Below are 42,976 nucleotides of genomic sequence, written 5' to 3' on the forward strand. Positions count from 1 at the left end.
GAACATCTCTCCCAGAACGCCCATGCCGCCACGGTACGCGTCGCAGGATGAGACAACCGGACGTGACCCGCCTCACTAGCGTCACCCCCCGCGACTTGCGACCAGCGGAGGCACCAGATGAAGGCACTCGTCTACCACGGTCCGGACGACAAGTCCTGGGAGGACGTCCCGGACGCTGCCGTGCAGGAGCCGACCGACGTGGTCGTCAGGGTCGACACCACCACGATCTGCGGCACCGACCTGCACATCCTGCAGGGCGACGTCCCCGCCGTCACCGACGGGCGGATCCTGGGCCACGAAGCGGTGGGGACCGTCACCGAGGTCGGCGCCGCGGTGCGCGGGTTCTCGGCGGGCGACCGGGTGCTGGTACCGGCGATCACCAAGTGCGGCCGCTGCGAGTACTGCCAGCGCGGGATGCCGTCGCACTGCCGGACGGTCGGCGGGATCGGCTGGATCTTCGGGCACCTGATCGACGGCACCCAGGCCGAGTACGTCCGCGTCCCGTACGCGGACACGTCCCTGTACGCCGTTCCCGATGGCGTCTCCGACGAGCAGGCGATCTTCCTGGCCGACTCGCTCCCCACCGGCTACGAGGTCGGGGTCCTCGCCGGCAACGTCCGCCCCGGGCACACCGTCGCCGTCGTCGGAGCCGGAGCGGTCGGGCTGGCCGCCGTGCTCACGACCGGCCTGTGGGGCGCCTCGAAGGTCATCGCCGTCGACAGCAACAAGTTCCGCCTGGAGAAGGCGATCGAGTTCGGCGCCACCGACACCGTCGAGGCGGGCCCCGGCACGGTCAAGGAGGTCACCGCGCTCACCGACGGCCTCGGCGTCGACGTCGCGATCGAGGCCGTCGGGTACCCGGAGACCCTGCTCACCGCCGCCGCGCTGGTACGGCCGGGCGGCACGATCGCCAACATCGGCGTGCACGGGGTGCCGGTGGAGCTCCCGATGCAGGAGATGTGGATCCGCAACATCACCCTGACCATGGGGCTGGTCGACACGGTCTCCATACCGACCCTGCTCACGATGGTCGCGAACGGGCGCATCCCCGCCGAGAAGATGGGCACCCACTCGTTCACGTTCGACCGCATCGACCAGGCGTACGACGTCTTCAAGAACGCCGCGGCCCACCAGGCGCTCAAGGTCGTCATCACGCCGGGCTGACGACGCGGAAGTCGGTCGACGTCGCCGGAGCCCTGACCTACCGTCCGCGCGGTGGCGGACGTCGTCGTGGTGGGCGCCGGGATCGTCGGCGCGTCGATCGCCTGCCACGTGGCCCGGCTCGGGGCGGACGTGACGCTCGTGGACAAGGCCCGGCCGGCGTCCGGCGCCACCGGGGAGTCGTTCGGGTGGATCGGCGCGTCCGAGCGCGGGCCCGGTCCGGGTGGCGCGCTGCGCGCGGCCGCGGTGCGGGAGTACCGGCGGCTCGAGGCCGAGATCCCGGATGTGCACGTGCGGTGGTCCGGATCGCTGTCGTGGGGCGGGCCGGAACCGGCCGGCGACCTCGAACCCGGGCGGCACCTGGTCGGCGCGGAGCGGATCGCCGCGCTGGAGCCCAACCTGCGCACGCCCCCGGCGCGGGCCGTCCACATCCCCGGCGACGGGGCGGTCGACCCGCGGGCGACCACCGACGCCCTGATCGCCGCCGCATGCGATCGGGGTGCCCGGCTCGTGTGGGGTACCGCGGCGACCGCGCTGCGGGTCGTCCATGGCCGCGTCGTCGGCGTCGAGACGACGGGTGGCCTCGTCGACTCCGACACCGTGGTGCTGGCGAGCGGTGCCGACGTCTCCGTGCTCTGCGGGCCGCTGGGCGTGCGGGTGCCGGTGGCGCCGTCACCGGCGATCCTGCTGCGGCTCGCCGGACCTCCCGATCTCGTGCGGACCGTCGTCGCGACGCCTCGTGTGGAGGTGCGTGCCGGTGGTGACGGCGAGCTGCTCTCGCCCATCGCCTACGCGGGGGAGTCGACGGCCGCCGAACTCGCGCGTTCCGCGGAACGTGGCCTCGCTCGGATCGCCTCGATGTTCCGCGGTGCGGACGACGTGCGGCTGCTGAGCGCACGGGTCGGGATGCGGCCGATGCCGGTCGATGGACACCCGGTGATCGGCCCGCTCCCCACCGTCCGTGGCGCCTACGTGGCGGCGATGCACTCCGGCGTGACGCTCGCAGCGGTCGCCGGGAGGCTCGTCGCCGAGGAGGTCGTGCACGGGGTCGATGCCCCGGAGCTGCGCGGCTGCCGACCCACGTGAGGCGCACGCAGTCCCCGACCCGCTCGCCCGGAGACCGCGAATCGCGGAGGGATCACGGGTCGAGCGCGACCACCGTCATGCCCGCGGGCGTCGGGCCGTCCATCGCCGCGAGCGAGCCCAGCGCGTCGAGCGAGACGTGCGCCCCGCCGCCGGTGAGCTCGTGGACCGCCGCCGGGACGTCCCGCGTCCCGGAGGCGTCGACGACCACTTCGGCGCCGCGGGCCCGGGCCAGTGCGAGCGCGTCCGCCGAGACGTCGACGGCCACCACGCGGCCACGATCGTCATGACCGGCACGGGGACGCAGCCCCGACCGCCCGGCCGCACCGCGCACGACCCGAAGATCGCGGCGAGACGCACGATGGTGCTGCTCGGACCGCATCGGTGTGCACACCGGATCGATCAGGCGGGCGCCAGCGGCAGCAGCCGCGGGCCGGGACGCTGGGCCGGCACCAGCCGATCCACCGGGTCGCGGTAGGTCGTGCTGCGCTGGCGAACCGGGCGGCCCGCCGCCTCCGCGATCGCCGTCAGCTCGGTGACGGTGCGCGCGGAGCCGTTCTCCGACCCCGCCATCCGGCTGATCGTCTCCTCCATCAGCGTGCCGCCCATGTCGTCGGCGCCGCCGCGGAGGATGTCGGCGGCGAGGTCGTCGCCGAGCTTCACCCACGAGCACTGGACGTGGTCGATCCGCCCGTGCAGGGCGAGCCGGGCGAACGCGTGCACCGCGCGGTTGTCGCGCACCGTCGGCCCGGGGCGGGCGATGCCCGCGAGGTAGATCGGCGCGTTGTGGTGCACGAACGGGAGCGGAACGAACTCGGTGAAGCCTCCCGTCTCGTCCTGCAGCGCCGCGAGCGTGCGCAGGTGGCCGAGCCAGTGGCGGGGTTCGTCGACGTGGCCGTACATCATCGTGGACGACGACGGGATCCCCAGCCGGTGCGCGGTGCCCACCACCTCCAGCCACTGGGCGGCCGGCAGCTTGCCCTTGGTGAGCACCCAGCGGACCTCGTCGTCGAGGATCTCGGCGGCCGTGCCCGGGATCGAGCCCAGCCCCGCGTCGCGCAGCTCCGTGAGCCACTCCTCGATCGACACGCCCGCCTTCGCCGCCGCCGACACGACCTCCATCGGCGAGAAGGCGTGGACGTGCATGCCCGGCACCGCGGCCTTCACCGCGCGCACGAGGTCGGCGTAGAAGGTGACGGGCAGCTGCGGGTCGATCCCGCCCTGCATGCACACCTCGGTGGCGCCCGCCTCGGCAGCCTCCACCGCGCGCGCCGCGACCTCGTCGAGCGAGAGCCGGAACGCGTCGGCGTCGCGCTCGCGCTGCGCGAAGGCGCAGAAGCGGCACCCCACGTAGCAGACGTTCGAGAAGTTGATGTTGCGGTTGACGACGTAGGTGACCTCGTCGCCCACGACGTCGGCGCGCACGGCGTCGGCGAGCCGCACGAGCTCGTCCAGCGCCGGTCCGTCGGCGGTGAGCACGGCCATCGCGACCGCCTCGTGCGCCGGGTCGAGCAGCGCGGCCGGATCGGAGGCGGCCAGCGCGAGCCCCGCGCGGACGTCGGAGTCCAGCCGTTCCGGGGCCGTCCGCTGCGTCGCTGCCAGCTCCTCGGCGACCGCCTCCCAGTCGCCGTAGACGGATGCGAAGTCGCCGCGGCGGTCGTCCGTGCGCCCCTCGGTGTCGATCGCGGTGTTCAGGTCGACGCGTCCGGTGGAGGCGAACCCGCCGTCCGGCTCCTGCCACGGCCGCCCCACCACCGCGGCGCTCTCGTCGGCGAGCCCGGTGTCCGGGTCGGCGAGCGCGGCGACGTGCGCGGACACGCGGGAGTCGATCCACGGCGACCCGGCCAGCACGTACTTCGGGTAGACCGCGAGCCGCTCCCTGATCTGGAAGCCGGCCGCAGCCGAGCGCGTGGCGAGTTCGTCGATGGCGGGCCACGGCATCTCCGGGCTGACGTGGTCGGCGGTGACCGGCGAGACCCCGCCCCAGTCGTCGATCCCGGCGCGCAGCATGAGCGCGTACTCCTCGCCGATCAGGTTCGGCGGCGCCTGGATCCGCATCTTCGGGCCGAGCACGATCCGCGCGACCGCGATCGTGGCGGCGAGGTCCTGCAGGTCGGCGTCCGGGTCGTTCGCCATCGCGGTGTCCGGCTTGGCCCGGAAGTTCTGGATGATCACTTCCTGGACGTGCCCGTGCGCCCGCGCGGCGGAGCGGATCGCGAACAGCGACTCGGCGCGCTCCGTGCGGTTCTCGCCGATCCCGATCAGGATGCCCGTGGTGTACGGGACGCCGACACGCCCGGCGTCGGTGATCGCCCGGATCCGGACGGCCGGCTCCTTGTCCGGGCTGCCGAAGTGCGGGCCGCCCGGCTCGCTCCACAGCCGCTCCGCCGTGGTCTCCAGCATCATCCCCATGCTCGCGGCCACCGGCTTGAGCCGCGTCAGCTCGGCCCAGGACAGGACGCCGGGGTTGAGGTGCGGCAGCAGGCCGGTCTCCTCCAGCACCGCGATCGCGCAGGCGCGGACGTAGTCCAACGTGGAGTCGTAGCCGCGCGCCTCCAGCCACTCCCGCGCGGCGGGCCAGCGGTCCTCCGGCCGGTCGCCCAGGGTGAACAGCGCTTCCTTGCAGCCGGCCGCCGCCCCGGCCCTGGCGATCTCCAGCACCTCCTCCCGCTCGAGGAACGCCGCGGGCAACCGGTGCGGCACGGTGGCGAACGTGCAGTAGTGGCAGCGGTCGCGGCACAGCCGGGTGAGCGGGATGAACACGTTCTTCGAGTACGTGACGACACCCGGCCTGCCCTCGGCCACCAGGCCCGCGTCCCGCACCCGGGACGCGACGGCGAGCAGCTCGTCCAGGGCCTCGCCACGGGCGGCCAGCAGCACGGACGCCTCGGCGACGTCGATCGTGACGCCGTCCCGCGCCCGCCGCAGCGCGCGGCGGAGAGCGGCGTCGGACGGCTCGGTCTCGCGGAGCACCTCGACCATGACGTGAACAGTAGGTCGGCCGAGCCGACGAGGTCGACCTGCCGGACCCCGCTACAGATCACAGCACAACACGGGAATACGACGAGGTCCCCGGCATCATGGCGCCGTGCTGGGGAGGCAGTTCGCCGGTGGGCTCGCCTGCCTGCTCGCGTTGGTGGCGTGCGCGCCGGCGCAGGGCGGCGCGGATACGGCCGACCGGACCGTCGTCGTCTCCACCGCCGCCGGCGACCGCACCGCGCACGTCCACCACCCACAGGGCGCCCCGGCGGGCGCGCCGCTCGTGGTCGTCCTGCACGGCGCGGGCGGCTCGGGCGCCCAGGTGGAGGCCGACCTCGGCTGGGACGGCCTCGCCGACCGGGAGGGGTTCGTCGTCGCCTACCCCGACGGGCTCGACGGCACGTGGAACGGCGGCGGCTGCTGCGGACGGGCCCGCACCCGCGGCGTCGACGACGTCGGCTACCTCGCCGCGTTGTCGGGCCGGATCGCCGAGGAGGACGGCACCGACCCGCGCCGTGTCTACGCCGTCGGCTTCTCGAACGGAGCGATCCTCGCCTACGCCTGGGCCTGCAGCCGTCCGGGTGACCTCGCCGGCATCGGCCCCGTGGCGGGCGCGGTGCTCGTGCCCTGCGCGGCGCCGGGCCCGGTCGCCGTGGTGGCGGTCCACGGCACGGAGGACGACCGCGTCCCGTTCGGCGGCGGCGCGGGAGCAGGCGGGGCGCAGTACCCGACCGTGGCCGGTTCGCTCGCCCCGTTCCTGGCCGGGGACGGGTGCTCCCCCGCTCCCGCGCTCGCCGACGACCCGCCGGCCGCGGTCGGCACGTGGACGTGCTCCTCCGGCCGCCCCGTGGTGCGCGACGTCATCGACGGCGGCGGGCACGCGTGGCCGGGCGCAGGCCCAGACGCGGGCACCACGGACACCCCGCTGGACGCCACGGGCTTCCTGTGGTCGCGCCTGGCGGGCCCGTGATTGCGACCGGCGTCGGCCGGCCGCTCACACAGCAACCGTGGCGCTGGCACACCAACTGCAGTTGGTGTGCCGGCGCCGAAGTTGTTGTGTGGCGCATTCACCTAACTCAGGACGGCCGAGATCTGCGCGACCAGCGCGTCGATCACCGTCGGGAGGCTGAGCACCGTGCCCCACGTCCACGCGGCGGAGACCAGCGGGTCGTCGACGAACACCGACCGGCCGGCCTTCACCACGTCCAGCCGCGAGTACAGGGGAGCCCGCTCGATGTCCCGGCGCGCCTGTGGGGCGGCGAACCCGGTGTTCCACAGCAGGACGTCGCGATCGAGCAGGGCCATCTGCTCGTCGCTGATCGTCGCGCCGTCCTCGTCGCCCGCGAGCTCGCCGATCTCGGGCGGGATCGTGAAGCCGAGCGCCGCCACCACCTGCGAGCGCTGGTCGTTCGGCGAGCGGACGAAGGTCTGGCCGTCCTCCTGCCGCTCCGCGACCACGGCGGTGCGGCCCTCGAACCACGGGTTCGCCGCGGCGGCCGCCTCGAGCTGCACGTCGACGCCGGTGATCAGCTGCTCGGCCCGGTCCGGGACGCCGAACGCGCGGCCGGCGAGGCGCGTGTACTCGTCCCACGGCGCGCCCCACTCGGGATAGCCCGCGGGCGGCGCGATGGTGGGGGCGATCCGCGAGAGCGTCCGGTACTGCGTGTCGTCCATCGACGTGTAGAGCCCGATGATCAGGTCCGGGGAGAGCGCGGCGATCTCCTCGTACCGGTAGTCGGGGGTGCCGGTGAACGCGCCCCGGTTCAGCACCGCGGGCCGCGCGGCACCGAGCTCGTCCTGCGCCCACGGCCACGTCGCGTACGGCTGGTCCCCGTACCAGTCCGTGACGCCCACCGGGCGGACCCCCATCGCCAGCACCGGGTCCTGGTCGCTGAAGCCGACCGTGACGACGCGCTGTGGGGCACCCGTGATCTCGGTGGCGCCCATGCTGTGCTCGACGGTGAGCGGGAACGCGCCCGACGCGGCCGGGCCCGCCGCCTGCACCGGCGGCTCGGTGGCGCCTCCCCCGCAGGCGGCCAGGAGGCCCATCGCACCGAACGCTCCGGCCCCCGTGAGCAGCCGGCGGCGGCTGACGTGACCAGCGGGACGGGACGCGGCGGGCACGGTGCCTCCTGAGATCTTCGGCGCGAGGGGCGCCCGAGGCTAGCCTCCCCTCACAGCGCCACGTCACGCCGCCATTGCGTTTCGTACAAGAGCGGCGGCCGGCCCCGGCCTAGCGTCTCGATCGTGCGGCGAGCGACTTCTGGCTGAGGGGTGGAGATGGCAAGGGTTGTCATGCAGGCCGTCGTGTCGGTGGACGGCTACATCGCCTACCCCGATGACTCGGTCGGGCCGCTGTTCGACTGGTACTTCAACGGCGACACCGAGCTGTGCGCCACGGCGAGCGATTGGACGTTCCGCGTCTCGCGGCCGTCGGCCGACCACCTCCAGCCCATCTGGGACGCGATCAAGGTGACGGTGATCGGCCGCCACCTGTTCGACACCACCAACGGCTGGGACGGCAAGCCTGCCGCGGGGGACGAGCTGGTCGTCGTCACCCACCGGCCGTTGCCGCAGGAGTGGCTCGCCGCCCACCCGGACGCACCGTTCCACACCGCCGACTCCGTCGAGGCCGGCATCGCGCTCGCCAAGGAGCTCGCAGGCGACGGCCTCGTCGACGTGACCGCGGGCGACCTCGGGGGGCAGGCGTTCTCGGCGGGGCTGGTCGACGAGGTCGCGATGGACGTCGTCCCGGTGGTTCTGGGCGAGGGGGTGCGCTTCTTCGGCAGCCACACCGGCACCGTGCTCCTCGACGATCCCGACCAGGTGGTCCAGGGCGACCGCGTGCTGCACCTGCACTACGCGGTCAGGCACTGACCGGTCGGTCACGGGTTGGCTCAGATCATGCGACGCATGACGATGCGCGGCAGCTTGCTGGCCGTCGCACCGGTGGTCCCGACCACCGTGAAGCCGGCCTTCTCGAACATCGCACGCGTGCCGACGAAGGCCATCGTGAGGTCGATCCGCCCAGACCCGGGGTCCACCGGATAGCTCTCGACCGCAGGCGCGCCACGCGACGCGGCGTACCCGACCGCACCCTCGATCAACGGCGTCGTGTAGCCGCGCCTGCGGTGGCCGCCCCGGATGACGAGGCAGATGATGCTCCACACCGGTACGCCGTCGAGCGGCCGGATCAGCCGGGACCGGCTGAGCCGGGTGTTCTCCGAGCGTGGGCCGATGCTGCACCAGCCGACCGACTCTCCGTCGTCGTACCCGATCACCCCGGGCGGGTTCTCCCGGCCGCAGAGCGCGCGGAACGCCGACTCGCGGCTCCCGTTCCCGAGCTCGGAGACCTCTCGGGAGGTGAGGCGGTGCGACAGGCACCAGCAGTGGCTCGCCCGCCGGTTGGGGTTCGCCACCGCGACGAAGTCGTCCACGCGATCCGGCGTGACGGGGTGGGTGACGAACGCCATCGGCAGAGCCAACCGGGGAACGGGCGACCGGTCAAACGCCGCGCGGCCCCAGATGACCGGACTTCCCAGTTCGGTGGACCTGACCGCACCTCGAATGTACTCTGCAGTACAAAGCTGAATGTATCGCATAGTACAAACTGGGGCACCGGATGCGCACCGAACCGAGCACGGCCAAGGGCCGGGCGACCGTGCAGCGGGTCCTCGACGCCGCCTGCGACCTGTTCGCCCGGCAGGGCATCCGAGCGACGACCCTGGACCAGGTGGGTAGCCGATCGGGCACCGGGCGCGGGCAGCTCTACCTGTACTTCGCCGGCAAGTCCGACCTCGTCACCGCGGTCGTCACCCAGCAGGTCCAGCACCTGCTCGACGCCCAGCAGCCGCTGCTGGAGTCCATGTCCACCGCGGCCGACGTCCGGGCCTGGTGCGCCGCGGCGGAGCAATGGCACGCGACCGATGACCGAGCGCGCTGCCCGATCGGATCCCTGGTCCACGAGCTCGGCGAGCACGACGACGCAGCCCGGACCGCGCTCGCCGACGGCTTCGGGCGCTGGCGGTCCGCTCTGGCCGACGCCCTGCGCCGCGTCCGGGACCGCGGGGAGCTCGCCGCCGGCCTCGACCCGGAACACGCGGCCGCCGGACTGCTCGCCGCGTACCAGGGCGGGGTCCTGCTCGCCGGCGCCACCGGCGACATCGCGCCGCTCCGCCTCGCACTCGCGACGTTCGAGGCCACCGCGCTGGCCGAGCAGGACGGTCGGCCAGACGGGCGCAGCAGGTGATGCTCGGTGTGGTGCTGGCGGTGGTCGCCAGCGTGGCGTACGGGCTCAGCGACGTCCTCAGCGGCTCGGCGGTGCGTCGCCACTCGACGGCGTCGGTGGCACTGTGGTCGCAGCTCACGGGACTGGCACTGCTCGGGCTGGCTGCACTGGTCGTGCGCCCGGCGCTGAGCTGGCCGGTCGTCGGCTGGGGCCTCGCCGCGGGCGCGCTCGCCGCCGTCGCGCTGCTGCTGTTCTACACCGCCCTGCAGCGGGGCCGGACCGCCGTCGTCGCCCCGGTGGCCGGCTCCGGCGTGGTGGTCCCGGTGGTGGCCGGGCTGCTCGGCGGGGAGCCGCTGGCCTGGCCGGCCATCCTCGGGGTGGGGTCGGTCATCGCCGGCGTGCTCGTCGTCGCCGCGACCGGCAGCGGCGACGGCCCGGACGCCAGCGGCTCGCCCGAGCCTGCCGACCGGCCGCACCGCCGGCTGATCCGTTCCAGCCCCGGCCGGACCCACCCGGCTCCGGCCGACGACCGGTGCGTGCCGGAGCACGGCACGAGCTCGACGCGGTCCTCGGCGGTCCCCGCGGTGCTGGCCGCTGCCGGGTTCGGTGGGTTCTTCGTCCTGCTCGACCTGGCGACCACCGCCGCCGGAGGGCGCGGCTCCGCGGGCCCGACGCTCGCCGTCGCCCTCACGGTGCAGGCCGGAGCGCTGTTGGTGACCCTGCTCGCCGCGGCCGGGCACACCCGCGCCTGCCTCGCGCCGCGCCCGCAGCTCCTGCTGGCGGCCGGCGCGGTCGGACTGGTCGACGTCGTGGGCGACCTGGCGCTGGTGGTTGCGGTCGGGATCGGACCGCTCGCGGTCGTCGGTCCGCTGGGCTCACTCGACCCGGTCGTGACGGTCCTGATCGCCGTCGCGGCGCTCGGGGAGCGGCTTCGCGCGGTGCAGGCGGTCGGCGTCGCCGCGGTACTGGCCGGCGGCGTCCTGGTGGCCACGGGGTGACGGATCCGGGGAGCACGACCGGAGCGGCCGGCCTCGGCCGACGTCAGGCCACGTCCGCCAGCTCCCCGCCGGTGACCTTCACAAGCTCGGAGCACGTGCTGGGAAATACCGCGTGCGCGACACCACCGGCCGCCCACACCTCGTCGTACGCCTCGAGTGCCCGGTCCACGAGCGTGCGCAGCGGCCGCGGGTGCCCGACCGGCGCCACCCCGCCGATCGTCTGACCGGTGGCGGCGCGCACGAAGTCCGGCGACGCCCGCCGCACCCGCTGCACGCCGATCAGCTGAGCGACCTTGGCGGTGTCCACCCGGTGGGCGCCGGAGGTCAGTACGAGCAGCGGCTCGCCGTCGGCGTCGAAGACCAGCGAGTTCGCGATCTGCCCCACCTCGACGCCGAGTGCCGCCGCCGCGGCCGCGGCGGTGGTGACGGCATCGGGCAGCACCCGCATCCGGGCCACCCTGGAGGGATCGGCGCCGCCCGCGGTGAGGGCGGCGACCACGAGGTCGATGTTGCGGTGGGTCGCGGTGCTCACCCCCGCATCAGACCACGGCACCGGCGCTGCCTGTCATCCGCGTTTCCCGGCGACGCGGCCGCCGTCGAGCGCACTCCCGTCGGTGGCCCGGACCACGCAGTGCACCTCGCGCTGGCCGGTGGCGAACCCGGCCCTGGCCGGGACGAGCGCCACGAGCTCCAGCCCGGACGGCTCCACCACGGCGTCGAACACCGGCGTGCACGCTCCCGCCGCGAACCGCGAGAAGGCCTCCTGGCCGGGGTACGGCACGTCCCTCCCGCCGAACGGGTCGAGGGTGGCGACGACCTCGGCCCCGTGCGGACCCGCGCAGTCGACCGCGTCGAGCACGACTCCGGTGGCCGGTGCGGCGGCGAGGCACGCACCCGCGACCGGCCCGTCGAGCCGCACGTCGCCGTCCGGGCCGTAGGTGAGCGCCTCGACGCGCGGTGTGGCGAGCACGAACCCGGCGGCCAGCCCCAGCAGCAGGCCGAGGGCCGCGCCCGCCACCGCCCACCACCAGCGGCGCCCGCGGCGGCGGCTCGCGCGCGCGAGCCGGTGTGCGTCGTCGAGCGCGCCGACCACCTGACGGGCCGAGGGCCGGTCCCGCGGCACCCGCTGCAACAGCCCCGCGAGCACGCTCCCCAGCGCGCCGCCCCCGAACACCGGGACGGCGCCGTCGGTGGGCGGGCGGGCGAGCACCGCAACGTGCAGCGCGGCACCGAACGCCCAGAGGTCGGACTCCGGGGTGGGCTGCCCGCCGTCGCGCAGCTCCGGCGCCAGGAAACCGGGGTCGCGGGCGGCGCGCTGCGGGTCGACGGCCTTGCCGACGCCGGCCAGCCGCACCTTCCCGTCCGGGCCGAGCCGCACCGTGTGCGGGCTGATGTCACCGTGCACGATCCCCGCGCCGTGGGCCGCCTGCAGCGCCGAGGCCAGCTGCCGCGTCATCGCGGTCGCCTCGCGTTCGTCGAGCGGGCCGTCGGCCGCCACCCGCTCGGCGAGCGTGGGCGCGTCCACGAGCTCGGTGACGATGTGGTCGGCGTCGCCGTCGGTCACCACGTCGTGGATCGTGACGAACCCGGGATGGTCCAGCCGGCCCGCGGCCCTCGCCACCCGCAGCAGCTGCTCCCGCGCGAGCGTGCGCTCGCCGGGGTCATGCGGCAGCCGCAGCTCCTCGACGGCGACCTGGAGCCCGGTCACCCGGTCGGAGGCGCGCCGGACCGTGCCGTCGATGTCCCCCAGCACGACGTACCGGCCGCCGATCATGCGGGTGGGGCTGAAGCCGGTCATGCGCCGTCACCGGCCGGCGGACGGACCACGGTGGCCACTCAGGCGCAGTTCGTGCCCGGCAGCGGGACCAGGAACTGGTCGGCCGCCCACCGACCTTCTTCCAGCTGCCGGAAGCCGTCGGTGACGACCCGGGTGCCGTCGACGTGCGCGCCCCGGGGCAGCGTCTCGACGAGCGCGGCGCCCTGGCTCGGCCCGTTGCGGACGTTCAGCTGGTCGGTGGTCACCTCGAGCTGGCACCCGGTGGAGCCGTCGGCGACCGTGATCGCGTTCAGGCCGCCCCGGTCGATGATCGCGAGCAGCGCCAGCACGACCCCCGCGATCAGTACGAACGTCCACCCCTTGAAGCTGGAGGCCTCCAGCTTGGGAACGGTGATCCTGGCCACGGCCGTGCCTCCCCGAGATGGTGTGCGAACCCACGGTAGCGGGCAGGTGGCCTGCCGCGCCTCATGGCGCGGTCCGCTCGCGGTTCGGGATAGCGTGTTCACGTCAAAACACCCGTCCCGAGGCAGGCCGAAGCAGAAGATGAAGGTCATCTACACCTACACCGACGAAGCGCCCGCGCTGGCCACGCATTCGTTCCTGCCGATCATCGAGGCGTACGCCGGCAAGGCGGGCGTCGAGGTCGAGACCCGCGACATCTCGCTGGCCGGACGCATCCTCGCCGCGTTCGACCTCGCCCCCGACTCGCTCGCCGAGCTCGGCGAGCTCGCGAAGACCCCGGCCGCCAACATCATCAAGCTGCCGAACATCAGCGCCTCGATCCCGCAGCTCAAGGCCGCGATCAAGGAGCTGCAGGCCGCCGGGTACGCCGTGCCGGACTTCCCCGACGACGCGAGCACCGACGATGAGCGGGCCGCGCGCGCGGCGTACGACGCGGTGAAGGGCAGCGCGGTGAACCCGGTGCTGCGCGAGGGCAACTCCGACCGCAGGGCGCCCGCGTCGGTGAAGAACTACGCGAAGAAGCACCCGCACTCGATGGGCGCGTGGTCGGCCGGCTCCACCTCCCACGTCACCACGATGTCGGACGGCGACTTCCGGCACTCCGAGCGCTCGGTCACCGTGGCCGAGGCCGGCGAGCTGCGGATCGAGCACGTGGCCGCCGACGGCACCGTCACCGTGCTCAAGCCGTCGGTGCCGGTGCAGGCGGGCGAGATCGTCGACGCGGCGGTGATGCGCGCCGAGGCGCTGCGCGCGTTCCTCGCCGAGCAGGTCGCCGACGCCAAGGCCAAGGGCGTGCTGTTCTCGGTGCACCTCAAGGCCACGATGATGAAGGTCTCCGACCCGGTCCTGTTCGGGCACGCCGTGCAGACCTACTTCGCCGACGTCTTCGCGCAGTACGGCGACGACCTCGCGAGCGTCGGTGCCGACCCGGACGACGGCCTCGCGAGCATCCTCACCGCCCTCGAGAAGCTGCCCGCCGAGAAGCGGGAGAGGATCGAGGAGGCGATCACCGCCACCTACGACAGCGGCCCCGGCCTCGCGATGGTCGACTCCGACCGCGGCATCACCAACCTGCACGTCCCGAGCGACGTCATCATCGACGCCTCGATGCCCGCGGCGATCCGCTCGTCCGGGCAGATGTGGAACGCGAAGGGCGAGCTGCAGGACACGAAGTTCGTGATCCCGGACTCGTCCTACGCGGCGCTCTACGCCGAGACCGTCGCCTTCTGCCGGGAGAACGGCGCGTTCGACCCGACGACGATGGGCACCGTGCCGAACGTCGGGCTGATGGCGCAGAAGGCCGAGGAGTACGGCAGCCACGACAAGACCTTCGAGATCAGCGCGCCGGGCACCGTCCGCGTGGTGGACGGTGCCGGCACGGCGCTCCTCGAGCACGAGGTCGCGGCCGGCGACGTCTGGCGCGCCTGCCAGACCAAGGACGCCCCGATCCGCAACTGGGTTCAGCTGGCCGTCTCCCGCGCCCGCGCCACCGGCTGGCCCGCCGTGTTCTGGCTCGACGAGACGCGCGGGCACGACGCCCAGGTGATCGAGAAGGTGCGCACCTACCTCGCCGAGGAGGACACCGAGGGCCTGACCATCGAGATCCTGCCGGTCGCCGAGGCCACGCGGTACACGCTGGAGCGCGCCAAGCGGGGCGAGGACACCATCTCCGTCACCGGCAACGTCCTGCGCGACTACCTCACCGACCTCTTCCCGATCCTCGAGCTCGGCACCAGTGCCAAGATGCTCTCGATCGTGCCGCTGATGAACGGCGGCGGGCTGTTCGAGACCGGCGCGGGCGGCTCGGCCCCCAAGCACGTCCAGCAGCTCGTGCGGGAGAACCACCTGCGGTGGGACTCGCTCGGCGAGTTCCTCGCACTGGCCGTCTCGCTCGAGTTCCTCGGGGACAAGACCGACAACGCGCGCGCGAGGGTGCTCGGCAAGGCCCTCGACGACGCCACGGGCGCGCTGCTGGAGAACGGGAAGTCCCCGTCCCGGCGGGCGGGCGAGCTCGACAACCGGGGCAGCCACTTCTACCTCGCCCTCTACTGGGCGCGCGCGCTCGCCGAGCAGACCGAGGACGCCGAGCTGGCCGCGATCTTCGCGCCGCTGGCGGAGCGGCTCGCCGGGGCCGAGGAGGAGATCGTCGGCGAGCTGAACGGCGTGCAGGGCAGCCCGGTGGAGCTCGGCGGCTACTACTTCGTCGACAAGGCCAAGGCCGACGAGGTAATGCGGCCCAGCGCGACGTTCAACGCGGCGCTCGCGGACTTCTGACCCGTGAGTGGATACGAGTGCCGGAGCACTCGTATCCACTCACGAGGGCGGTTCAGGCCGCCGGGGTGAGAGCGTCGAACACCGCCTCCGCCTCGTCGCGGGGCACGTCCATCCGCCACACTCGGTCGGCGATCTCGTCCGGGTCGAGCGTGGGCAGGGACGTACCCTGCTCCACCATCGCGCGGTGGATGTCGCCGCGCTCGATCAAGCCGCCGATCGTGAGCGTCGCCGCGTAGACGCCCTGCTCCTTGACGCGTGTCGGGCGGCTCGACGCAGAGCACCACGGCGGAGGTGCGGTCGTCGACGAGCAGGCGCTCGAACCCCGCCACGTCCGCGACGTCCACGCGGCGCGCACCGGCCGATCCCGTGGCCCTCGCACGGCGTTCTGCCCGTTCCGCATCCCGGCCGGCGACGAGGATGCTCATGGATCACTGGTAGCAGCCGATGCGGAAAATCGGTTGCGTGCGGTCGTAACGTGGACAGACGTGCTCCGGCCCTACCTCCACCTGGTCAGGGCGGGCTTCCGGCGCCACTCCATCTACCTCGCGGCGAGCCTCGCCGGCCTGTTCACGAACACCGTGTTCGGGCTCCTGCGGGTCGCCGTGCTGCTCGCCGTCGTCGAGCAGACCGGCCGCGCGGCGGGCTACGACGCGGCCGACACCAGCACGTTCGTGTGGCTGGGTCAGGGGCTGCTCGCGGTCGTCACGCTCTGGCCGGACCGGGAGCTCGCCCTTCGCGTGCGGTCGGGCGACATCGCCATCGACCTCGCCCGGCCGTGGAACCTCCAGCCGGCGCTGCTCGCGCAGGACCTCGGCCGCGCCGCGCACGCCATGCTGATCCGGTTCGCGCCGCCGGTGCTGTTCGGCGCGCTCGCGTTGCCGTTCCGCTGGCCGCAGAGCCCGTGGACGGTGCTGGTCTTCTCGCTGTCCACCGTGCTCGCGGTGGTGATCAGCTTCGCGATCCGTTTCCTGCTCGACCTGACCGCGTTCTGGCTGATCGACAACCGGGGCGTCGTCACCGTCTACGCCGCGTCGACCGGGATGCTGTGCGGGCTGACGGTCCCGATCGCCTACTTCCCCGATCCCGTCCGGATCGCGCTGTACACCACCCCGTTCCCGGCGATGCTGCAGACACCGATCGACGTGTTCAGCGAGCGCGGTGCGACGGCCGCGCTGCTCGCCCACCAGGCGCTGTGGGCGGTGCTGCTGATCGCCGCCGGGAGGCTCGTCCTCGCGCGGGCGACGAGGAAGCTGGTGGTGCAGGGTGGATGACCTGCGGGTCCACGCGCGGATCCTCGGTTCGCGGGTGCGCGGCCAGCTCGCCTATCCCGTCTCGTTCGCTCTCGACTCGCTCGGCCAGGCGTTGGGTCAGGCCAACGAGCTCGCCGTGATCCTCGTCGTGTTCGCGCAGGTCGACTCGCTCGGCGGGTTCGCCCGCGACGAGGTGCTGCTGATCTACGCGCTCGCCGGGATCTCGTTCGGGCTCGCCGACCTCGCCGTCGGCCAGCTCGACGAGCTGCCGCGCTGGATCCGCACCGGCGAGCTGGACGTGCTGCTCGCCCGGCCGCTCGGCGTGCTGCCCCAGCTCGTGACGAGTGACCTGCAGCTGCGGCGGCTCGGCCGCTCGGCCGTCGGCGCGGTCGTGCTCGCGGCGGTCCTGGCAGCGGGCCGGGTGGAGCCCACCCCCCTCAACGCTCTGCTCATCATCGGCACGCCGCTGGTGGGCGCCACGATCATCGGCGCCATCTGGGTGGTCACCTGCTCGGTGTCGTTCTGGGTCATCGAGGGCCGCGAGCTGGCCAACGCGTTCACCTACGGCTCGACCCTCACCACCGCCTATCCGATCAGCATTTTCGGACCGTGGCTGCGCCGCCTGCTCTGCTACGCCGTACCCGGCGCGTTCGTCGCCTACTTCCCCGCCCTCGCGCTGCTCGACCGGCCCGACCCGCTCGGCCTGCCGCACGTCCTGCGCTACGCCGCCCCGCTCGTCGCCGTCGCCGCCGTGCTCGTCGCGGCGCTCGTCTGGCACACCGCCGTCCGCCACTACCAGGGAGCCGGATCATGAGCGCCGCCGAGACCAGCGCCGCCGAGACCGCAGTCGTCGAGACGGAGGGCCTGCGTCGGGAGTTCACCGTCGGCCGCCGTCGCGCGCGACGCCGCGTCGTCGCGGTGAGCGACGTCGACCTGCGCATCACGCCGGGCGAGGCCGTGGGCTTCCTCGGCCCGAACGGCGCCGGCAAGTCGACGACGATCAAGATGCTGACCGGCATCCTCGTCCCGTCCGCGGGGCGGCTGCGGGTGTGCGACCTGGATCCCACCCGGCAGCGCCGCGAGTTGGCCCGCAGGCTCGGTGTCGTGTTCGGGCAGCGCAGCCAGCTGTGGTGGGACCTGCCGCTGCGCGACAGCTTCGGGCTGCTCGGGGCGATCCACCGCGTGCCCGAACCGGAGCACCGCGCGCGGCTCGAACGGTGCGTCGACGTGCTCGAGCTCGGCCCGTTCCTCGACGTGCCCGTCCGGCAGCTGTCGCTCGGCCAGCGGATGCGCGGCGAGCTGACCGCGGCCCTGCTGCACGGCCCTCGGCTGCTGGTGCTCGACGAGCCGACCGTCGGGCTCGACCTGGTGAGCAAGGAGCGGCTGCGCGCGTTCCTGCAGGAGGTCAACGTCGTCGACGGCATGACGATCCTGCTCACCACGCACGACCTGCCCGACGTCGAACGGCTCTGCCGGCGCGTCGTCGTGATCGATCAGGGCCGGGTGGTGGCCGACGACGCCATCGATGCGCTGCACGCCCGCTCCGGGGGTGCGCGTGAGGTCGTGGTCGAGCTGACTCAGCCGGCCGCCCCGCTGCACGACCTCCCCGGCGTCCGCGACGTCCGCGTCGAGGCCGACGGCCTGCGCCAGCGGCTCGCGTTCGCCCCGGCCGATACCACCGCCGCCGCGCTGATCGCCGCGGTCGCGGCGCGGGTGGAGCTGCGCGACGTGACCGTCGTCGAACCGTCGATCGAGGATCTGGTGCGAACTCTCTACGCCCGCGGCTGACCGTTCACGAGGCCACCGAGGCGGCCACACCCGGGATGCGGCCATGCCGGAACGCGTCGACGAAGCGGGCGTGGTCCTTCCGCACCTGCGCCGCGTACCCGTGGGCGAACTCCACCACCCACGCCACGAACTCGTCGTCCCGACCCGCCACGACCTGGGCGATCGCCCCCTCGGTCTGGAACGGCACGAGGGAGTGGTCGGCGTCGGAGTCGGCCACGCAGTGCACCTTCGCCGTGGCCCGGCCGAGGTAGTCCACCACCGGCGCGATCTCGGCCGGTTCGGTGAGCTCCGACCAGTCCAGGTCGGCCTCGTACGGCGACACCTCGCTCACCACGAACCCGACGCCGTCGAGATCGGTCCAGCCCAGCAGCGGGTCGGCGTGCGCCTGCAGCGCCCGCTGCGACACGGCGGTGCGGTGGCCGTGGTGGCGGAACGCGCTCGCGATCGCCGGGTCGGTCACCACCCGGGAGGGCGCGGCGACGTTGCCCTGCTTCATCGACAGCACCACGTCGTTGTCCAGCGCCTGGTTGTACCCCTCGATGAGCACGGTGTAGGCGGGAAGCCCGGCGCTGCCGATGCCGAACCCGGAGCGGCCCGCCACGTCCTTCACCGTGTACGCGACCCCGCGCAGCCGCTTGGCCGCCGGGATCGTGTCCAGGTAGCGCTCGAACGCGGCCGTCACCGCCGCCCGCTCGGCCTCCTCGAGCCTGCGCAGGCCCGGCACGTTCCGCAGCACCCGGTCGAAGCCCTCCGGCTCGGTGATGGCGTCGAGCAGCCCGACCCGCGTGCGCAGCTTCGCCAGCTGCAGCACCTGGTGGACGGCGCCCTCGGTGGTGGCGAGCCGCAGCGAGAAGCTGCGGTCGTCGGTCTGGTCGACGAACCACCGCACCTGGTCGAGGTAGGCCCGCACGTACCGTTCGACGAGGCGGGAGATGTCGGCGTCCGAGATCGCCTTGCGCCAGCCCAGCAGCGCCATGCTGGCCGCGAACCGGGTGACGTCCCACGTGAAGTGCCCGACGTACGCCTCGTCGAAGTCGTTGACGTCGAAGATCAGCACCCCGTCGCCGTCCATGTAGGTGCCGAAGTTCTCCGCGTGCAGATCGCCCTGGATCCAGACGCGGCTCGTCCGCTCGTCGGCCCACGGGTCGTCGCGCTCCGCGACGTCGGCGTAGAACAGGCAGGCGCTGCCACGGTAGAACGCGAACGGGTCGGCGGCCATCTTCCGGAACTTGGTCCGGAACGCGGCCGGATCGGCGGTCATGAGGTCGGAGAACGCCGCGACCAGTGTGTCGACGATCCGATCCGAGCGGTCGGTCATCCCCCGATCATGCCGGGAACTCGACGGCGGGGGCGCCGTCCGGGAGCGGCACGCGCAGCACCCGCATCTGCATCGCGAGGAGCGAGTAGTAGCCGACCAGCGTGGTGAGCTCCACAGCGCCCGCCTCACCGAGTGAGCCGACGGCGCCCGCCCACGCGTCGTCGTCGACGTCGCCGGTGGCGAGCAGCTGCGCGACCACCGCGGCGGCGGCCCGCTCGGCCGGGTCGTCGGGCTCGACGGGACCGCCGCTGCGTACGGCCTCGACGAGAACCGCCGGCAGCCCGGCCGCGGCCGCCATCGGGGCGTGGGCGTACCACTCGAACTGCGACCGGTGGTGCGCCGCCACCTGGAGCGTCGCGAGCTCGCGGACCCGCTCGGACAGGACGCCGCGGTAGCGCAGCGCCGCGCCCACGGACTGCAGGGCCGCGCCGGACCGAGGGGCGCGCAGCATCGCGTCGAACGGACCTTGCAGGCTCCCGCCGCGACCCAGGGCCACCCGGCCGGGCGGGTCGGCGAGCGCGTCGTACACGGCACGCTGATCGGGGTCGAGCTCGTCGGGGCGCAGCGGGCGGAGCCGGCGCTCGGTCACGCCGACCCGCCGTTCAACAAGCTCGCGGTGATCGTCATGGCCAGCACGGCGATCACCGTGCCGAGGCCCGCGTAGCAGAGCACGTCGATCGGGCGGCTGCGGATCGCGAGCAGCCCGACCCGGTCCGTCGGCAGCAGCAGCCGCAGCACCGCCGCAACGAGCAGCGCGCCGCCGAGCAACACCGCGCCCTCCCGCCAGTGCTGGGTGAGCGTCCTGACCATGCCCGCCCCCGCGATGAGCAGGACGAACGTCATCGGCGCGTGCACCGGGAGGCGGGAGCGGAGCTCGTTCATCGCCGCTCGCCGACCGCCCGCTCGGCATTGATGCTCACTCCGACAAGCTCCGTTCGGCCGCCTCGACCACGTTCGTCAGCAGCATCGCCCGCGTCATCGGCCCGACCCCGCCCGGCATCGGGGCCAGCAGTCCGGCCACCTCGGCCACCTCGGGCGCGACGTCCCCGACCAGCCCGGCCTCGGTGCGCGTGACGCCGACGTCGAGGACGGTGGCCCCCGGGCGCACCATGTCAGCGGTGATCAGCCCCTGCACGCCGGCGGCGGCCACCACGACGTCGGCGCGACGCACCTCCGCCGCGAGGTCCTTCGTGCCCGTGTGGCACAGCGTCACGGTGGCGTTCTCGGAGCGGCGGGTGAGCAGCAGCCCGAGCGGGCGCCCGACCGTGACGCCGCGGCCGACCACCGTGACGCGGGCGCCGTTCAGCTCCACCCCGTAGCGCCGGCAGAGCTCGACGATCCCGCGCGGCGTGCACGGCAGCGGGCCCGGCTCGCCGAGCACCAGTCGCCCGAGGCTCACTGGCGCGAGACCGTCGGCGTCCTTCATCGGGTCGATCCGCCCCAGCGCAGCGCCCGCGTCCAGACCCCTCGGCAGCGGCAGCTGCACGATGAACCCGGTGCAGGCCGGGTCGGCGTTCAGCTCGTCGACGGCCCGCTCGACGTCGGCCTGGGAGGCGTCGGCCGGCAGCTCCCGCTGGATCGAGGTGATCCCGACCTTGGCGCAGTCGCGGTGCTTGCCCCGCACGTAGGAGTGGGACCCCGGGTCGTCGCCGACGAGGAGCGTGCCCAACCCCGGTGTCACGCCGCTCGCCTGCAGCTTCTCGACCCGCCCCGCCAGCTCGCCGAGCAGCTCCTGCAACGTGGCCTTGCCGTCCATCACCGTCGCCGTCACGACGCCCATCCTCCCAGTTGAGCGAGCGAGGTCCATCGGCCGGTGCGCCGAGGCGCGACCGACAACTGTCCTGGTGCTGACACAGCGGTTGTGTTGCTGGCACACCGACTCGAGTCGATGTGCCAGCGCAGAAGTCGATGTGTCAGCCCACGCGGAGACCGTGGGCCTCCGCGAAGGCGATCGCCTGCTCGACGTCCACGGAGGCACCGTCCAGCCCCGCCTGGACCAGGCCGTTCGGGTCGATCCGGGCCCCCCGTAGGTCGGCGCCGTCCAGGCGGGCGCGCAGCAGGCGGGCCCCGCTGAGGTCGGCCTTCTGCAGGTCAGCGCCACGGAGGTCTGCTTCCACCAGGTTCACCTCCCGCATCCGCAGCCCCGACAGGTCCGTCTCACGCAGGTCGGCGTAGCCGAGGGCGGCGAGCGTCAGGTCGCACTCGGTGAAGGTGATCGGGCGCAGGCGGCAGTCGATCAGGGACGTGCCCAGCAACGAGCAGCCACGGAACGTCGACCCGCCGAGCGTGGCCCGGACGACCCGGCAGCTGCGGAACGCTCCGCCCCGGTGCGTGGACGCGCCGATGTCGGCCCCCGTGAAGTCGCATTCGTCGAACGTGCAGGACTCGGTGACCAGCCCGCGCAGGTCCCCGTCCACGAAGCTGCAGCGCACGAACCGCCGCCGCCGCCACGGCTCGTCCCCAGCGCGCACCTCCGACAGGTCGAGATCGATGTATTCGCCGTCGTCCACCTGATCCACATTGGCACCCTCCCACGGGTCACGCCGGGCCCACGCCGCCGGCCGCCTCGGCGAGCTGCCACACCGAGCGAGGCGCGGTGGTGCGGCAGGGCCGGCACCAAACCGGTGGCGGGGTGGCGGGCGTGCAAGGGCGGGGCGACACAGGCGTCGAGAGACGCGATCGAGTCGGGCACTTCCCAACTCGCCCATCGGTGCGCTCGGCGAACTCGCCGCGTGGGTCGCGACGACGGGAGCGCGGCAAGCTGAACGAGCTCCGGGAGCAGGCCGACGTCGACTACCGCACGCACAGGGAGCGAACCGCGCGAGCCGGCGGCGCCGTCGCACATCAGCAGGACCTCACCGCGCTCGCGGAGACCTCCGGCCTGATTGATCAATACCGCACTTCGCAGTCGCGATCTCGGCTCGTCCACGGCGTGAGGTCCAGGCCCGGATAGCGAAGCGCCGTTCCTGCCAGCGTCTCGGGCGTCCAGAACGCGTGCCCCGGCGGTGGGAAGCCGAACAGCGCCAGCTGACGTGGCGTGGCCTGCTCGACGAACTGATACCAGGACGGGTCGTGGCTGCGGTCGGCCCAGCCCTGCCGCTGCGCCCACTCCGCCGCAGCGACGCGGAAACTCAGGTGCATGGTGTAGCGCGCGCCGGCCGGTCGGGTCAAAGCCGTGCCGCGGTGCAGGGTGTCCGGCGTGAAGACCACCACCGTGCCGGCGGGGCCGGCGGCGGACACCCCGACGTCGTACAAGTCGGGACGGCCGGTGCTCGCGACGAAGCGGTCACCACTCTGGCCGGTACCGACCCGCGGGTACCAGTTCGGCAGCGGCGGTAGGCCTCCTGTGTGGGCACGCGGGACGAGGTGCGGCGGCCCGAGGTCGTCGGGGACGTCGACGAGGTAGACGAAGAGTTCGACCTGCTCGAGCCCGGCCGGCACGAGAAGCGTGTGGTTGAGGAAGTCGCGATGCAGCCGCTGGTCGTAGTCGGCGGCCCCGGTGTACTTCGCCCACGCCTCAGCCGAGTACAGGCGGGTCTCGCTCCCGAGAAGCGAATCGACCAGGTCGATGATCCGGGGATGGACCGCCAGAAGGCTCAGCTGCGAGCTGGCGAACGGGAACGTGTCGATGCCGTCGAACTCGTCGTCGAGGAATCGCTGACGCCGGGGATCCGAGCCCTCGTGGAAGCCGGCGGCGGTCGGGAAGCACAGGGTCAGCTCGTCGAGCGTGGGCGCCAGGTCGTCTGCGGACAGGTATCCGGGCACGACGGCGAACCCGTCCGTGTGCCAGGCCTGCATCGCGTCGGCGAGCTGCATGAGCGGATCGTCCCGCCCCGGGTCGCGGAGCACACTCGGTTTCTCGTCAGCCGTGATTGATGGCGCCGAGTACGAGCGAGAAGCCGGTCCGGCTGATCGGCATCGTCGAGTTGGCGGTGCAGGAGCACTTCGACGCCGGAGCGGATCACGTCTGCATCCAGGTGCTGACCTCCGGCCCGGCCGCGCTGCCGACGCGTGAATGGCGGGAGCTGGCCCCGGCGTTGATCAGCGGAAGTCCCGCGACTTCACCGGCACCGTGAGCGCCAGCTTCTGCAGCCGGTCTGCCACCAGGTTGAGCACGCCCTCGGGACTGCGTTCCAGCCGCCCGCGCACGAGCAGGGCGGAGCTGCTGAGCGCCACCGTGCGGTAGCGCGCCCACAACCCCTCCGAGCAGGTGACGTTGAGCATGCCGCTCTCGTCCTCGAGGTTGAGGAACGTGACGCCGCGGGCCGTGGCGGGCCGCTGCCGGTGGGTGACGAGCCCGCCGACCAGCACCCGCGGCATGGCGTGCTCCGGGTCGCCGGGTGGGACGGCGCCGCCGATCGCGTCGAGGGCGTCGATCCGGTGGGCGCCGAGGGCGTCGAGCCGTTCGCGCAGGTGCTGCATGGGGTGGGTGCCGGGCGAGACGCCGGTGGCCCAGACGTCGGCCGCGGTGAGCTCGACGTCGGTGAGCCCGGGCAGGGCGGGCGCCTCCAGCCCGACCTCCGTGCCGGGCAGCTGCTCGGGCCGCACGGCCGCGACCACCCCGGCCGCCCACAGCGCCGAGCGCCGGTCGATCCCGAAGCTGCCGAACGCGCCCGCGGTGGCCAGCGCCTCGGCCTGCGGCACGGTGAGCCGCACACGGCGGGCGAGATCGGCGAGGTCGCGGTACGGCCCGTGCCGGTCGCGCTCGGCGTCGATCTGCTCGGCCAGCTCGATCCCGATGCCGCGCACCTCGGCCAGGCCGAGCCGGATGGCCTGCCCGCCGGTGGAGAGCGGGTCGGGCTGCAGGATCGCCTCGGCCCGGCCGAGGTTGACGTCGGCGCCGCGGGTGAGCACGCCGTGCCGACGCGCGTCGGCCACCAGTGACTGCGGCGAGTAGAAGCCCATCGGCTGCGCGTTGAGCAGCGCGGCGCAGAACGCAGCCGGGTAGTAGAGCTTGAACCAGGCGCTGTAGTAGACGAGCGACGCGAAGCTGATCGCGTGGCTCTCCGGGAAGCCGAAGTTGGCGAACGCGACCATCTTGCGGAAGATCCCCTCGGCCACCTCGCCGGTGATGCCGTTGGTGGCCATACCGGCGAAGAAGCGGTCGCGCAGCCGCTCCATCTTCTCCTCGGAGCGCTTGGCGCCCATCGCGCGGCGCAGCTCGTCGGCGTCGCCTGCGGAGAAGCCGGCGACGTCCACGGCGATCTGCATGAGCTGCTCCTGGAACAGCGGCACGCCGTACGTCTTCTGCAGCGCCCCCTTGAGCAGGGGGTGGTCGTAGTCCCACTCCTCCAGGCCGTTGCGCCGGCGGATGTAGGGGTGCACCGAGCCGCCCTGGATGGGGCCGGGCCGGATCAGCGCCACCTCCACGACCAGGTCGTAGAACACCTCCGGCTTCAGCCGGGGGAGCGTGGCCATCTGCGCCCGCGACTCCACCTGGAACACCCCGACCGAGTCGGCGCGCGCGAGCATCGCGAAGACGTCCGGGTCGGTGGGTTGCAGCTCGTGCAGCTGGATCTTCTTGCCGTGGTGCTCCTCGACCAGGTCGAGCATCAGGTGCAGGGCGGTGAGCATGCCGAGCCCGAGCAGGTCGAACTTGACCAGCCCCGCGTACGCGCAGTCGTCCTTGTCCCACTGCACGACGGTGCGGCCGGGCATGCGCGCCCACTCGACGGGCACGACCTCCGACACCGGCCGGTCGCAGATGACCATGCCGCCGGAGTGGATGCCGAGGTGGCGCGGGAAGCCGAGCAGCTCGTTGGCCAACCCGACCACCTGGTCGGGGATCTCGACGGGCACATCGGCGACCGGGCCGCCCCACCGTTCGATCTGCTTGCTCCACGCGTCCTGCTGGCCCGGCGAGAACCCGAACGCCTTCGCCATGTCGCGGACGGCCGAGCGCGGCCGGTAGGTGATCACGTTGGCGACCTGGGCGGCGCACCCGCGCCCGTACTTGGCGTAGACGTACTGGATGACCTCCTCCCGGCGGCCGGACTCGATGTCGAGGTCGATGTCCGGGTAGCCCTCGCGCGCCGGGGAGAGGAAGCGCTCGAAGAGCAGCCCCATCGCGACCGCGTCGACGTTGGTGATGCCCAGCGCGTAGCAGACGGCCGAGTTGGCGGCCGAGCCGCGGCCCTGGCAGAGGATGTCGGCCTTGCGGCAGAACTCGACGATGTCGTGGACGATCAGGAAGTAGCCGGGGAAGTTCTTCTGCTCGATGATCTCGAACTCGTGCCTGATCGTCTCGACGGCCTCCGGGTGCTCGGCGTGGCTGCCGTAGCGGAGCATCATCCCGCGCTGGATCAGCTCCCACAGCCAGCTCGCCTCGTCGTGCTCCGGCGGGACGTCGAACGGGGGCAGGTCCGGCGCGACGAGGCGGATCGGGAACGCGCACGCGGTGCCGATCTCCGCGGCCCGCGCGACCGCGCCCGGGTAGCGGGTGTCGAACCGGGCCGCCATCTCCGCGCCGGAGCGCAGGTGGGCGGTGCCTGCCGGCGGGAGCCAACCGTCGACCTCGTCGAGGCTGCGCCGCGCCCGCACCGCGGCCAGCGCCGTGGCCAGCGGGAACCGGCGCGGAGTGGCGTAGTGGGCCGCGGTGGTGGCCACCGTGGGCAGCCCGGCGTCGAGGGCGAGCTCGGCGAGCACGTCGTTCAGCTCGGTGTCGGTGGGCAGCGCGGCGTGGGTGAGCTCGACGGCCACGTGGTCGGCCCCGAACCGCTCGACGAGCCGGCGCAGCTCCTTGCCCGCCGCGTCGCGCCCGCCTGCGCGCAACGCCTGCTGCACGCTGCCCTTGCGGCAGCCGGTGAGCACCAGGACCTGGCCCGCGGTGTCGGCCACCACCTCGTCGGCGTCGTAGATCGGCCGCCCCTTCTCCTGCCCGCGCAGCTGGGCGGTGCTGATCGTGCGGCAGAGCGCGCGGTAGCCCTCCGGCCCGCGGGCGAGCAGCAGCAGGTGGTTGCCCTCCGGGTCGGCCACCCCGTTCTGCGGGGCGGTGAGGCCCATGGAGAGCTCGGTGCCGAAGACCGTGCGGACACCCAGCTCGGCGGCCGCCTCGGCGAACCGGACCACCCCGTACACGCCGTCGTGGTCGGTGAGCGCGATCGCGTCCAGCCCCAGCCGCGCCGCCTCCTCCACCAGCTCCTCGGGGTGGCTCGCGCCGTCGAGGAAGCTGAAGTTGGAGTGGCAGTGCAGCTCGGCGTACGGCACGCGCGCACCCGGCTCGCCGACCGGCGGGGCGACGTAGGGCTCCCGCTTGCGCGACCACGCCGGGCTGTCGCCGCCGTCGGCCTCCGGGCCGCCGGACAGACTCCCGCCGTTCCAGGCACGCCCCGACAGCGCGGCCTCCAGCTCGTGCCACGGGACGTCCGGGTTGTTCCAGCCCACATCCGTAGTCGAACAGTTGTTCGAGATCATATCAACCGCCCGACCAGGCGAATCGGTCACACCACGGTGCGTGGCACCCCGGTCACGGCGGAAATCCCGGTGCTCCGCCGAGCCTTGTCCACTACCTTGCGCCGCAGCGGCGACGACGGGCGTGACGACCCCCGAGCCGCCCGGCCGGTCACCGTCATCGACCACGACGAGGCCGGCCGATGCGGTCGGTGAAGGTGTGGTGGCACCGCGAGCGACCCGATCGCCCACACCTCCCGGGGAGACCGACCGAGGAGGTGCCGATGTCCAGAACGCTCACCGCAGACCTACCACAGCGGATCGGGCAACGCGTCACGCTGCGGGGGTGGGTCCACCGTCGCAGACGGCTGTCCCGGATCGCGTTCCTCGTGGTCCGCGACCGCAGTGGGCTCGCCCAGGTCGTGGCGGACGGGAACCTGCTCGACGCACTCGGGGAGGAGACCGTCGTCGCCGTCGAGGGCACGGTGGTCGCCAACCCGAGGGCCCCCGGCGGCGCCGAGCTGACCGACCCGCGGATCACGGTGCTCGGTTCGGCCACCCCGCCGCCGGTCGAACTGTGGCGTCCAGCCCTGACGGCAGGCCTGCCCACACTGCTCGACCACGCCCCGATCGCCTGGCGCCACCCAGCCCGGTCAGCGGTGTGGCAGCTGGCCGCCGCGTCCGTGCGCGGGTTCCGCCGTGCGCTGGACGCGCGCGGCTTCATCGAGATCCAGACCCCGAAGCTGGTGGGCGGGTCCACCGAGTCGGGCGCGACGGTGTTCGTCGTCGACTACTTCGGCCGTCCCGCTTACCTGGCGCAGTCCCCGCAGTTCTACAAGCAGATGATGGTCGGGGTGTTCGAGCGGGTCTACGAGGTCGGCCCGGTCTTCCGCGCCGAACCCCACGACACCGTCCGGCACCTGGCCGAGTACGTGTCGCTCGACGTCGAGCTGGGTTTCGTCGACGACCACCGCGACGTTCTCGCCGTGCTGCGCGACGTGCTCGCCGGGATGGTCGGCACGATCCGCGCCGAGGCCGCGCAGGCGGTGGAGCGGGCGGCCGCACGCCTGCCGGAGGTGCCCGAGCGGATACCGCTCATCCACTTCCGGGACGCGCTCGCGCTCGTGGGCGCCGACCCGGACGAGCCCGACCTGGCGCCCGAGCACGAGCGGCACATCGGACGCTGGGCACTGGAGGAGCACGGGTCGGACTTCGTGGCCGTCGAGGGCTACCCGGCGCGCAAGCGCCCGTTCTACACGCACCCCGAGCCCGGCGACGCAGGCTCCACCAACTCCTTCGACCTGCTGTTCCGGGGCCTGGAGCTCGTCACCGGAGGCCAACGGCTGCACGAGTACGCCGACTACGCCCGAGCGCTCGCGGACCGGGGCGAAGCCACCGACGCCTTCGAGCCGTACCTGCAGGCGTTCCGGCACGGCATGCCGCCGCACGGCGGGTTCGCCATCGGGCTGGAGCGGTGGACCGCGCGTCTGGTCGGAGCGGACAACGTCCGGCGGACCACGCTGTTCCCCCGCGACCTGCACCGACTCGCACCGTAGCCGGGCGATCAAGGGCAACTGGTCGCTCCCGGAGGTCATTCGGCCACCATTTCCCCTTGGTCGGCCATCCGGTGCACGTGTTGCACCTCGGACGACACCACGTGCACGACGACGCCCCATCGAGCGCTGCCCGATCGCCCTCGACCACTGAGAACCCAGTAACCATCGATCTAGAGGGCCGATCCCGCGATGGCGTCGGCCGCCGCCAGCATCTGCGACCCCACCGGCTGCAGGCCGATCGAGACGGCGAGCAGCCCCGTGGAGACGCGTTCGACCACGCCCCACTCCCAGATCGCCACCGGGTCGCACCCGGTACGCGCGGCGAGCCACCGGGCCCGCTCGCGCGGGTCGCCCTCCATCAGCTCGACGGGATCCTCGCGCATCAGGACCCCGAGGTCGTACTCCGGCTCGGCGAGCAGGCCGTCCGGGTCGACCAGGGCGAACCCGCCGTCGCGGGCCTGCAGGGTGTTCCACCGGTGGACGTCGCCGTGCACGAGAAGCGCCCGCTCCGGCGAGTGCGCGGCGATCCGCCGCTCCGCGCAGGCGAGCGCGTGGTCGAGAGCCGCCCGGGAGCACGGCCCGCCGAGGTCGCGCCACGTGCGCAGGATGTGGTCGGCGAGCCATCGGCCCTTCTCCGCGCCGGTGCGCAGGCCCGAGTCGGGGGCGGGCCGCCACAGCCGGGCCGCGAGCGCGCACATGATCTCCAGCCGCCGCTCGATGGGCAGGCCCAGCTGGTTCAGCGAGGGACCGAGCCGGTCGAGCAGCAGCGCGCCGCGGTTGGCGTCCGACGCGAGCAGCCGCACGCATCCGGCGCCGTCCGCGAGCCGGAGCACGGTGATCTCGTCCGCCGCCTGACCCGGGCGCGGGACGAGCAGCTTCAGCACGGCCGGCGTGCCGTCGGCGAGCTCGGCCTCGGCGACGTAGGCCTCGGTGGGCTCCGCGTACGCCCGGCCCACGGTGATGCCCCAGTCCCGCTCGATGGCGGCGACCAGCGCCGACAGCCCGGCCAGCCAGCCCGCGGCACCCGCCCGCAGCGCCTTGGCCCGAACGACCTCGGGCACCACGACCTCCGGCACGGGGCGCACGGTAGAGCCGGCTCGCCGGGCGGGGTAGCGAGTTACCCGTCAGGCGGCGAGCGGCGCAGCAGAGGGCTCGGGCTCGGGCGTCAGCTCACCGGCACTGGCACCGAGGTGGGGCGGCGTCGGGCCACCCGGGCACGTGCACTGGCTCAGCGGACGCAGGCACTGCGGCGCGAAGCACGTGTCGTACCCGATCCGCTCGCCCGTCGACGTGATCACATAGCGGACCGAATTACTTAGCATACGACAATCAACAGCGGGCGTCGGCCGTTTGTTCCTCCGGATCAGGCGTTGACCAGCGGGAGGTGGTCGGCGATCGCCGCCACGAGTGCCGCCTTGGGCCGGGCGCCGACCACCTGGGTGACGACCTGCCCGCCCACGTAGAGGTTGAGAGTCGGCATCCCGAGCACGCCGGCGGCACGCGCGGTGCGCGGGTTGGCGTCGACGTCGAGCTCGGCGACGACCAGCTGCCCGGACAGCTCGACGGCCAGCTCCTGCAGCACCGGCTTGATCATCTTGCACGGCGGGCACCAGTCCGCCGTGAAGTCCAGCAGCACGGGCAGCTCGGCGCGCAGCACGAGCTCCTCGAACGTGTCGTCGGAAACGGGGATCATCGGTTCTCCTCGGAGAAGCAGCAGCGCGGGACGGGCGGATCGCCGAGCTGGGAGACGAGCTCGCGGCGCACGGCGTGCAACCGGGTGAGCCATTCGTCCACCTCGGCCAGCTTGCGGCGCTGCACGGCGCGCGAGGCCGGGCAGCTCGCCCCCGTCGGGTGGCCCGCACGCAGGCACTCGACGAACGGCCTGGTCTCCTCGAGCGCGAACCCGAGGTCCACCAGCGACCGGATCTCGGCGACGAGCGCCACGTCGCGCTCGTCGTAGTCGCGATAGCCGTTGGCCCGCCGACGCGCGGCGAGCAGGCCGAGCTCCTCGTAGTGCCGCAGCGTCCGGGGGCTCACCCCGGCGCGGCGGCCCAGCTCACCGATCCGCACCCGGACGACGCTAAACCCTGCCGCCGACGGCAACGCCAGCGTTCAGCCGGACTGGATCTCGCCCGATCCGCGGCGGATCAAGGTCGTCGGGACCAGGCGGACCCCGGGCGGGCTCGTGTCGCCCGCGATGCGGGCGAACAGGAGGTTCGCCGCCGTCCGGCCGATGGCGGCCGGGTCCTGCGCCACCACGGTGATGCCGGGCGAGAGCAGGTCGGCGAGCAGGACGTCGTCGAACCCCACCAACGCGACCGACCACTCCGCGCCGAGCCTGCGCAGCGCCCGCACCGCCCCGATAGTGATCAGGTTCTGCGCGGTGAACAGGGCGGTGGGCGGGTCGGGCCGGGCGAGCAGGGCGGTCACGGCACCGTCGGCGTCGGCCGACTCGCGCAGGTCGTGCACCACGAGGCCGGGGTCGAGGGGCAGGCCGAGCGAGGCGATGGCGTCGCGGTAACCCGCGTAGCGCTGGTCGGCGGTGCGGATCGAGCGCCGGTCCCCGAGGAACGCGATGCGCCGGTGCCCGGCCGCGGCGAGGTGCCGCACACCCTCCGCCGCGCCGAGCGCGTTGGTGGTGATCACGGAGTCGACGGCGATGCCGTTCGCCTCGCGGTCCACGCAGACGACCGCCGTGCCCGACGGGAGCTCGTCCGCGAGGTAGGACTGGTCGTCGCCGGCCGGCGCGAGCAGCAGCCCGTCGACCCGCCGCGCACCGAACTCCCGGGCCAGCGCGCGCTCCCGCGCCGGGTCCTCGTCGATGCTCGCGGAGAAGACCACGACCCCCCGCTCGCGCGCCTCGTTCTCCACGGCCCGCTGGACGGCAGCCGAGAACGGGTTGGCGACGTCCTCGAGCAGCAGCGCGATCGCCGACGTCCGGCCGTCGGTGCGCAGGAGGCGGGCGCCCGCGTGGGGGTGGAAGCCCAGCTCGTCGATCGCCCGCCGCACCCGGACCGCGAGCGCCGTCGAGACCCCCGGCTCGTCGTTGACCACCCGCGAGACCGTCTTGAGGCTGACGTCAGCGCGCTGGGCGACGTCGCGCATGGTCGGGCGGCGGCGCCGCGCCGGGACGGTCTGCACGTGGGCAGCATGGTCCGTCGCGTCTGACATCGTTGTCAGCTTAACCACTTCGTTACGAACCGCACCCTTGTGGCACCGGGGTGTCGGACGCCACAGTTCCGACAACGTTGTCTCCACGTCGACGCTGACGAGAGGTCGTTGCGATGAACAAGGCAGGGAGGACCCGCAGGCGGGCCACCGCGCTCGCCGTCGGGGCAGTGGCGGCCCTCGCACTCGCCGCGTGCGGTGGCGGGTCCGAATCGAGCGGCGGAGGCGGCGGCGGCAAGCCGATCGTCGGCCTCATCACCAAGACCGACACCAACCCGTTCTTCGTCAAGATGAAGGAAGGCGCCCAGCAGGCTGCCGGCTCGTCCGGCGTCGAGCTGCAGACGTTCGCGGGCAAGCAGGACGGCGACAACGAGTCGCAGGTGCAGGCCATCGAGACACTGATCTCCGCGGGGGCGGCCGGCTTCCTGATCACCCCCAACGACTCCAAGGCGATCGTCCCGACGCTCGACCGCGCGCGTCAGCAGGGCCTGTACGTCATCGCGCTCGACACCCAGACCGATCCGCCGGACGCCGCCGACGCCACCTTCGCCACCGACAACTTCCAGGCCGGCCTGCTCATCGGGCAGTGGGCGAAGTCGAAGTTCGAGGCCGAGGGCAAGCAGGCCCGGATCGCGATGCTGGACCTCTCGCCGAACCGGCCGACCGTCGACGTCCAGCGCGACCAGGGCTTCCTGAAGGGCTTCGGCGTCGAGGTGGGCGACCCCAAGCAGATCGGCGACGAGTCCGACCCGCGCATCTCCGGCCACGGCGTCACCCAGGGCGCCGAGGAGGGCGGCCGCACGGCGATGGAGAACCTCCTGCAGAGCGACCCGTCGATCAACCTCGTCTACACGATCAACGAACCGGCGGCCGCCGGCGCGTACGAGGCGATCAAGGCCGCCGGGCGGCAGAACGACATCGAGATCGTCTCCGTCGACGGCGGGTGCCCCGGGGTCCAGAACGTCAAGGCCGGCATCATCGGCGCCACGTCGCAGCAGTACCCGCTGAAGATGGCGTCCCTGGGCGTCGAGGCGCTCGCCGCACACGCGAGCAACGGCGCGGAGGCACAACCCACCGCGGGCAAGGACTTCACCGACACCGGCGTCACGCTCATCACCGACGAGCCGCAGCCGGGCGTCGACTCCAAGGACACCGCGTTCGGCCTGCAGAACTGCTGGGGCTGATCGGATGGCCGACGACACGCCGGGCCCGGTCGCCACGGCGGCCGGGCCGCAGCCCCACGGGTTCGACGAACGGCGGGCCGACACACCGCTGCAGCGCATGCAGCACGTCCTCCACGCCCGTCCGATCCTCGGCCCCCTGGCCGTGCTCCTGCTCGCGATCATCGCGTTCTCGCTGGTGAGCGGCCGCTTCCTGACCGCGGCCAACCTCGGGTTGGTGATGCAGCAGGTCACCGTGATCGCGGTGCTCGCGCTCGGCCAGACGCTGGTGATCCTCACCGCCGGCATCGACCTCTCGGTCGGCGCGATCGCCGTGTTCTCCTCGATCATCATGGCGAACCTGGCCACCGACCTGGGCGTGCCGGGCGTCCCCGCCCTGCTGCTCGGGATCGTGTGCGGCACCGCGATGGGAGCCTTCAACGGCTTCCTGGTCACGCGGATCGCGCTGCCCCCGTTCATCGTCACGCTGGGCACGCTCTCGATCTTCTTCTCGCTCAACTCGGTGGTGTCCAAGAGCGAGACCGTCCGCGGCACCGACATGCCCTCGATCCTCACGTGGACCGGCACGACGTTCCCGATCGGCGACTTCCGGATCACCTACGGGTCGATCATCATGCTGCTGCTCTTCGCGTTCTTCTACTACGCGCTCGGGTACACGGCGTGGGGCCGGCACGTCTACGCCACCGGCGACGACATCGAGGCCGCCCGCCTCGCCGGCATCCGCACCAGCAGGGTGCTGTTCTCGGTCTACCTGGTGGCCGGGCTGGTCTACGCGGTCGGCGCCTGGGTCCTGATCGGCCGGCTCGCGTCGGCCAGCCCGAACGTCGGCATCGAGTACAACCTCAACTCCATCACGGCCGTCGTGCTCGGCGGCACCAGCCTCTTCGGCGGCCGCGGCCTGGTGCTCGGCACGCTGGTCGGCGCGCTCATCGTCGGCGTGTTCCAGAACGGGCTGCAGCTCGCAGGCGTCGACGTCGTGTGGCAGGGCTTCGCGATCGGCCTGCTGGTGCTCGTCGCCGTGTCCATCGACCAGTGGATCAGGAAGGTCCGCGCATGACGACGACCCGAACGCCCGTGCTCCAGGCGCGCGGGCTCGTCAAAAGGTACGGGCCGGTCACCGCGATCGGGGGCAGCGACCTCGAGCTCTACCCCGGTGAGATCCTCGCGATCATCGGCGACAACGGTGCCGGCAAGACCAGCCTGATCAAGGCACTGTGCGGGGCGCTCATCCCCGACGCCGGCGAGATCCTCCTCGACGGCAGGCCGGTGCACTTCCGCAGCCCGATGGACGCCCGGCGCGCCGGGATCGAGACCGTCTACCAGACCCTCGCCGTCGCGCCCGGGCTCGACATCGCCGACAACCTGTTCCTGGGCCGCGAGGAGCGCAAGCCGGGGATCCTCGGCTCGGTGTTCCGGATGCTCGACCGCAAGCACATGCGGTCGGAGGCGCAGCGGCACATGACCGACCTCGGCATCACCACGCTGCAGAACATCGGGCAGGCCGTGGAGAGCCTGTCCGGTGGTCAGCGGCAGGGCGTGGCGGTGGCGCGGTCGGCCGCGTTCGGCAGCAAGGTCGTGATCCTCGACGAGCCGACGGCGGCACTGGGCGTCAGGGAGGGCAACCGGGTGCTGCAGCTCATCCGGGACGTCCGCGACCGCGGCCTGCCGGTGATCCTCATCAGCCACAACATGCCGCACGTGTTCGAGCTGGCCGACCGGATCCACATCCAGCGGCTCGGCCGCCGCGCCACGGTGATCACTCCGCAGTCACACACGATGACCGAAGCAGTGGCGATCATGACGGGGGCGGCGGAACCGCCCCCACCCGTGGCCTGAAACCGGCAGACTGCCCCGCATGCGGACCGTGCACGCGCTGGTACTCGTTGCGATCACGGCAGCGGCGTGCGGGGCACCGGGCGCGGCCCCGCCCGCGCCGCCGGCGCCCGACCCGGCCCTGCCGTCCCGGTTGGTCGAGGAGGTCACCGGCGACGGCGCGCTGACCCACCTCACCGAGCTGCAGCGCATCGCCGACGCGAACGGCGGCAACCGGGCGCTCGGCACGCCGGGCTACGACGCGAGCGTCGACCACGTCGTCGGGGTACTGCGCGGCGCGGGCTACGACGTGCAGACGCCGACCTTCACGGCCCGGCGGTTCGACGTGCAGCAGGAACGGCTCGTGGTGGGCGGCGAGCCGGTGGCGGTCTCGGCGCTCGGCTTCTCGCCCACCACACCGGGAGACGGCGTCACTGGGCCGCTCGCCCCGATGGCCGGCGAGGGCTGCAACCCGGCCGACGCATCGGCCGTGCCGCCCGGGTCGGTGGCCCTCGTCCGGCGAGGCACGTGCACGTTCGCCCAGAAGGCCGCGCACGCCGCCGCGGCAGGCGCCGCAGGCCTCATCGTGATCAACAATGCGGACGAGCCACTGGAGGACGGCACGCTCGGCGAAGCCGCGACCGGGGTGCTGCCCACCGGGGGCGTGTCCCGGTCGGCGGGCGACGCGCTGGCCGGGCGGGCCGGCGCACCCGTCACGCTGACGCTGGTGACCACGACGCAGGAGACCCAGAGCCGCAACGTGATCGCCCAGACCCGCACCGGCAACCCGGACGACGTGGTGGTCGCGGGCGCGCACCTCGACTCCGTGCCCGAGGGGCCGGGCGTCAACGACAACGGTTCCGGCGTCGCCACGCTCCTGGAGACGGCCGTCCACCTCGGCGCGTCGCCGCCGGTGGCGAACGCCGTGCGCTTCGCGTTCTGGGGCGCCGAGGAGGCCGGGCTCGTGGGCTCCACCGCGTACGTGCAGGGGCTCCCCGACGAGGAGCTCAGGCGGATCGCGCTCTACCTCAACCTCGACATGGTCGGCTCGCCGAACGCCGGCTACCTCGTGTACGACGGCGACGACTCCGACCACGAGGGCGACGGCCCCGGCCCGCCCGGCTCGGCGGCCGTCGAGCGCGCGCTCGTCGAGGGCCTGGCCGCGGCGGGTGTGCAGGCCGCCGGCACCGACTTCAGCGGCCGCTCCGACTACGGCCCCTTCATCGGGCGGGGCATCCCCTCCGGCGGGCTGTTCACCGGCGCCGAGGAGGTCAAGTCGCCCGAGGAGGCGCAGCGCTGGGGCGGCACCGCGGGCGAGGCGTACGACCGCTGCTACCACCAGGCCTGCGACCGCCTGGACACGCTCGACCGCACCGCCCTCGACCGCAACACCGACGCCTTCGCCTCCGCGCTCGCCCACTTCGCGCTCTCGACGGACGAGCTCGCCGCAGGCTGAGTGGAGGTGCCGCCTCACACATCCCGTACCGGCTTCACACGAGGCGATGAACGTTCGGCTTCTCGACGTGGCTGTCAGGAGTCGGCGGCCGTCGGTGTTCGGCTCATGTGCTGACGACGGGCCGCCACGGTCGTTGCGACTCGGACGAAGGTCGCGACGTGGCGCACCGGAGAGGCCGGTGGCCACGCCACGACCAGGGTGCTGGGGATCGCGTCGGCGACGGGCACGCGTACGAGGTCGGGACCGAAGGGCTCCGCGACGGACCTGGGTAGGACGGCAATCGTGCGTCCGAGGGCGACCAGCTGCGCCAGCTGGGTCATGTCGGCGACCTCGGGCCCGGTTGCACCGTCTGCCGCCCCGCCGTGCCAGCGCGGCAACGTCTCGCCCTGCAGGTCGGCGACGCGCAGAGTCGCTCGCCGTGCCAGGGGATGCCGGTCGGGCAGCACGGCCACGCGCTTCTCGATCATGAGGGTCCTCGCCTCTAGCCCGTGGACGTTCTCGTGCGGCGTGTGCAGCAGCGCCACGTCCGCCCGTCCGTCGTGCAGCAGGTTCGCCCGATCGGCGACACCCCCGAAGAGGACCTCCACAGCCGGCGCATCCGGCTCCCGCTCGTACTCGGCGAGGATGTCGGGCAGCAGGCCACCGTCACCGCCGGGTTTCACCACCAGCCGGAGACGGGCGTCGGGTCTACCCGCCTGCCGGGCGTGACGGGCCGCGGCCATCACCACGTCCAGCGCGTGCCGCCCGTCGCTGAGCAGAACCTCTCCGGCGGGGGTGAGGGAGACGTGGCGGCTGCTGCGTTCCAGCAACCGGACACCGAGCCGCTGCTCGAGTTGTCGGATCGCCTTCGACAGCGCCGGCTGAGCGATCATGAGCCGGCTGGCGGCACGACCGAAGTGCAGCTCCTCGGCTACGGCGAGGAAGTACTCCAGCTCGCGCGTCTCCAACCGATCCATACCTGGAGGTTATCGACGAGGAGGTCGATCGGTCTTGGACGAGCGTCGATGTCCGGTGCTGTCATCGGTGCATGACCATCCACGCAACAGATCGGAAGTCCGCTCTCATCATCGGGGCGTCGCGCGGGCTCGGTCTGGCGATGGCTGCCGAGTACGTGTCCCGCGAGTGGTGGGTGACAGCCACCGTCCGAGGCGACGGGCGGACAGCGCTGCATGACCTGGCGGACTCGGCCGACGGTCGGCTGACCGTCGAGAAGGTGGACATCACGGCGCCCGAGGAGGTCGCCGCACTGCACGCGCGAGTCGCCGGCCGGGCCTTCGACCTGCTGTTCGTCAACGCCGCGATCAGCAATGGCGATGTCCCGGTCGCCGACGTCTCGACCGAGACGTTCAACCGCGTCATGGTGACCAACGCACTCAGCCCCGTGCGCGTCGTCGAGGCACTACAGGACCTCGTGCCACCGACCGGCACGATCGGGATCATGTCGTCGCGGCAAGGGAGCATCACGCTGAACGACCGTGCCGGTTACGAGGTCTACCGGGCCAGCAAGTCCGCGCTCAACCAGCTCATGCGCAGCTTCGCCGCACGCCATGGGCGCGACCCGCGCACCCTGCTGCTCCTCAGCCCGGGCTGGGTGCAGACCGAGCTGGGCGGTCCGGCCGCCCCTCTGACGATCGGCGAGAGCATCCCGGGGATCGTGGACACGATCGAGAAGCACGCTGGCAAGGGCGGCTTGCATTTCGTCGACCACCGGAACCAGACCCTGCCGTGGTGAGTCAGCCGGTCGCCGGGCCCTCCGGCGTGACGACGCCTTGATGGAGATCATGCTCGATCCGGGTTGGGGGTGAAGTGCTGGTGAGGCGCGTCAGTCGTATTCGCCGATCACCCACCACCTCCCCTCCCGGTGCAGGAGCAGCAGCGCCTCGCCGTCGTGCAGGCCGACCTGCAGGCGGCTCGCCTCAGCGCTGCCCGCCGCCCACCACCGCTGCCGCACCGGCCACGGCCCGGCCCACCCCAGGACCTGCCGCAGCTCGCCGCCGTCGACCGCGACGGCGGCCGGCAACCCGTAGAGCAGGTCGGGCGCGCGGAGCAGGACCGGGCTGCCGTCGGCGGCGGTCAGCTCGGCCGGGAGGGGCTGCGGCGGCACCGTGGCCGGTGACGGCGCGGGGAGCCGGCCCGGCCACGACGGCGGTGGCTCGTGGGGGGTGGCGCGGCCGGCGGGAGGCCGTGGGGCCGGGACGCGCCGGCGCCGGTTGGTGGTGCGCATGCGCTCCGCCTCGGGCAGCTCGGCCGCGGAGGTCCGCCCGGTGCGGCGCACGACGTCCTCCGGCCATCCGGCCGGGGCGACGAGCGGGCCGGAGCTCGCCCACGTGCGCTCCGCGCTCTTCGTACGAACGGCATGCTCGTCCGGCTCCATCGGACGGGAGGGCCGCTCGTCCGAACCGGGAGCGGGTGCGGGGAGGCCCAGGTCTCGGTCGTCGCCCCAGGGGACGAACCGGACCTGCTCCGCGGGATCTCGCCCGCCCACCAGCACGGCGGTGACCACCGCCTCCGGTCCGAGCAGCGCCTGCACCCGCACCAGTGCACGCCCCGCGCGCTCGCGCGCCTCCCCGACGTCGCCCCACAGGCCCAGCTGCAGCGCTCCCGCGGTGACGGTCTCCTCCGGCACCAGCCGGAGGCGGGCGACCGCGCCGTCGGCCTCGGCCGGCACGTCCCCGGAACGGCGGCGGCGGGTGAGCCAGGCGTCCAGCTGCCACCGGACGCGGTCGACGGTGCCGGCCGGGGTGAGCGGCTCGGCGCACCGCCAGATCCGGTGCAGCTCCTCCCCGCCCACCGTCTGAGCGGCGACCCCGAGCCGGGTGCACGAGAGGCCGTGCGAGGCCAGCGTGCGGTGCAGCCGCTCGGCGAGACCGCGGGCGGCGAAGGCGGCGGCGTCGACCCGGTCGACGGGTGGGTCCAGCTCGACCTCGACGGCGAGCTCCTCCGGCGGAGTGCGGCGCACCGGTGGGCGCGGGTCGAGGCCGCGGGCGAGCCGGTGGCAGTGCACGGCGTCGGCCCCGAACCGGGAGGCGACGTCCTCGGCGTCGAGCCTGGCGAACGCCCCCAGGCTGCGCAGCCCCAGCCTGCGCAGCAGCCCGATCAGCTCGGAGCGGTCGACGTCGGGTTCGCGGTCGAGCTCCTCGACCCCGAGCGGGGCCAGGAAGGCCGGGGTGTCGCCGGGCGCGACGGCCAGGGCCCGCCGGGCCGCGAGCACCGCGGCGAACAGCCCGTCGGCCACCCCCACCTGGCTCTCGACCCCGGTGCGGGCGGCGACCTGGTCGACGAGGACCTCCGCGGCCTCCTGCTCCCCTCCGAACCAGCTCACCGGCCCCTGCGCGGCCAGCGCCACCAGCCCGGGCCGGACCACCTCCACCCCCGGAGCCAGCTCCTCGACGGCGGCGACGACCGGCTCGAACGCGCGGGCGTCGCGGTCGGGGTCGCGGTCGAGCACCGCGAGGTCGGGGCACCGCGCCTGCGCCTCCCGCCTGCGCAACCCGCGCCGCACCCCCTGCGCCCTGGCCACCGCCGAGCACGCCAGCACCCGGTTGGCGACGACCACCGCCGCCGGCCGGTGGGGCGGGACGTGCGCGGCCATGGCCGCGGCGGTGACCGGCCAGTCGGGCGACCACAGCGCGAGCACCCGGGTGGCCCCGCCGGGCTCGCCGGATGAGGCCCTCACCGGGGCCACGGCGCCATTCGGCGCGTCGACCGCGCTCATCCCGCCACCTTCTCGATGTGCGGCACGACAACCTCGGCGTCCGGCGCCGCGGCCACGGCGCCACCGGGTGCCGGCAGCAGCAGGCCGGCCGACCGCCCGCCCGGCGCCAGACCCCGCCCGTGCACCCGCACCCGCACCTGCCGCGCCGCGAGCCGTCCGGCCCCGGCGCCCAACCCCCGCCAGCCGACGTCGGCGCAGCTCAGCTCGAGGTCGGCACCCGGCCACGCCCCGAGCGCCACCAGCACCGCACCCCGCTGCCGCGCCCGTGCCGCCAGCCGCTGCCGCTCGGCCGCGCGCACCCCGGCCCGCTCCGCGCCCGCCACCGCCACGACGTCCATCCCGTCGAGCAGCGCGACGGTGACGGCCATCAGGTCGGGCCCGGGCTCGGGGACCAGCGCGAGGCGTTCCAGCCGCACCCCGGCCTCGGCCGCCGCCACCAGCCCGAGCCCCGGCCGACCGACCACGGCCGCCCACGCTCCCCCGGCCGACGCCTCCGCGAGCAGCGCGAACAGCAACGACGTGGCGGCGGAGGCAGGCGGGAGGGCGACCGTGGATCCGCGACGCAGCCCACCCCCGGGCAACAGCCGGGCCAGCGGTTCGGCCACCGGGAGCACCCGGCCGTCGGACTCCGGTGCCGGCCGCACCGCCGCCGACCGGTCCTCCATGCGTCGCAGCAGCCCGCGGGCGAGCTCGAGCCGATCAGCGACAGCAGGTGCACCCACACACGCCTCCCCAACATCCACGCCGCGGGGAAGGCAGCTGTTCGAACGTGTGTTCGATGCTAGTGGACTCCGGGAGGAAGCTCAAGCGTGCGTGCCGACTCGTGGTGGACCAGCACGCCGGACCTGCTTCAGTGGGCGAAGTGGCGGGTGCCCGTGAAGTACATCGACACGCCCGCCGCCGCCGCGGCGTCGATCGACAGCTGGTCGCGCACCGAGCCGCCCGGCTGCACGACGGCCCGCACCCCCGCCTCCAGCAGCACCTCGAGCCCGTCGGCGAACGGGAAGTACGCGTCGGACGCGGCGACCGAACCACGGACGCGGTCGCCCGCGCGCTGCACCGCGAGCCGGCACGAGTCGACCCGGTTGACCTGCCCCATCCCGATCCCGACGGCGGCCCCACCGGAGGCGAGCAGGATCGCGTTCGACTTCACGGACCGGCAGGCCCGCCAGGCGAACGCCAGGTCGGCGAGCACATCGGCAGGCACGGGCTCGCCGGTGGCGAGGGTCCAGGTGGCCGGGTCGTCCCCGGCGGCGTCCAACGCGTCGCGCTGCTGGAGCAGCAGACCGCCCGAGATCGGCCGCAGCTCGGCGCCCTGCCGCGCGTCGGCCGGCAGCCTCAGCACGCGGACGTTCTTCTTCCGGGTGAGCACCTCGAGCGCGCCGTCCGCGTAGCCGGGCGCCACCACGACCTCGGTGAACACCTCCGCCACCTGCTCGGCCATCGCGACGCTGACCTCGGTGTTCGTCGCGATCACACCCCCGAACGCGCTCACCGGGTCGGTGGCGTGCGCCAGCCGGTGCGCCTCGGCGACGTCGGCACCGAGCGCGATGCCGCACGGGTTGGCGTGCTTGATGATCGCGACGCACGTTCCGTCGTGGTCGTGCGCGGCGCGCCACGCGGCGTCGGCGTCGACGTAGTTGTTGTAGGACATCTCCTTGCCGTGCAGCTGCTGCGCCGCTGCGAGCCCGGGCCGCCCCGAGACGTACAGCGCGGCCCGCTGGTGCGGGTTCTCGCCGTAGCGCAGCGTGGAGGCGCGGTCCCAGGTGGCGCCGACCCAGGAGGGGAACGCGCCGTCCTCCTCGGGCGCGAGCACGTTGCCCATCCAGGACGCCACGGCGACGTCGTACGTCGCGGTGTGCCGGAACGCCGCGGCCGCGAGCCGCCGCCGGTCCTCGAGCGCGAAGCCGCCGTTCTTGACCTGCTCGAGCGCCCACTCGTACCGCGCGGGCTCGACGACGACGGCCACGCTGCCGTGGTTCTTCGCCGACGCGCGGACCATGGCCGGCCCACCGATGTCGATCTGTTCGACGCACTCGGCGGGCGTGGCACCGGACGCCACCGTCTCGGTGAACGGGTAGAGGTTCGACACCAGCAGCTCGAACGGCGCGATCTCCAGCTCCGCGAGCTGCGCCACGTGCGCCGGGTTGTGCGTGTCGGCGAGCAGGCCGGCGTGCACGCGTGGGTGCAACGTCTTCACGCGGCCGTCCAGGCACTCCGGGAACCCGGTGAGCTGCTCGACCGGCGTGACCGGCACCCCCGCGTCGGCGATCCGCTGCGCCGTGGACCCGGTGGACACGATCTCGACGCCTTGGGCGTGCAGGCCCGCTGCGAGCTCCGTGAGCCCGGTCTTGTCGTAGACGCTGATCAGGGCCCGCCGCACCGGCTTGCGTTCAGTCACGGGATGGTCACCTCTCGTCCGGTCACGGTGGCCCCGTCCCGGGCCAGCGCGGCGACGGTGCCCACCAGCAGCCGTCGCTCCTCGATCTTGATGCGTTCGTGCAGCGTGTCGACGGTGTCGCCGGGCTCGACGGGCACCGCGCTCTGGGCGAGCACCGGGCCCGTGTCCACGCCGTCGTCGACGATGTGGACGGTGGCGCCGGTGACCTTCACCCCGTAGGACAACGCATCGGCCACCCCGCGGACCCCGGGGAACGCCGGGAGCAGCGCAGGATGCGTGTTGATCATCGGGCTGCCCACACCCGCGAGGAAGCCCGCACCGAGGATCTTCATGAAGCCCGCGCTCACCACGAGGTCCGGGCGGTGCTCGGCGACGGCCTTGGCCATGGCCGCGTCCCAGGCGGCGCGGTCGGGGTGGTCGGCGACCCGCACCGCGAACGTCGCGATGCCGGCGCGCTCGGCGCGCGCGAGGCCATCGATGCCGTCGCGGTCGGCCCCGACGGCGACCACCCGCGCCGGGTAGCCGGGTTCGGCTGCGGCGTCGAGCAGCGCCTGCAGGAGCGTGCCCGTGCCGGACACGAGCACGACGACCCGGGCCGGCACGGGGGTCTCCACCCGGTACGAACGGCTCGGGGACGCGGGCACGCAGGAGCTCCTCGACGGGTCGGGGAATCACGGACGACGTGTCCAGGGTAAGCCGCGGTGCAGGTCACACCGCCTTCGGACCCGTCACTCCCCGTCGTTGCGTTCGCCCGCGTCCTCCTCGGCGCGCTGTGCGACGAGGTCGGCCACGGTCTGCGGACGGCGCTGATCCGGAACGGACACGGGCTCCTCCACCTGCGGCTCCGCCCGTCGCCACCACCGGCGGCGCGCCGGGCGCCGCGGTGGCTCCGGCGAACGGCGGGCCGCAGGCACCCGGCGCGCGGCGGCGCGCCCGCCGGTGCCGGCCCGGCCGTCGGCGCGCTCGTCGTCGGCGGTCTC

44 protein-coding genes (1 of these 44 running past the window's edge) are annotated in these 42,976 nt (G+C 73.5%); 17 read left to right on the plus strand and 27 right to left on the minus strand.

Annotated elements, in window-relative coordinates; translation table 11 throughout:
* Positions 1-24 carry the 5' portion of a hypothetical protein gene (locus tag ABEA81_RS03510; RefSeq protein WP_345603184.1) on the minus strand. The gene continues 150 nt to the left of window position 1, outside the view, so 24 of the gene's 174 nt are visible here — the first part of the coding sequence; the start codon lies at positions 22-24; the stop codon falls past the left edge of the window.
* Between the two features lie 93 nt (positions 25-117).
* Here ABEA81_RS03510 and ABEA81_RS03515 point away from each other — a divergent pair, with 93 nt between their 5' ends.
* Positions 118-1,164 (plus strand): alcohol dehydrogenase catalytic domain-containing protein, encoded by a 1,047-nt coding sequence (locus tag ABEA81_RS03515; protein WP_345603186.1) that lies wholly within the window; start codon positions 118-120, stop codon positions 1,162-1,164.
* A gap of 51 nt (positions 1,165-1,215) precedes the next feature.
* Positions 1,216-2,247 carry an NAD(P)/FAD-dependent oxidoreductase gene (locus ABEA81_RS03520; RefSeq protein WP_345603188.1) on the plus strand — a complete coding sequence of 344 codons (1,032 nt, stop codon included), beginning with the start codon at positions 1,216-1,218 and terminating at the stop codon, positions 2,245-2,247.
* Positions 2,248-2,299: 52 nt separating this feature from the next.
* Here the strand turns inward: ABEA81_RS03520 and ABEA81_RS03525 are convergent, their stop codons facing one another.
* Positions 2,300-2,515, minus strand: a complete 216-nt coding sequence (locus ABEA81_RS03525) for a zinc-binding dehydrogenase (protein WP_345603190.1) — start codon at positions 2,513-2,515, stop codon at positions 2,300-2,302.
* A gap of 131 nt (positions 2,516-2,646) precedes the next feature.
* Positions 2,647-5,226 (minus strand): bifunctional FO biosynthesis protein CofGH, encoded by a 2,580-nt coding sequence (locus ABEA81_RS03530; protein WP_345603192.1) that lies wholly within the window; start codon positions 5,224-5,226, stop codon positions 2,647-2,649.
* Between the two features lie 106 nt (positions 5,227-5,332).
* Here ABEA81_RS03530 and ABEA81_RS03535 point away from each other — a divergent pair, with 106 nt between their 5' ends.
* Positions 5,333-6,193 carry a CE1 family esterase gene (locus ABEA81_RS03535; RefSeq protein ID WP_345603194.1) on the plus strand — a complete coding sequence of 287 codons (861 nt, stop codon included), beginning with the start codon at positions 5,333-5,335 and terminating at the stop codon, positions 6,191-6,193.
* A gap of 101 nt (positions 6,194-6,294) precedes the next feature.
* Here ABEA81_RS03535 and ABEA81_RS03540 read toward each other — a convergent pair whose 3' ends face one another.
* Positions 6,295-7,347, minus strand: a complete 1,053-nt coding sequence (locus ABEA81_RS03540) for an iron-siderophore ABC transporter substrate-binding protein (RefSeq protein WP_345603195.1) — start codon at positions 7,345-7,347, stop codon at positions 6,295-6,297.
* A gap of 156 nt (positions 7,348-7,503) precedes the next feature.
* Between ABEA81_RS03540 and ABEA81_RS03545 the strand changes: the two genes are divergently transcribed.
* Positions 7,504-8,100 carry a dihydrofolate reductase family protein gene (locus ABEA81_RS03545; protein WP_345603197.1) on the plus strand — a complete coding sequence of 199 codons (597 nt, stop codon included), beginning with the start codon at positions 7,504-7,506 and terminating at the stop codon, positions 8,098-8,100.
* A gap of 20 nt (positions 8,101-8,120) precedes the next feature.
* On the opposite strand, the gene ABEA81_RS03550 is transcribed toward ABEA81_RS03545, so the two are convergent.
* The gene (locus tag ABEA81_RS03550) at positions 8,121-8,696 is read right to left on the minus strand and encodes a GNAT family N-acetyltransferase (protein WP_345603198.1); all 576 of its coding nucleotides are present in this window, start codon (positions 8,694-8,696) and stop codon (positions 8,121-8,123) included.
* A 149-nt stretch (positions 8,697-8,845) separates the two neighbouring features.
* Between ABEA81_RS03550 and ABEA81_RS03555 the strand changes: the two genes are divergently transcribed.
* Complete coding sequence (locus ABEA81_RS03555) at positions 8,846-9,472, plus strand: TetR/AcrR family transcriptional regulator (RefSeq protein WP_345603200.1); 627 nt, start codon at positions 8,846-8,848, stop codon at positions 9,470-9,472.
* Complete coding sequence (locus ABEA81_RS03560; RefSeq protein ID WP_345603202.1) at positions 9,472-10,449, plus strand: EamA family transporter; 978 nt, start codon at positions 9,472-9,474, stop codon at positions 10,447-10,449. Before ABEA81_RS03555 ends, ABEA81_RS03560 begins: the two co-directional genes overlap by 1 nt.
* 43 nt (positions 10,450-10,492) lie before the next feature.
* Here the strand turns inward: ABEA81_RS03560 and ABEA81_RS03565 are convergent, their stop codons facing one another.
* Genes ABEA81_RS03565 through ABEA81_RS03575 form a run of 3 tightly spaced genes read right to left on the minus strand, consistent with a single transcriptional unit; the run spans position 10,493 to position 12,630 of the window.
* Positions 10,493-10,981: a YbaK/EbsC family protein gene (locus ABEA81_RS03565; RefSeq protein WP_425570431.1), complete on the minus strand. Its 489-nt coding sequence runs from the start codon at positions 10,979-10,981 to the stop codon at positions 10,493-10,495.
* A gap of 33 nt (positions 10,982-11,014) precedes the next feature.
* Complete coding sequence (locus ABEA81_RS03570; RefSeq protein ID WP_345603204.1) at positions 11,015-12,247, minus strand: serine/threonine-protein kinase; 1,233 nt, start codon at positions 12,245-12,247, stop codon at positions 11,015-11,017.
* A 38-nt stretch (positions 12,248-12,285) separates the two neighbouring features.
* The gene (locus ABEA81_RS03575; RefSeq protein ID WP_345603205.1) at positions 12,286-12,630 is read right to left on the minus strand and encodes an SH3 domain-containing protein; all 345 of its coding nucleotides are present in this window, start codon (positions 12,628-12,630) and stop codon (positions 12,286-12,288) included.
* Between the two features lie 139 nt (positions 12,631-12,769).
* On the opposite strand from ABEA81_RS03575, the gene ABEA81_RS03580 reads away from it, so the two are divergent.
* Positions 12,770-14,962 carry an NADP-dependent isocitrate dehydrogenase gene (locus ABEA81_RS03580; RefSeq protein ID WP_345603206.1) on the plus strand — a complete coding sequence of 731 codons (2,193 nt, stop codon included), beginning with the start codon at positions 12,770-12,772 and terminating at the stop codon, positions 14,960-14,962.
* A gap of 52 nt (positions 14,963-15,014) precedes the next feature.
* On the opposite strand, the gene ABEA81_RS03585 is transcribed toward ABEA81_RS03580, so the two are convergent.
* Positions 15,015-15,170 (minus strand): hypothetical protein, encoded by a 156-nt coding sequence (locus tag ABEA81_RS03585; RefSeq protein ID WP_345603207.1) that lies wholly within the window; start codon positions 15,168-15,170, stop codon positions 15,015-15,017.
* A 277-nt stretch (positions 15,171-15,447) separates the two neighbouring features.
* Between ABEA81_RS03585 and ABEA81_RS03590 the strand changes: the two genes are divergently transcribed.
* The 3 genes from ABEA81_RS03590 to ABEA81_RS03600 are packed head-to-tail and all read left to right on the plus strand — an operon-like array spanning position 15,448 to position 18,000.
* Positions 15,448-16,233, plus strand: a complete 786-nt coding sequence (locus tag ABEA81_RS03590) for an ABC transporter permease (protein ID WP_345603208.1) — start codon at positions 15,448-15,450, stop codon at positions 16,231-16,233.
* Positions 16,226-17,026, plus strand: a complete 801-nt coding sequence (locus tag ABEA81_RS03595) for an ABC transporter permease (RefSeq protein WP_345603209.1) — start codon at positions 16,226-16,228, stop codon at positions 17,024-17,026. The genes ABEA81_RS03590 and ABEA81_RS03595 overlap by 8 nt, the downstream gene beginning before the upstream one ends.
* Entirely contained in the window at positions 17,023-18,000 is a 978-nt protein-coding gene (locus tag ABEA81_RS03600) for an ABC transporter ATP-binding protein (protein WP_345603210.1), read from the plus strand. Before ABEA81_RS03595 ends, ABEA81_RS03600 begins: the two co-directional genes overlap by 4 nt.
* Before the next feature lie 4 nt (positions 18,001-18,004).
* Here the strand turns inward: ABEA81_RS03600 and ABEA81_RS03605 are convergent, their stop codons facing one another.
* The 6 genes from ABEA81_RS03605 to ABEA81_RS03630 form a co-directional block, all read right to left on the minus strand.
* Positions 18,005-19,318: a DUF2252 domain-containing protein gene (locus ABEA81_RS03605; protein WP_345603211.1), complete on the minus strand. Its 1,314-nt coding sequence runs from the start codon at positions 19,316-19,318 to the stop codon at positions 18,005-18,007.
* A 7-nt stretch (positions 19,319-19,325) separates the two neighbouring features.
* Positions 19,326-19,907 carry a carboxymuconolactone decarboxylase family protein gene (locus ABEA81_RS03610; RefSeq protein WP_345603212.1) on the minus strand — a complete coding sequence of 194 codons (582 nt, stop codon included), beginning with the start codon at positions 19,905-19,907 and terminating at the stop codon, positions 19,326-19,328.
* A complete protein-coding gene (locus ABEA81_RS03615; RefSeq protein WP_425570433.1) occupies positions 19,904-20,200 on the minus strand; it encodes a DUF3017 domain-containing protein in 297 nt (98 codons plus the stop codon). Before ABEA81_RS03615 ends, ABEA81_RS03610 begins: the two co-directional genes overlap by 4 nt.
* A gap of 34 nt (positions 20,201-20,234) precedes the next feature.
* Complete coding sequence (locus ABEA81_RS03620) at positions 20,235-21,089, minus strand: bifunctional methylenetetrahydrofolate dehydrogenase/methenyltetrahydrofolate cyclohydrolase (protein WP_345603213.1); 855 nt, start codon at positions 21,087-21,089, stop codon at positions 20,235-20,237.
* A gap of 142 nt (positions 21,090-21,231) precedes the next feature.
* A complete protein-coding gene (locus tag ABEA81_RS03625; protein ID WP_345603214.1) occupies positions 21,232-21,837 on the minus strand; it encodes a pentapeptide repeat-containing protein in 606 nt (201 codons plus the stop codon).
* Between the two features lie 370 nt (positions 21,838-22,207).
* Positions 22,208-23,134, minus strand: a complete 927-nt coding sequence (locus tag ABEA81_RS03630; protein ID WP_345603215.1) for a phytanoyl-CoA dioxygenase family protein — start codon at positions 23,132-23,134, stop codon at positions 22,208-22,210.
* A 59-nt stretch (positions 23,135-23,193) separates the two neighbouring features.
* On the opposite strand from ABEA81_RS03630, the gene ABEA81_RS03635 reads away from it, so the two are divergent.
* A complete protein-coding gene (locus ABEA81_RS03635) occupies positions 23,194-23,394 on the plus strand; it encodes a hypothetical protein (RefSeq protein WP_345603217.1) in 201 nt (66 codons plus the stop codon).
* Here the strand turns inward: ABEA81_RS03635 and ABEA81_RS03640 are convergent.
* The gene (locus tag ABEA81_RS03640) at positions 23,360-26,701 is read right to left on the minus strand and encodes an error-prone DNA polymerase (RefSeq protein ID WP_345603219.1); all 3,342 of its coding nucleotides are present in this window, start codon (positions 26,699-26,701) and stop codon (positions 23,360-23,362) included. The two genes, ABEA81_RS03635 and ABEA81_RS03640, sit on opposite strands and share 35 nt — an antisense overlap.
* Before the next feature lie 290 nt (positions 26,702-26,991).
* On the opposite strand from ABEA81_RS03640, the gene aspS reads away from it, so the two are divergent.
* Positions 26,992-28,263, plus strand: coding sequence for an aspartate--tRNA(Asn) ligase (gene aspS / locus ABEA81_RS03645; RefSeq protein WP_345603220.1), 1,272 nt, complete (start codon positions 26,992-26,994; stop codon positions 28,261-28,263).
* A gap of 170 nt (positions 28,264-28,433) precedes the next feature.
* Here the strand turns inward: aspS and ABEA81_RS03650 are convergent, their stop codons facing one another.
* The 5 genes from ABEA81_RS03650 to ABEA81_RS03670 form a co-directional block, all read right to left on the minus strand.
* Entirely contained in the window at positions 28,434-29,339 is a 906-nt protein-coding gene (locus ABEA81_RS03650; RefSeq protein ID WP_345603222.1) for an aminoglycoside phosphotransferase family protein, read from the minus strand.
* A gap of 48 nt (positions 29,340-29,387) precedes the next feature.
* Positions 29,388-29,561: a hypothetical protein gene (locus tag ABEA81_RS03655; protein ID WP_345603223.1), complete on the minus strand. Its 174-nt coding sequence runs from the start codon at positions 29,559-29,561 to the stop codon at positions 29,388-29,390.
* 65 nt (positions 29,562-29,626) lie between these two features.
* Positions 29,627-29,956, minus strand: coding sequence for a thioredoxin family protein (locus ABEA81_RS03660; protein WP_345603225.1), 330 nt, complete (start codon positions 29,954-29,956; stop codon positions 29,627-29,629).
* Positions 29,953-30,333: a MerR family transcriptional regulator gene (locus ABEA81_RS03665; protein ID WP_345603227.1), complete on the minus strand. Its 381-nt coding sequence runs from the start codon at positions 30,331-30,333 to the stop codon at positions 29,953-29,955. Before ABEA81_RS03665 ends, ABEA81_RS03660 begins: the two co-directional genes overlap by 4 nt.
* 42 nt (positions 30,334-30,375) lie before the next feature.
* Complete coding sequence (locus tag ABEA81_RS03670; protein WP_345603229.1) at positions 30,376-31,434, minus strand: LacI family DNA-binding transcriptional regulator; 1,059 nt, start codon at positions 31,432-31,434, stop codon at positions 30,376-30,378.
* A gap of 113 nt (positions 31,435-31,547) precedes the next feature.
* Between ABEA81_RS03670 and ABEA81_RS03675 the strand changes: the two genes are divergently transcribed.
* From ABEA81_RS03675 to ABEA81_RS03690, 4 genes are read left to right on the plus strand one after another with little or no spacing between them, the layout of a single operon-like run.
* Complete coding sequence (locus ABEA81_RS03675; RefSeq protein ID WP_345603231.1) at positions 31,548-32,615, plus strand: sugar ABC transporter substrate-binding protein; 1,068 nt, start codon at positions 31,548-31,550, stop codon at positions 32,613-32,615.
* Positions 32,616-32,619: 4 nt separating this feature from the next.
* Entirely contained in the window at positions 32,620-33,669 is a 1,050-nt protein-coding gene (locus ABEA81_RS03680; RefSeq protein ID WP_345603233.1) for an ABC transporter permease, read from the plus strand.
* Complete coding sequence (locus ABEA81_RS03685) at positions 33,666-34,448, plus strand: ATP-binding cassette domain-containing protein (protein ID WP_345603234.1); 783 nt, start codon at positions 33,666-33,668, stop codon at positions 34,446-34,448. The genes ABEA81_RS03680 and ABEA81_RS03685 overlap by 4 nt, the downstream gene beginning before the upstream one ends.
* Positions 34,449-34,467: 19 nt before the next feature.
* A complete protein-coding gene (locus tag ABEA81_RS03690) occupies positions 34,468-35,880 on the plus strand; it encodes a M28 family metallopeptidase (RefSeq protein ID WP_345603236.1) in 1,413 nt (470 codons plus the stop codon).
* A 74-nt stretch (positions 35,881-35,954) separates the two neighbouring features.
* Here the strand turns inward: ABEA81_RS03690 and ABEA81_RS03695 are convergent, their stop codons facing one another.
* A complete protein-coding gene (locus tag ABEA81_RS03695) occupies positions 35,955-36,836 on the minus strand; it encodes a LysR family transcriptional regulator (RefSeq protein WP_345603238.1) in 882 nt (293 codons plus the stop codon).
* A gap of 71 nt (positions 36,837-36,907) precedes the next feature.
* Between ABEA81_RS03695 and ABEA81_RS03700 the strand changes: the two genes are divergently transcribed.
* Positions 36,908-37,612, plus strand: coding sequence for an SDR family oxidoreductase (locus ABEA81_RS03700; RefSeq protein WP_345603240.1), 705 nt, complete (start codon positions 36,908-36,910; stop codon positions 37,610-37,612).
* Between the two features lie 90 nt (positions 37,613-37,702).
* Here the strand turns inward: ABEA81_RS03700 and ABEA81_RS03705 are convergent, their stop codons facing one another.
* The 5 genes from ABEA81_RS03705 to ABEA81_RS03725 all read right to left on the minus strand — a co-directional run.
* Complete coding sequence (locus tag ABEA81_RS03705) at positions 37,703-39,472, minus strand: DNA polymerase Y family protein (RefSeq protein ID WP_345603298.1); 1,770 nt, start codon at positions 39,470-39,472, stop codon at positions 37,703-37,705.
* Between the two features lie 119 nt (positions 39,473-39,591).
* Positions 39,592-40,317 (minus strand): hypothetical protein, encoded by a 726-nt coding sequence (locus tag ABEA81_RS03710; RefSeq protein ID WP_345603242.1) that lies wholly within the window; start codon positions 40,315-40,317, stop codon positions 39,592-39,594.
* A 128-nt stretch (positions 40,318-40,445) separates the two neighbouring features.
* On the minus strand, positions 40,446-41,996 hold the full coding sequence (gene purH, locus ABEA81_RS03715; RefSeq protein WP_345603244.1) for a bifunctional phosphoribosylaminoimidazolecarboxamide formyltransferase/IMP cyclohydrolase: 1,551 nt from the start codon (positions 41,994-41,996) through the stop codon (positions 40,446-40,448).
* Positions 41,993-42,640, minus strand: a complete 648-nt coding sequence (gene purN / locus ABEA81_RS03720) for a phosphoribosylglycinamide formyltransferase (protein ID WP_345603246.1) — start codon at positions 42,638-42,640, stop codon at positions 41,993-41,995. Before purN ends, purH begins: the two co-directional genes overlap by 4 nt.
* A gap of 84 nt (positions 42,641-42,724) precedes the next feature.
* Positions 42,725-42,976, minus strand: a 252-nt coding sequence (locus tag ABEA81_RS03725; protein ID WP_345603248.1) for a hypothetical protein, incomplete at its 5' end; no start/stop codon positions are given.

Source organism: Pseudonocardia adelaidensis, assembly GCF_039543345.1.
In the GTDB taxonomy this organism is placed as follows: Bacteria; Actinomycetota; Actinomycetes; order Mycobacteriales; family Pseudonocardiaceae; genus Pseudonocardia; species Pseudonocardia adelaidensis.

Excerpts from the sequence above, each read along its gene's own strand:
- ABEA81_RS03545 (WP_345603197.1), top strand. The coding sequence starts at position 7,504 with ATGGCAAGGGTTGTCATGCAGGCCGTCGTGTCGGTGGACGGCTACATC.
- ABEA81_RS03635 (WP_345603217.1), top strand. The coding sequence starts at position 23,194 with ATGGCGCCGAGTACGAGCGAGAAGCCGGTCCGGCTGATCGGCATCGTC.
- ABEA81_RS03680 (WP_345603233.1), top strand. The coding sequence starts at position 32,620 with ATGGCCGACGACACGCCGGGCCCGGTCGCCACGGCGGCCGGGCCGCAG.
- ABEA81_RS03600 (WP_345603210.1), top strand. The coding sequence starts at position 17,023 with ATGAGCGCCGCCGAGACCAGCGCCGCCGAGACCGCAGTCGTCGAGACG.
- ABEA81_RS03675 (WP_345603231.1), top strand. The coding sequence starts at position 31,548 with ATGAACAAGGCAGGGAGGACCCGCAGGCGGGCCACCGCGCTCGCCGTC.
- ABEA81_RS03615 (WP_425570433.1), bottom strand. The coding sequence starts at position 20,200 with ATGAACGAGCTCCGCTCCCGCCTCCCGGTGCACGCGCCGATGACGTTC.
- ABEA81_RS03695 (WP_345603238.1), bottom strand. The coding sequence starts at position 36,836 with ATGGATCGGTTGGAGACGCGCGAGCTGGAGTACTTCCTCGCCGTAGCC.
- ABEA81_RS03690 (WP_345603236.1), top strand. The coding sequence starts at position 34,468 with ATGCGGACCGTGCACGCGCTGGTACTCGTTGCGATCACGGCAGCGGCG.
- ABEA81_RS03550 (WP_345603198.1), bottom strand. The coding sequence starts at position 8,696 with ATGGCGTTCGTCACCCACCCCGTCACGCCGGATCGCGTGGACGACTTC.
- ABEA81_RS03630 (WP_345603215.1), bottom strand. The coding sequence starts at position 23,134 with ATGCAGCTCGCCGACGCGATGCAGGCCTGGCACACGGACGGGTTCGCC.
- ABEA81_RS03530 (WP_345603192.1), bottom strand. The coding sequence starts at position 5,226 with ATGGTCGAGGTGCTCCGCGAGACCGAGCCGTCCGACGCCGCTCTCCGC.
- ABEA81_RS03570 (WP_345603204.1), bottom strand. The coding sequence starts at position 12,247 with ATGACCGGCTTCAGCCCCACCCGCATGATCGGCGGCCGGTACGTCGTG.
- ABEA81_RS03555 (WP_345603200.1), top strand. The coding sequence starts at position 8,846 with ATGCGCACCGAACCGAGCACGGCCAAGGGCCGGGCGACCGTGCAGCGG.
- ABEA81_RS03700 (WP_345603240.1), top strand. The coding sequence starts at position 36,908 with ATGACCATCCACGCAACAGATCGGAAGTCCGCTCTCATCATCGGGGCG.
- ABEA81_RS03560 (WP_345603202.1), top strand. The coding sequence starts at position 9,472 with ATGCTCGGTGTGGTGCTGGCGGTGGTCGCCAGCGTGGCGTACGGGCTC.
- ABEA81_RS03670 (WP_345603229.1), bottom strand. The coding sequence starts at position 31,434 with ATGTCAGACGCGACGGACCATGCTGCCCACGTGCAGACCGTCCCGGCG.
- aspS (WP_345603220.1), top strand. The coding sequence starts at position 26,992 with ATGTCCAGAACGCTCACCGCAGACCTACCACAGCGGATCGGGCAACGC.
- ABEA81_RS03580 (WP_345603206.1), top strand. The coding sequence starts at position 12,770 with ATGAAGGTCATCTACACCTACACCGACGAAGCGCCCGCGCTGGCCACG.
- ABEA81_RS03660 (WP_345603225.1), bottom strand. The coding sequence starts at position 29,956 with ATGATCCCCGTTTCCGACGACACGTTCGAGGAGCTCGTGCTGCGCGCC.
- ABEA81_RS03685 (WP_345603234.1), top strand. The coding sequence starts at position 33,666 with ATGACGACGACCCGAACGCCCGTGCTCCAGGCGCGCGGGCTCGTCAAA.
- ABEA81_RS03515 (WP_345603186.1), top strand. The coding sequence starts at position 118 with ATGAAGGCACTCGTCTACCACGGTCCGGACGACAAGTCCTGGGAGGAC.
- ABEA81_RS03605 (WP_345603211.1), bottom strand. The coding sequence starts at position 19,318 with ATGACCGACCGCTCGGATCGGATCGTCGACACACTGGTCGCGGCGTTC.
- ABEA81_RS03705 (WP_345603298.1), bottom strand. The coding sequence starts at position 39,472 with ATGGCCGCGCACGTCCCGCCCCACCGGCCGGCGGCGGTGGTCGTCGCC.